Raw genomic sequence first — 56,389 nt, 5'->3', positions numbered from 1 at the left:
GCTGGCCACCATGGTGGGCCGGTCCACCTCTGAGCTACCCGGCGAGCTGCGCCGCCCGGTGGTGCACGCCGACGATCTGGTCGCGGTGTCGGCGAAGCAAGCTAAGCAAGTTTAGCTACCATATTGCTCCGAGATGCGGTGTACCCCAAATGATTTCGATCAACATGGCCGCTAGCTGCGCATTGCGGCCGAGCGGGTATCCGAGGTGAACTAGCGGATCGTCATGGGACTGCTCGGCGGCCAATCAGGGCCCAGGGTCGGCAGCGGCCCAGTCGGTAGCATCCCCACGCCGGTCAATGCCGCCATCTGCCAGCAGCGCGGGGGATTCCACGGTGTCGAGCGTGGATACTCGGCGGGTGATTCGGGCGTTCTGACGTCGCTGGGCGACAATGAAAGGACGATGAACTTTTACTCCGCCTACCAGCACGGGTTCGTGCGCGTTGCCGCCTGCACTCACCACACCACCATCGGTGACCCGGCGGCCAACGCCGCGTCGGTATTGGACATGGCCCGTGCGTGCCACGACGATGGCGCAGCGTTGGCGGTCTTTCCTGAGCTGACGCTGTCGGGCTACTCCATCGAGGACGTACTACTGCAGGACTCTCTGCTCGATGCCGTCGAGGACGCGCTGCTCGACCTGGTGACCGAATCCGCCGACCTGTTACCTGTACTGGTGGTCGGGGCTCCGCTGCGGCATCGACACCGCATCTACAACACCGCGGTCGTCATTCACCGCGGCGCCGTGCTCGGCGTGGTGCCCAAGTCGTATCTACCCACCTATCGCGAGTTCTACGAGCGGCGCCAGATGGCGCCCGGAGACGGGGAGCGGGGCACGATCCGCATCGGTGGCGCCGACGTGGCCTTCGGCACGGACCTGTTGTTCGCCGCGTCAGATCTACCCGGCTTTGTGTTGCATGTGGAGATCTGCGAGGACATGTTTGTGCCGATGCCGCCCAGCGCCGAGGCGGCCCTGGCGGGCGCGACGGTGCTGGCGAATCTGTCCGGCAGCCCGATCACCATCGGCCGTGCCGAGGACCGCCGGCTGCTTGCGCGCTCGGCGTCGGCGCGGTGTCTGGCTGCCTATGTCTATGCCGCCGCGGGGGAGGGGGAGTCAACGACGGACCTGGCCTGGGACGGTCAGACGATGATCTGGGAGAATGGCGCACTGCTCGCGGAGTCCGAACGTTTCCCCAAAGGAGTGCGCCGCAGTGTCGCCGACGTTGACACCGAGTTGCTTCGGTCGGAGCGGCTGCGGATGGGCACGTTCGACGACAACCGGCGTCACCACCGGGAGTTAACGGAATCGTTCCGGCGCATCGACTTCGCACTCGACCCACCGGCAGGCGACATCGGACTGCTGCGCGAGGTCGAGCGGTTCCCGTTCGTTCCGGCCGATCCGCAACGATTGCAACAGGATTGCTACGAGGCCTACAACATCCAGGTGTCTGGACTCGAGCAACGGTTGCGGGCGCTGGACTATCCGAAGGTCGTTATCGGTGTGTCCGGGGGATTGGACTCGACGCACGCGCTGATCGTCGCGACCCATGCCATGGACCGCGAGGGCCGGCCGCGCAGCGACATTCTGGCGTTTGCGTTGCCCGGATTCGCCACCGGGGAGCACACTAAGAACAACGCGATCAAGCTGGCACGTGCGCTGGGGGTTACCTTCTCCGAAATCGATATCGGCGACACCGCTCGGTTGATGCTGCACACAATCGGCCATCCGTATTCGGTTGGCGAAAAAGTGTACGACGTCACCTTCGAGAACGTCCAGGCCGGGTTGCGCACCGACTATCTTTTCCGTATCGCCAACCAGCGCGGGGGAATCGTACTGGGCACCGGGGACCTGTCGGAGCTGGCACTGGGTTGGTCGACATACGGTGTCGGCGACCAGATGTCGCACTACAACGTCAACGCCGGTGTGCCCAAGACGCTGATCCAGCACCTGATCCGGTGGGTCATTTCGGCGGGTGAGTTCGGTGAGAAGGTGGGTGAGGTATTGCAGTCGGTGCTCGACACCGAGATCACCCCCGAACTCATTCCGACCGGCGAGGAGGAGCTGCAGAGCAGCGAGGCCAAGGTCGGACCTTTCGCCCTACAGGACTTTTCGCTTTTTCAGGTACTGCGCTACGGATTTCGCCCGTCGAAGATTGCGTTTTTGGCCTGGCATGCGTGGAACGATGCGGAGCGGGGCAACTGGCCGCCCGGCTTCCCAAAGAGCGAACGCCCGTCCTATTCATTGGCCGAAATCCGGCATTGGCTGCAGATTTTCGTCCAGCGGTTTTATTCGTTTAGCCAGTTCAAGCGTTCGGCATTGCCCAACGGCCCCAAGGTGTCCCACGGGGGCGCGTTGTCGCCGCGTGGGGATTGGCGGGCCCCGTCGGATATGTCAGCGCGAATCTGGCTCGATCAGATCGACCGTGAGGTGCCCAAGGGCTAGCGGATCAACCCCACACCCGGGACGAACCGGCCGACGCTGGCGGTGTAGCCGCGGTAGACGGCACTGTGCGTCCGCAACAGGTAGGGTTCTTCGACGCGGCGGACATGCACCTCGAGCGTGGCAACGAGCAGGATAAACCCGGCGAGGGCAACGAGATTCGGAGTCACCAGCAACAGCCCGAGGCCAAACGCCATCATGGCCGTGTAGATGGGGTGACGCACCCATTTAAACGGGCCGGTGCGCACCAGAGTGGTGTTCTCCTGCTCGTCCACCCCGATCCGCCACGAATCGCCCATCGCAAGCTGGGCGTAAACCGTGGCCGCGATCCCGGCCGTCGCCGGGATTATGCCGGCAACCTGAATCCAGACCATGCGCAGAGTATTCAGCGGTTGGACAACGTTGGTCCGCTGCAGCACCGCAGCGACCACCGTCACGATCAGGGCGATGACAAAGCACGTCCCGGTAATCCACTCCAGCGAACCGACCCGGCCGCTGACGCCGCGAAAGCCGGTGGATCCGGTGCGTCGGTGCTGCAGCCAACTGCGTCAGCCGAATCCGACCACACTGAAAACCGCGAAGAGTGCCAGCGCTAAGTCGGCCGCGGTGGTCGTTCGCATCAGCGGGTCTCCTTCGGTGCGTAGCAGTGGTCATGAACCGTTGTGGCGGTTGGCTCGCAGGGCCGCATCGATCGCGGCGGCGGCCGGTGCGCAGTCGCCGGCACCGGACACCAAAGTTGCCAGCGCACCCGCAGCGCAGGCCCGCCGCAATGCGCGCAGTCGCTCGGCCGGCGAACCTGGGTTGCGCGGCCAATTCGCAGCAAGGACCCCGGCAAATACGTCGCCGGCGCCGGCGGTATCCACTGGCGTTACCGTTGGGGCGGGTACCTCGAACACCCCGTCCGCGCCGACGTACCGGGCACCGCGCACACCCAGGGTGATCACGAAATGTGTTGGTGGCGACGGCCAGTCGTTTGCCTCATGCTCGTTGGCGATCACCACGTCGGCGATAGCGGCCAAGTCCTGCAAGGAGCTTCGATCCTGGCCGGCTGGGGAGGCGTTGACCATGACAACCGCATCGGCCGACTGGGCTGCCCGCGCGGCTGCCAGCGCGGTTGCAACAGGAATCTCCAACTGGGTCAACAGTACATCGCAGTTGGCGACGGCCGAGGGTACCGGAGTCAGATGTGCATTGGCACCCGGCGCCACCAGCACGGTGTTCTCGGCGCTGGCATCGACCACGATAATCGCCGTCCCGCTCGGTCCGGGCACCGTGACGGTCCTGTCCAGTCCAACGGCGTTGGCGCGCAGGTGGGCCCGCAGCTGGGCGGCGGCTGGATCGTCGCCGAATGCACCGGAGAACTGTACCTGCGCGCCTGCGCGCGCTGCGGCCACCGCCTGGTTGGCGCCCTTCCCGCCTGGCGTTCGGGTCAACGACGCCGCAAGCACCGTCTCGCCGGGGCGCGGAAGCGCGTCCACCACGAACGTCAGGTCCATGTTCACGCTGCCTACCACGCACACCCGGGGCGCCATGGGGCCGACGTTAGTCTCACTGGCGTTTGCCATGCTTGCTGTTGGCTGAAATCACTTGTGTCACTTTTGTCCCAAGGGTATCAGTGGGTGTCCTGTCGGTGGCGCGTCCCAGTATTCGAACATGCTTGCGGATCGGGACGGGTGGTCGGGATGCTGGACCGGCTCGATGCTGTCGGTCGATGGTCTGAGTGCGTCGTCGTTTGATGCGTTGACCACTCCGCAGCGGTTGCCGGTGCCGGGGCATGTGTTGATCCATCGACTCGCTGAACATTGCGATACGGCCGAGCTATCCTGGCTCACCTCGATTACGGACCACCCAGAACCAATCGCTACCACCCCTCAAGAAGCGCGTGCGCGACGAGGACGATGACGAGGACCCGTACGCGGCGCATTCCTCGATTGGTCGCTGGTGGCTTTTCGGCAAACGCGATGATCGTGGGCTGGGCACGTTAGTCTGCTGCGTAATCGGCGCGTCGTAGAGCAGCCTGCGACCGACAGCAGAGGGGAAGCCGGTTGACGTCGGGTGAGGCACTGGACTCGGTAGCCGAGAGTGAATCCACCCCGGCTAAGAAGCGCCATAAGAATGTGCTCCGGCGTCGGCCGCGTTTCCGGGCCAGCATCCAGTCCAAGCTCATGGTGCTGCTGCTGTTGACGAGTATCGTGTCCGTCGCGGCGATTGCGGCCATTGTCTATCAATCTGGTCGCACTTCGCTAAGAGCAGCCGCCTACGAGCGGTTGACCCAGTTGCGCGAGTCGCAGAAGCGGGCAGTTGAGACACTATTTTCTGACCTGACGAATTCGCTGGTCATTTACGAACGTGGACTCACGGTTGTCGATGCCGTCGTGCGGTTCACGGCCGGCTTTGACCAGCTGGCTGACGCCACGATCAGCCCCGCCCAACAACAGGCGATCGTCAACTACTACAACAACGAATTCATCACACCCGTCGAACGCACGACCGGCGATAAACTCGACATCACCGCGCTGCTGCCGACTTCTCCGGCCCAAAGGTATCTTCAGGCGTACTACACTGCACCATTCACGTCGGACCAAGATGCGATGCGGCTGGACGATGCCGGCGACGGCAGTGCATGGTCGGCCGCCAACGCGCAATTCAACAGCTATTTCCGGGAAATCGTCACCCGGTTCGATTACGACGACGCGGTATTGCTGGACACCCGGGGCAATATCGTCTATACCCTGAGCAAGGACCCCGACCTCGGTACCAACATTCTGACCGGGCCGTATCGCGAATCCAATCTGCGTGACGCCTACCTTAAAGCGTTGGGCGCCAACGCCGTCGACTTTACCTGGATTACCGACTTCAAGCCGTATCAGCCTCAACTCGGCGTGCCGACCGCGTGGTTGGTGGCACCGGTCGAAGCGGGCGGCAAAACTCAGGGCGTTTTGGCGCTGCCGTTGCCGATCGACAAGATCAATAAGATCATGACCGCCGACAGGCAATGGCAAGCGGCTGGCATGGGTAGTGGGACGGAAACCTATCTCGCCGGTCCGGACAGTTTGATGCGGTCCGATTCTCGGCTCTTCCTGCAAGACCCGGAGGAATACCGGAAACAGGTTGTGGCAGCAGGCACGTCACTTGATGTGGTCAACAGAGCGATCCAGTTCGGTGGGACGACGCTGCTGCAGCCTGTTGCGACCGAAGGACTGCGCGCCGCCCAACGCGGACAGACCGGAACCGTCACCTCCACCGACTACACGGGTAGCAGGGAACTGGAGGCCTACGCGCCGCTGAATGTGCCGGACTCCGATCTGCACTGGTCGATCCTGGCAACGCGGAACGATTCTGAGGCGTTCGCGGCCGTCGCGTCGTTCAGCAGGGCGCTTGTGCTGGTTACAGTTGGCATCATTGTCGTCATCTGTGTGGCGTCGATGCTGATCGCCCATGCGATGGTGCGGCCAATCCGGCGGCTCGAGGTTGGCACCCAGAAGATCAGCGCAGGCGACTACGAAGTCAACATTCCGGTAAAGTCACGCGACGAAATCGGTGATCTTACAGCCGCTTTCAACGAGATGAGTCGGAATCTGCAAACCAAAGAGGAGCTGCTCAACGAGCAACGCAAGGAAAACGACCGGTTATTGCTATCGATGATGCCCGAGCCAGTTGTCGAGCGGTACCGCCTTGGGGAGCAGACCATTGCGCAGGAGCACCAAGATGTCACCGTCCTGTTTGCCGACATCCTGGGTGTCGACGAGATTTCCAGCGGCCTGTCGGGTAACGAACTGGTCAAAATTGTCGACGAGCTGGTCCGCCAGTTCGATTCGGCCGCCGAACACCTTGGTGTCGAACGCATTCGCACGCTGCACAATGGCTATCTCGCCGGTTGCGGGGTAACCACGCCACGGCTGGACAATATTCCCCGAACCGTCGACTTCGCCCTAGAGATGCGGCGCATCGTCGATCGGTTCAATTGCCAAACCGGTAACGATCTGCACCTGCGAGTCGGTATCAACACCGGGGACGTCATTAGCGGGCTGGTCGGCAGATCAAGTGTCGTCTACGACATGTGGGGCGCGGCAGTGAGTCTGGCCTACCAAATGCACAGCGGTTCACCACAGCCCGGCATCTATGTCACCTCGCAGGTGTATGAGGCGATGCGAGACGTGTGGCAGTTCACGGCTGCGGGCACGATTTCTGTCGGAGGGTTAGAAGAGCCGATCTACCGATTGTCGGAGCGATCATGAACCTGCTCGACTCGACATGGTTCTACTGGGCCGTTGGCATTGCGATCGGATTGCCGGCCGGGCTAATCGTTCTCACCGAACTGCACAACATACTCGTCCGACGGAACAGCCATCTGGCCAGGCAGGCAAGTCTGCTGCGAAACTACCTGCTACCCCTGGGCGCGGTTTTGCTGCTGCTTGTCAAGGCATCTGAAGTCCCGGCCGAGGACCCCACCGTGCGGGTGCTCACGACAGCGTTCGGATTTCTGGTGCTGGTGCTGCTGCTGTCGTTACTGAATGCCACCCTGTTTCAGGGTGCGCCCCAACAGAGCTGGCGCAAGCGGCTACCCGCCATCTTCGTCGATGTCGCGCGCTTCGCGCTGATCGGCATAGGTTTGGCGGTGATCCTGTCCTACATCTGGGGGGTGCGGGTCGGTGGACTGTTCGCCGCGTTAGGTGTGACGTCAGTCGTCATCGGCCTGATGCTGCAGAACTCCGTCGGCCAGATCGTGTCGGGCTTGTTCATGCTGTTCGAACAGCCCTTTCGGATCGATGATTGGTTGGAAACACCCACAGCCCGCGGACGAGTCGTCGAGGTGAACTGGCGGGCTGTCCATATCGACACCGGCAGCGGACTGCAGATCATGCCCAACTCGATGTTGGCCACCACCGCGTTTACCAATCTCAGCCGGCCGGCCGGGGCGCACGAATGCTCGATCACGACCACATTTTCCACGTCCGATCCCCCGGACAAGGTATGCGCCATGCTGAACAGGGCTGCCAGCGCGCTACCGCATGTTAAGCCGGGGGTCGTGCCCGCCACAATTGCCCGAGGAGCCGCCGAGTATCGAACGACGGTCAGGCTGACATCACCGGCCGACGAAGGCCCAACGCAGGCAACGTTTCTGCGCTGGGTCTGGTACGCCGCGCGTCGGGAAGGGCTACACCTCGACGAGGCCGACGACGAGTTCTCGACGGCCGAACGTGTGGAGTCCGCCCTGCGCACGGTGGTGGGGCCCGAGCTGCGACTGAGCTCTAGCGATCAGCAGTCGCTGGCTCGGTACGCGAGGCTGGTGCGCTACGGCACTGATGAGATCGTGCAGCACGCGGGTGTGGTTCCCATGGGTATCACCTTCGTGATCGCCGGCAGCGTGCGGCTGACGGTTACGACCGATGACGGATCCGTGGTTGCGATTGCCACCCTCAAAAAGGGCACGTTTCTGGGCTTGACTGCGCTGACTCGGCAACCCGACCCCGCCGGTGCGGTAGCGCTGGAAGAGGTGACCGCGCTGCAGATCGGCCGGGAGCACCTTGAGCAGGTCGTGATGAACAAGCCGATGCTGCTGCAGGAGCTGGGTCGGGTTATCGACGAGCGGCAAAGGAAGGCGCAACAGGCAATTCGCCGCGACTTGCACCAATCCCCAGCGGCGGCCGGCGAGCATCGTGGGCCTGCGCGACGCTGACGAGCGGTGGGACACGGTTGGCCAAGCGATCGGTCTGTTTCTGCGCGGCCACACCCTGCGCACCGCAGCTCCGACGGCGCTGATCGTGGGTACCGTGCTATGTGCGGTGAATCAGGGTGCCACCCTTGCCGAGGGCGCCGCGACGATCGGCACGTGGGTACGGATGGTGATCAATTATTTGGTCCCGTTCCTGGTGGCTAGCGTCGGCTACCTCGGTGCGCGGCGCGGTGTCCGGCGTGCGAGCGGACGTTCTGATCCATCAGCACAATGACGGTGCGAGCCGAACACTGCCGTGGAGCAGGAGGATGTGATGAGTGCCCATCCGTCATGCCCGAGCACCCCACCGCGCTTTTCCACGACGTCGCAGCCATCGCACTGGCCCAACCCGGGGCGGAGCCCGGCGCCATGATGGGTTTCCCTTGCCGACCCGCTCTACTCCCTCATCTGTCACGAGCCGTAATGCGCTGTGTGAGAACGCGATCGGCCTCAACGAGCCTGGGCGTGTCTGTCATCGCGGGTCAACTGCCGGCCGCTGGAAGCCGGCACCGATTAGGTGCACCGTGCAGGCATGTGCGCTGGTGGCTGGCCTCCGACGGCCATTGGGGCATGGTAAGCTACATCCCTACTGCTTTGAACGTCAGCATGGGGGGTATCGTCGGGTGGCGTTGTGTGCCTTGAGTCGGCTTGATTTGCAGCGGCTTACCCGGAATTGATCCCTTCGTCTGTTGGATAATTATGCCAGTGAAGTCGTTGCGTTTTCTCAACGTGGGCAGTCGCAGCGCAAACAACCGGTGGTTGATCAGCCCGGTGCAGTGCCGGGGGTTCGTTAATCGCGGAGTGGAGTCGGCATGTCTTTTGTGATCACAAATCCCGAGGCGTTGACCGTGGCGGCCACGGAGGTACGACGGATTCGCGATCGTGCGATCCAAAGCGATGCTCAGGTGGCCCCGATGACAACCGCTGTGCGGCCTCCGGCTGCGGATCTGGTGTCGGAGAAGGCGGCGACGTTCCTGGTCGAGTACGCAAGGAAGTATCGGCAGACCATCGCTGCGGCGGCGGTGGTTCTTGAGGAGTTTGCGCACGCCTTGACCACTGGCGCCGATAAGTATGCGACCGCCGAGGCCGACAACATCAAGACCTTTAGTTAACGAGTCACTACAGTCGTCACGAGCCGACGGAACAACGAACAAACAGATGCATTTCGAAGCGTACCCACCGGAGGTCAACTCCGCCAACATATATGCCGGCCCCGGTCCTGACTCGATGTTGGCTGCCGCCAGGGCGTGGAGGTCGTTGGATGTGGAAATGACGGCCGTGCAGAGGTCGTTCAACCGAACGCTGCTGTCTCTGATGGACGCCTGGGCGGGTCCTGTGGTGATGCAGTTGATGGAGGCAGCCAAGCCGTTTGTCAGGTGGCTGACCGACCTCTGTGTGCAGCTGTCTGAGGTCGAGAGGCAGATCCACGAGATCGTGCGGGCCTATGAATGGGCACATCACGATATGGTGCCCCTGGCGCAGATCTACAACAACCGTGCTGAGAGGCAGATTCTGATCGACAACAACGCGCTTGGGCAATTCACTGCGCAGATCGCCGACCTCGACCAAGAATATGACGACTTCTGGGACGAGGACGGAGAGGTGATGAGGGACTACAGGCTTCGGGTGTCGGATGCGTTGTCGAAGTTGACTCCGTGGAAGGCGCCGCCGCCGATCGCCCACAGTACCGTGTTGGTCGCACCGGTGTCACCCAGCACGGCGTCATCGCGTACAGACACTTAGCTTGGGCTTAGTGCCTCGATTGTGGCCAGCGCTTGTGCAACGCCTGAAACGATTGCTGCGGCTTTCAGCGCTTCAAAGATCGCCTCTCGGTCCACACCTACCGTACGCAGCGTGTGCTCGTGGGCGACGAGGCAATGCGAGCACCCGTTGATCGCGGACACTGCGAAGGACCAGAGCTCGAAGTTGGCTTTCGGTATGCCCGGATTGGCGATGATGTTCATCCGCAGTCCGGGGCGCAGGTCGTCGTACCGGCCTTCAAGGAAGCCGCGGCCACGGTAGAACACGTTATTCATGCCCAAGATGGCCGCGGCTCCGAGGGCTGCGTGGCGGGCTGCAGCCGACAGATGGTCGGTCGCTTCAGCGCCAATGTCAGCTAATACCTGCGGATTTCGTGTCGCTGCGGCGCTGGCCAGCAGGGTTCCCCATAGTTGTTCCTGGTCGAGCACGCTGCTGCGGGTGATTGAGCTCAGGTTCAGCTTGATGTCTTTGGCGTACTCGGGGAGCGCGGCCTTGAGCTTTTCTATACTCATTGATTCCCGGCCAACCAGATCCCGGTTAGGCCGAAGCCTTGAGGAGTTCGCCAGCGTCTAGCGTCGGGTCGCCCTTGCGCCAGTTGCATGCGCACAGCTCGTCGGACTGGAGGGCGTCGAGCACTCGCAGTACCTCATCGACGTTGCGTCCCACCGAACCGGCGGTGGCCGAGACGAACTGGATCTCGTTGTTGGGGTCGACGATAAAGGTCACGCGGTCGGCCACACCGTCGGCGTTGAGGACACCTGCGGCTTGGCTGAGTTCGCGCTTGATGTCGGAGAGCATCGGGAAGGGTAACGTTTTGAGGTCGTTGTGCTGTGCACGCCACTGGAAATGCGCGAATTCGCTGTCAATCGAAACCCCCAGGATCTGGGCGTCGCGGTCCTCGAACTCGTCATTGAGCTTGCTGAACGCCGCGATCTCGGTAGGGCACACGAACGTGAAGTCTTTCGGCCAAAAGAACACCACCCGCCACTTGCCTGGGTGTTCGTCACTGGTGATAGTGGTGAAGTAGTCGCCGGGCTGCTTGGCGTCGACCTTGGACAGGTCACCGCCGATGAGAGCGGTGAGCTGGTAGGCGGGGAATTGATCGCCAATGGTTAGCAGTGGCATGACTCTCCTCATCATCAAAGCGGACAATGCATTTGGTTGCGACATTCCATCGTGCCGTGAAGTCGCTGTCAGGCAAAGGTGATATATCACACCATATTTATCGGCATCGCCGCCAAGAGGTGCTAGCCGGCCGTGGCCGGGTTTCGCGCGTTCGCCGCGGTGGCGGCAAAGCAGTGGTTCAGCAGTGCCGCAAGCATTCTCGATATGAGCCAGTCGACGTTGCGGCGAGCGGTGGTCGGAAGCCGGTCTCGGTGCACCCCCAGGGCATGTCTTTCCGGCAAGCAGCGGGTGCCGCTGACCGCGCTGTCAGAGCTGACTTTGTTGTGACTGCATGAGGGGCACTGCCTACGCGACCAGACGCTCGATGCTGCCCAACACCCGGGCGGTGTGGCTGGCCACCGTCGTGCAGTGCGTGACCGGCGGGCTGGGGGTGACACTGATTCCGCAGACCGCGGCCGCCGTCGAGACCACGCGAAGCCGGCTGGAACTCGCCCGATTCGTCGCCCCTGCCCGGCGCGACGAATCGGTTTGGTGTTTAGCTCTTTCGGCGGCCGCGAGAAGTCCTACCAGCGTCTTGCCGGGATTATCGGCAAGCTGATCAGGGGCGACCGTCAAGTACGCCTGATCGCATAGCAACCACCCAGCCGGATCGCTGCGCGGCCCGTCCGGAGCGGGTCGTCTTACCTGGCCAGCGCAAGCCCGTTACCCTGGGGCAATGACTGTGCCAGCACCGTCGCAGCTCGACTTGCGTCAAGAGGTGCACGACGCCGCACGCCGCGCCCGGGTGGCCGCCCGCCGGCTGGCATCGCTGCCGACGACTGTCAAAGACCGCGCGCTGCACGCGGCTGCCGACGAGCTACTGGCTCACCGCGACCAGATCCTGGCGGCCAACGCCGAAGACCTGAACGCGGCGCGCGAGGCGGACACCCCGGCCGCCATGCTGGACCGGTTGTCCTTGAACCCGCAACGAGTCGACGGTATCGCCGCCGGGTTGCGGCAAGTCGCGGGACTGCGCGATCCGGTCGGTGAAGTGCTGCGTGGCTATACCCTGCCCAACGGGCTGCAGCTGCGCCAGCAGCGCGTCCCCCTGGGCGTGGTCGGCATGATCTACGAGGGCCGCCCCAATGTCACCGTGGATGCCTTCGGGCTGACACTCAAGTCGGGTAACGCTGCATTGCTGCGCGGCAGCTCGTCGGCCGCAAAGTCCAACGAGGCCCTGGTGGCGGTGTTACGCACCGCGCTGGTCGGCCTGGAGCTGCCGGCCGACGCGGTCCAGCTGCTGTCGGCTGCCGACCGCGCCACCGTCACTCACCTGATTCAGGCCCGCGGCCTGGTCGATGTGGTGATTCCACGCGGGGGAGCGGGCCTGATCGAGGCGGTCGTACGCGATGCCCAGGTGCCCACCATCGAGACCGGCGTCGGGAACTGCCATGTCTACGTGCACCAAGCGGCCGACCTGGACGTGGCCGAGCGTATCTTGCTGAACTCCAAGACGCGGCGGCCCAGCGTCTGCAACGCCGCCGAGACGCTGCTGGTCGACGCAGCGATCGCCGAAACGGCGTTGCCTCGATTGCTGGCCGCCCTGCAGCACGCCGGTGTCACCGTACATCTCGACCCGGACGAGGCCGACCTGCGCCGCGAATACCTGTCGCTGGACATCGCGGTGGCGGTGGTCGACGGTGTCGACGCTGCCATCGCCCATATCAACGAATACGGCACCGGGCACACAGAAGCGATTGTGACCACCAATCTTGATGCGGCCCAACGCTTTACCGAACAGATCGATGCGGCCGCGGTGATGGTGAACGCATCAACGGCGTTCACCGACGGCGAGCAATTCGGCTTCGGCGCCGAGATCGGCATCTCCACCCAGAAACTGCATGCCCGCGGACCGATGGGACTACCGGAATTGACGTCGACCAAGTGGATCGCATGGGGAGCCGGCCACACCCGTCCGGCCTGACGCCGTTGGCTAGAGGAGACCCGATCGTGACCGTGCCCGCCCGGCCCACGCCGCTGTTCGCCGACATCGCCGACGTCTCGCGGCGGCTGGCCGAGACCGGCTACCTGCCCGACACTGCCACCGCGACGGCGGTCTTTCTCGCCGACCGGCTCGGCAAGCCGCTGCTGGTGGAAGGCCCCGCCGGGGTCGGCAAGACCGAGCTGGCGCGCGCCGTGGCGCAGGCCACTGGATCCGGTCTGGTCCGGCTGCAGTGCTACGAGGGCGTCGACGAGGCTCGCGCCCTGTATGAGTGGAACCACGCTAAGCAGATCCTGCGTATCCAGGCCGGCTCGGGAGATTGGGAGGCCACCAAAACCGATGTGTTCAGCGAAGAGTTCCTGCTGCAGCGTCCGCTGCTGACCGCTATCCGGCGCACCGAGCCCACCGTGCTGCTGATCGATGAAACCGACAAGGCCGACATCGAGATCGAGGGCCTGCTGCTGGAGGTGCTGTCCGACTTCGCGGTGACCGTCCCCGAACTGGGCACCCTGACCGCCACCCGGGCGCCGTTCGTGCTGCTGACCTCCAACGCCACCCGTGAGCTGTCCGAGGCGCTCAAGCGTCGCTGCCTGTACTTGCACATCGACTTCCCGACCCCCGAGCTGGAGCGTCGCATCCTGTTATCCCGAGTTCCCGAGCTGCCCGAGCACTTCGCCGAGGAGTTGGTGCGCATCATCGGCGTGCTGCGCGGCATGCAGCTTAAGAAGGTGCCATCGATCGCCGAGACCATCGACTGGGGTCGCACCGTCTTGGCACTGGGACTGGACACCATCGACGATGCGGTCGTTGCCGCCACGCTCGGCGTGGTTCTCAAGCACCAATCCGACCAGCAACGGGCCACCGGAGAGCTCAGGTTGAACTAGTGGCCGCCCGTCGTATTCGTGCTGCCCGGCCACTCGCCCCGCATGGGCTGCCCGGACACTTGGTGGGCTTTGTGGAAGCGCTGCGTGGCAGCGGGATTTCGGTGGGCCCGTCAGAGACGGTGGATGCCGGCCGGGTGATGGCCACCCTCGGGCTGGGTGATCGTGAGGTGTTGCGGGAGGGCATTGCTTGTGCGGTGCTGCGCCGGCCTGACCACCGCGATACCTATGACGCCATGTTCGACCTGTGGTTTCCCGCGGCACTGGGGGCTCGGGCGGTCATCACCACGGAAGACGAGTCGGCAGGCTCCGGGGGTTTGCCGCCCGATGATGTCGAGGCTATGCGGCAGCTGCTGCTGGATCTGCTGGCCAACAACCAAGACCTGGCCGGCAAGGACGAGCGGTTGGTGGAGATGATCGCGCGGATCGTTGAGGCCTATGGCAAGTACAGTTCCAGCCGCGGTCCGTCGTTCTCGTCGTATCAGGCACTCAAGGCCATGGCGCTGGACGAACTGGAGGGCAAGCTACTGGCGGGCCTGCTTGCTCCCTACGGCGATGAGCCCACAGCCACCCAGGAACAGATTGCCAAAGCGCTTGCCGCACAAAAGATCGCGCAGCTGCGCAGAATGGTCGACGCCGAGACCAAGCGGCGCACAGCCGAGCAACTCGGCCGCGAGCACGTCCAGATGTACGGAATTCCACAGCTTTCCGAGAACGTCGAGTTTCTGCGTGCCTCGGGTGAGCAGCTGCGCCAGATGCGCCGGGTGGTGGCCCCGTTGGCCCGCACCCTGGCGACCCGGTTGGCCGCCCGGCGGCGCCGCGCCCGCGCGGGATCGATCGATCTGCGCAAGACGCTGCGCAAGTCGATGTCCACCGGCGGCGTGCCGATCGACCTGGTGTTGCACAAACCCCGCCCGGCGCGCCCGGAACTCGTCGTGTTGTGCGACGTGTCGGGCTCGGTCGCGGGCTTCAGCCACTTCACGCTGCTGCTGGTACACGCGCTGCGCCAACAGTTCTCCCGGGTTCGCGTCTTCGCCTTCATCGACTCCACCGACGAGGTGACCCATATGTTCGGGCCGGAATCGGACCTGGCCATAGCGATCCAGCGGATCACCCGGGAGGCTGGTGTGTATGCCCGCGACGGCCATTCCGACTACGGCAACGCGTTCGTCTCGTTCATGCAGGGCTTCCCAAATGTGCTGTCGCCGCGCAGCTCGCTGCTGGTGCTTGGTGACGGGCGCACCAACTACCGCAACCCGGCCACCGACGTGCTGGCCGACATGGTGACCGCCAGCCGGCACGCGCACTGGCTCAACCCGGAGCCCAAGCATCTGTGGGGCAGCGGTGACTCGGCGGTGCCGCGCTACCAAGAGGTGATCACGATGCACGAATGCCGATCCGCCAAGCAGCTGGCCACGGTGATCGACCAGCTACTGCCGGTGTAGGCCGGGCGGGCAGTCGTAAAAGAACATGATGGGCGCTGGTGCGCCCGCTTATCACGCGTTGTTGGCCCACGGCGAGTGAGCTGCTGGTGTGCAATGCCGGGCACGTGAAGAACGGCCGGGCCGCAAAACCGACCTCTTGGATGCCGAGTGGTTGGTGCACCTGCTGGAATGCGGTCTGCTGCGGGGTTGGTTGATTCCGCCCGCCGACATCAAGGCCGCCCGCGACGTGATCCGCTACCGCCGCAAGCTGGTCGAGCATCGCACCTCGAAGCTGCAGCGCCTGGGCAATGTGCTTCAAGACGCCGGGATCAAGGCCGACAGCGTGGCGTCCTCGGTCACCCCCAAGTCGGTGCGGGCGATGGTGGAGGCGCTCATCGACGGTGAACGCCGCCCGGCGGTGCTGGCTGATCTGGCGCGCGGCAGTATGCGCTCGAAGATCCCCGATCTGCAGCGGGCGCTGGAAGGGCGCTTCGATGATCACCATGCCCTGATGTGTAGGTTGCACCTGGCTCATCTGGATCAGCTCGATGCGATGATCGGTGCTCTCGACGAGCAGATCGAGCAGCTGATGCATCCCTTTTGTGCCCGACGCGAGCTGATTGCATCGATCCCGGGGATCGGGGTGGGTGCCTCGGCGACGGTCATCTCTGAAATCGGCGCCGACCCGGCGGCCTGGTTCCCCTCGGCTGAGCATCTGGCCTCGTGGGTGCGGCTGTGCCCGGGCAACCACGAATCGGCCGGCAAACGCCATCACGGTGCCCGCCGCACAGGCAACCAGCACCTGCAGCCGGTCCTGGTCGAGTGCGCGTGGGCCGCCGTGCGCACCGATGGCTACCTGCGCGAGTACTACCGTCGCCAGGTCCGCAAGTTCGGTGGCTTCCGCAGTCCCGCTGCCAACAAGAAGGCGATCACCACCGTCGCCCACAAGCTGATCGTCATCATTTGGCACGTGCTGGCCACCGGCCGGCCTCACCAGGATCTCGGCGCCGACTACTTCACCACCCGCATGGATCCCGACAAAGAACGACGTCGCCTCGTCGCCAAACTCGAAGCCCAAGGATTGGGGGTCACCCTCGAACCTGCCGCCTGAAACCCCGACATACACACTGTCACCAACAGACCCGGCTTCGCTGCAGTCGCCGGCGGGTCACGCTTGCCGTGGTCACCCTAATTCACGTACCAGCCCCCAAATCCGACCGGTTTCGGGGGCTTTTGCGACTGCTCACCGCCTCCTCTGGAACACCAACCAGCGCATCTCGATCGGGCAGCTCTCAACGTTGGTGGTGAACACGTCGAGGCCACGGATCCAGTCGGCGTACCAACTGGTGGGCGGCCAGGCGCCCGGTGGCAGGTGCGTTTTCTCGTAGTCGTATACCGAGTCGTCGGCGACGAGTTCGAGAGGAAGGCCGGCCGCTGCAGCAGACATCTCGGCCCGCGTGCACATCCCGGTATACATCTGCTGCCCGAACTCACGCGCGGCTTGGTCGGGTGCGTAATCTCCGTTCGCCAGGAAGGCGTTGAACACCAAGCGGGCACCGGGAGCAAGGCACTGGGCAGCGAGTTCGAACAGATTGCGCAGCTGCTGCGTCGTCCGGAAGTCCGGCACCACCTCGGAGAGCACCATCAGCTGATAGTCCTGCCTCAAGTCGTCCATGGTCGAGAAGACGTCACGCATGATGACGCGCACGTCGAGGGAATCTCGTTCGGCGTCGGAGCGAATGATGTCGGCGAACTTCGGGGTCATCTCCACCACGTCGACCGGGTGTCCGCGCCGTGCCAACGCCAGGGCGTTACGCCCGGTTCCGGCGCCAATTTCGAGCACCCGATGCGTCGTAGGATCGGCTGCTTCGTTGGCCAGCGCCCACACACGTGCGTCTGGTTCGGTACCGAAGAGCGGCGGCTCACGGGTGGCGATCCAGTTCTCGTATTCCTGCGCCACCGTCCGCCATTGGGCTCGGACTTGGTAGTGCAAGGTCGGGCCCATGGGGGCGTTGTATGAGATGACGATGGTCGAATGCTGGGAGGCCGCGTACGCCTCTGCCAGCTGACCCTGGAGCACCGCGCGAAGATGAGCAAGTTCTTCGTCGGAAAACTTTCTGCCCACACCCGCAAAAAGGCCGGCGCACATTGTCACGTACTCGTCGATCATGCTCGGCACGGCCGGCAGCGTGATCTCGCCTTTCACCACCGAGCGGGTGTAAAACCGTCGGGTCATCGCCGCCTTCGCCAACCGCGTCGACTCGGCTGATTCGATCGGCAAATTATCCACAGACCCCTTCTACACGACCGAGTAGATCGTTGCGGGTACATCGGGTGAAAAACGTGAGGGACCGGGCAGCTGGGCAGCCGTTGGCCTGGCAGCGGCGCGGGTGTGATTGGCCGCGCAACCGCGACGCTCAGGCCAGCAGCTCGGCTTCCATTGCGAGCGCGCGGTAGACCTTCAGCGCCTGCCGGTCGCGGGTTGCCAGGGGGAGCCGATGCTCGTTGGCAGCCGTACCGATCAGCGCATCCTAGACGGCTCCGCCGGCGATTTCGGCCGGTGCGAGTTCGGGTAGCAGCGACATCGCCGCCCCAGCGCCGAGGAACCTGGTCGCCGGGAATGTGTGTGCAAGCAGCTTCGCCACGGTCGCCAGCGTCCTGCGTTCAAAAGCCGCGTGCCCGGCCAGACCGAGGGTGCGGCCACGTAGCGCTTGAAAGGTATCTTCGTGGTGGTCGTGATCGGCGACCACCGGTGCGACCGCGACGCTCGTGTCCACGAGCACGGTGCTAACGCTGGCCGGCATCGCGCCGCACTGCCCGCGGGTATCACCGGTAGGCCATGCCGCTCGCCGAGGGAGTCACCGGCGAGGGTCGCGACACCCAGTCCCGCCCCGTCGGCGACGACCTCGACCTCACCCGGAACGAGACCAAGATGATCACGCAAAGGCTTAGGAATAACCAATCGTGCTGCCTTATCAATGGCTGCTCGCTTAGGCTGGCTGGCAGTTGCCGCGAACGGAACTGCGGCAAGATACTCCAGTAAGCTGGCCAATCGTGCATGGGCGTCGATTGGGAGTCATGGGTGGGACGTTCGACCCCATCCACTACGGCCACCTGGTTGCCGCCAGCGAGGTGGCCGACCTGTTCGATCTCGACGAAGTGGTATTCGTGCCCAGCGGGCAACCCTGGCAAAAGGGTCGACAGGTCTCCGCCGCCGAGCACCGCTACCTAATGACGGTGATCGCCACCGCCTCCAATCCCCGATTCTCTGTGAGCCGGGTCGACATCGACCGCGGCGGACCCACCTACACCAAGGACACGCTGGCCGATCTGCATGCTTTGCACCCGGACTCTGAGCTGTACTTCACCACCGGCGCCGATGCGCTAGCTTCCATAATGTCCTGGCAGGGCTGGGAGGAGCTGTTCGAATTGGCGCGGTTCGTGGGGGTCAGCCGGCCCGGCTACGAGTTGCGCAACGAACACATCACTAGCCTGCTGGGTCAGCTGGCCAAGGATGCGTTGACTCTGGTCGAGATCCCGGCGCTGGCCATTTCGTCGACCGACTGCCGTCAGCGCGCCGAGCAGTCCCGGCCGCTGTGGTACCTGATGCCCGACGGCGTCGTGCAGTATGTCTCCAAGTGCCGGCTCTACTGTGGCGCCTGCGACGCGGGCGCGCGTTCAACGACCAGCCTGGCCGCTGGGAATGGCCTATGACCGCCAACCGGGAAGCCATCGACATGGCGAGGGTGGCCGCCGGCGCGGCCGCCGCCAAGCTCGCCGATGACGTCGTGGTCATCGATGTCTCCGGGCAGCTGGTCATCACCGACTGCTTCGTCATTGCTTCGGGCTCCAACGAGCGGCAGGTCAACGCCATCGTCGATGAGGTCGAGGAGAAAATGCGACAGGCGGGTTACCGGCCGGCCCGCCGTGAGGGTGCCCGCGAGGGTCGCTGGACGCTGTTGGATTACCGGGACATCGTGGTGCACATCCAGCATCAGGACGACCGCAATTTCTACGCCCTGGACCGGTTGTGGGGTGACTGCCCGGTGGTGCCGGTTGATTTATCGGCGAACTCAGCGGGTGCGCAATGAGAGCGCGGCGACTGGTGATGCTGCGGCATGGACAAACGGACTACAACGTCGGTAGCCGGATGCAGGGCCAGCTGGACACTGAGTTGAGCGAACTTGGCCGCACCCAAGCGGTCGCGGCCGCCGAGGTGCTGGGCAAGCGGCAGCCGCTACTGATCGTATCGTCGGACCTGCGCCGCGCATATGACACGGCGGTCAAGCTGGGCGAGCGCACCGGCCTTGTGGTCCGGGTCGACACCCGATTGCGGGAAACTCACCTTGGCGATTGGCAGGGCTTAACCCACGCTCAGATCGACGCTGATGCCCCGGGCGCCCGGTTGGCCTGGCGCGAGGATGCGACCTGGGCGCCGCACGGCGGGGAAAGCAGGGTTGACGTGGCTGCCCGAAGTCGGCCGTTGGTTGCCGAGTTGGTTGCCAGCGAACCGGAATGGGGTGGCGCTGACGAGCCGGATCGCCCGGTGGTGCTGGTAGCCCATGGGGGTCTGATCGCCGCGTTGTCGGCGGCGCTGCTGAAGTTGCCGGTGGCCAACTGGCCGGCTTTGGGCGGCATGGGCAATGCCAGTTGGACTCAGCTGAGTGGCCATTGGGCCCCGGGCTCCGACTTCGAGAGCATCCGGTGGCGCCTTGATGTGTGGAATGCTTCGGCGCAGGTCTCCAGCGATGTCCTCTAGGCGCGGGCGCAGGCCCGCATTGTTGGTCTTCGCTGACTCGCTGGCCTACTACGGGCCCACCGGCGGCCTGCCTGCCGATGACCCCCGTATCTGGCCCAATATTGTTGCTTCCCAACTAGATTGGGATTTAGAGCTGATTGGCCGCATCGGCTGGACCTGTCGGGATGTCTGGTGGGCGGCAACCCAGGATCCGCGCGCTTGGGCGGCGTTACCCAGGGCCGGAGCGGTGATCTTCGCGACCGGCGGAATGGATTCGCTGCCGTCGGTATTACCGACGGCGCTGCGTGAGCTCATCCGCTATGTACGTCCGTCTTGGCTGCGACGGTGGGTCCGCGACGGCTACGCCTGGGTTCAACCGCGACTGTCGCCAGTGGCCCGTGCGGCGTTGCCGCCGCACCTGACCGCTGAGTACCTTGAAAAGACCCGTGGTGCAATTGATTTCAATCGTCCGGGCATACCGATCATCGCATCGCTGCCCTCGGTGCATATCGCCGAGACCTACGGCAAGGCCCATCACGGCCGCGCAGGCACGGTGGCGGCGATCACGGAATGGGCACAGCACCATGACATTCCTCTAGTTGATCTCAAAGCCGCTGTCGCAGAACAGATATTGAGTGGATATGGTAATCGTGATGGCATTCACTGGAATTTTGAAGCCCACCAGGCGGTCGCCGAACTGATGCTCAAGGCACTGGCCGAAGCCGGGGTGCCGAACGAGAAATCGCGCGGCTGAGACATGCCCCGCGCCGGCGACGATGCAGAGCGAAGCGATGAGGTGGGGGCACCTCCCGCTTGCGGGGGAGAGCGGCGCCGGTGACCGTTGTGGTGGTGACCGATACGTCGTGTCGACTGCCGGCCGACCTGCGCGAACAGTGGTCGATCCGCCAGGTCCCGCTGCATATCTTGCTTGACGGCCTCGACCTGCGCGACGGTGTGGACGAAATCCCCGATGACATCCACAAGCGCCACGCCACCACCGCTGGGGCGACCCCGGTTGAGCTGTCCGCCGCCTACCAACGGGCGTTGGCGGACAGTGGCGGCGACGGGGTAGTGGCGGTGCACATTTCGTCGGCGCTGTCGGGTACCTTTCGAGCCGCCGAGCTGACCGCGGCGGAACTAGGTCCCGCCGTTAGGGTGATCGACTCGAGGTCGGCCGCGATGGGCGTCGGTTTCGCGGCACTGGCGGCCGGGCGGGCAGCCGCCGCAGGCGATGAGCTGGATACGGTCGCGCGCGCAGCGGCTGCGGCGGTAAGCCGGATTCACGCGTTCGTCGCTGTAGCGCGGTTGGACAATCTGCGCCGCAGCGGGCGCATCAGTGGGGCCAAGGCATGGTTGGGCACCGCGCTGGCGCTCAAGCCGCTGCTGTCAGTCGACGACGGAAAACTTGTTCTGGTCCAACGGGTTCGCACTGTGAGCAACGCGACGGCGGTGATGATCGACCGGGTTTGCCAGCTTGTCGGCGACCGCCCCGCCGCTCTCGCGGTGCATCACGTCGCCGACCCGGCAGCTGCGAACGACGTGGCGGCGGCGCTGGCGGAGCGGCTGCCGGCGTGTGAGCCGGCCATGGTGACCGCCATGGGACCGGTACTTGCTCTGCACGTCGGTGCCGGAGCCGTCGGGGTATGCGTCGACGTGGGAGCGTCGCCGCCAGCGTAACGTCACGGCGAAATTCGTCGCTGATTCTCGCAGTGGCGTCACGCTGGCGGGGCTACCCGCATCGCGTGATCCTTTGCCAGACACTGTCGTCGTAATATTCACGTGCACGTGGCCGCGGCATATGCCACAGTCGGATTCTGTGACTGTGACCCTGTGTAGCCCGACCGAGGACGACTGGCCGGGGATGTTCCTACTGGCCGCGGCCAGTTTCACCGATTTCATCGGCCCTGAATCAGCGACCGCCTGGCGGACCCTGGTGCCCACCGACGGAGCGGTGGTGGTCCGCGATGGTGCCGGCCCGGGTTCTGAGGTGGTCGGGATGGCGCTGTACATGGATCTGCGGTTGACGGTGCCTGGTGAAGTGGTGCTCCCGACCGCCGGTCTCAGTTTCGTCGCGGTGGCGCCGACGCATCGCCGGCGCGGCTTGCTGCGCGCGATGTGCGCCGAACTGCACCGCCGCATAGCCGATTCCGGCTATCCGGTCGCGGCACTGCATGCTAGCGAGGGCGGCATCTACGGCCGGTTCGGCTACGGGCCCGCTACCACCTTGCATGAGCTGACGGTCGACCGACGCTTCGCGCGCTTTCACGCCGACGCACCGGGCGGCGGCCTAGGTGGCAGCAGCGTCCGGTTGGTCAGACCCACCGAGCATCGCGGCGAGTTTGAGGCGATCTACGAGCGATGGCGCCAGCAGGTGCCGGGCGGGCTGCTACGCCCGCAGGTGCTCTGGGACGAGCTGCTGGCAGAATGCAAAGCCGCGCCCGGTGGAGACCGTGAATCGTTCGCGTTACTGCATCCCGACGGGTACGCGCTGTACCGGGTGGATCGCACCGATCTCAAGCTAGCGCGCGTCAGCGAACTCAGGGCGGTAACCGCAGATGCGCATTGTGCGTTGTGGCGGGCCCTGATTGGCCTCGACTCCATGGAGCGAATCAGCATCATCACCCATCCACAGGACCCGTTACCCCACCTGCTCACCGATACCCGACTGGCCCGCACTACCTGGCGCCAGGACGGCCTGTGGTTGCGCATCATGAACGTACCGGCCGCACTCGAGGCGCGTGGTTACGCTCACGAAGTTGGCGAGTTTTCCACGGTCCTCGAGGTATCCGATGGCGGCCGGTTCGCGCTCAAGATCGGTGACGGCCGTGCGCGGTGTACCCCGACCGATGCGGCAGCCGAGATCGAAATGGATCGGGACGTACTGGGCAGCCTTTACCTTGGAGCGCACCGCGCTTCGACGTTAGCCGCCGCTAACCGGTTGCGCACCAAAGATTCCCAGCTGCTTCGTCGACTCGACGCGGCGTTTGCCAGTGATGTTCCCGTCCAGACCGCGTTCGAGTTCTGAAGGCCGTGCTAGGCCGGCGCTAGGCTGACGGGCTTTTCGGCGTGGTCAGCGACCCGCGTGCTGCGCGCCGGCTTCGGTCGCCACACGCCATGGATGGGGATCGGCCGCGCGGCTCAGCACTCGCGGATCGCGTTGCCGAGTACACTCTCGATCGCGGTGAGCCGAGTCCGGATGGACGTCGCAGCCCGGTGCTGGTTGTTCGGGGATGTTGGCGCGGTTTGTCCCATCTTGATCCATCGCCAAAGCGGCTTGTCCACAGCCTCGGATTGATCCACAGCAGGGCAGCGCGACGCCGTCGTGCGCGCCGGTTCTGGCGGTCCCCGCAGCTACGGTCGGCCCATGCGAACAGAACTGCCCGCCGAGCGACTGCAAAGGCGGCTCGGTGCCGTCCCGGATATCGACTCGCACGCCGCATCTGCACACTTAGACCCGGAGCCACACGATCCAACGGACGACGGTCCAGACCACGACGAGCCACGCGACGATCCGAACTCGCTGCTGCCGCGCTGGCTTCCCGACACTTCCCGTGGGCAAGGTTGGGCGGACAGGATACGCGCAGATCCGGGCCGTGCCGGCGCCGTCGCATTGGCGGTGATCGCCGCCCTCGCGGTGCTGGTGACGGTATTCACCTTGATCCGCGACCGGACTGAGCCGGTAATGTCAGCCAAACTTCCTCCGGTAGAGCCGGTTTCGCCGACGAACCCTAGGTCGTCGGCAAGCCCGGGCTCGCCGGACCGTTCCGGCCTGCCGGTGGTGGTCAGCGTGGTTGGCCTGGTGCACACCCCAGGACTCGTCACCCTGGCGCCGGGCGCGCGGATCGCCGATGCGCTACAGGCCGCCGGCGGAGCGGTAGACGGCGCGGACACCGTCGGACTGAACATGGCTCGGCAGCTTGGTGACGGTGAGCAGATCGTGGTCGGGCTAGCTCCGCCCTCGGGACAGCCGAGGGTGCTGGGCAGCTCGGTCGGTGCGGGGACGCCGGGACCGGCGGGTACCTCGGGCACAGCCACGACAGGCCCTAAGACAGCTCCTAAGACAGCTGAGGTGCTCGACCTCAACACTGCGACCGTGGAGCAGCTGGACGCCCTGCCCGGCATCGGGCCGGTCACCGCCGCAGCGATTGTGGCGTGGCGGCAGCGCAATGGTAGGTTCACCAGCGTCGACCAGCTTGCCGACGTCGACGGCATCGGTCCGGCGCGGCTGGACAAGCTGCGCAATCTGGTCCGTGTCTGATACCGGTGCGCCATATGGGCTTCGGCGCGTCCCGTTTGGACGTACGCCTGGTCCCGGCGGCGCTGGTCAGCTGGATTGTGACGGCGGCCGGGATCGTGTGGCCGATCGGCAACGTGTGTGCCTTGTGCTGCGTCGTGGTGGCCCTCGGCGGCGGCGCACTGTGGTGGTGTGTGGCGCGCCGGTCGTGGCACGCTCCGCGACTGGGTTCGATCAGCGCCGGCCTGGTCGCGGTCGGTATGGTGGGCGCGGGGTACGGGCTTGCGGTCGCGTTGCGCTCCGAGGCGGTCGATCGCCACCCAATCACCGTGGCATTTGGCACCTCCGCGCTGGTCACGGTCACCCCCAGCGAGAGCCCAGTGTCGCTGGGGCGGGGCCGGTTGATGTTCCGGGCGACGGTTCAACGGCTGCGGGATGACGAGACATCCGGCCGGGTAGTGGTTTTCGCGCGAGCGCTGGACTTCGGCGAGCTGATGGTCGGACAGCCCGTCCAGTTCCGCGCGCGTATCAGTCGCCCGGCGCGTCACGACCTGACGGTCGCGGTGTTCAATGCGACCGGTCGGCCGACCGTGGGCCGTGCCGGCCCGGTACACCGCGCCGCTCACATCGTCCGCCATCGATTCGCGGCCGCGGTTCGTGAGGTGCTGCCCGCTGACCAGGCCACGATGTTGCCGGCCCTGGTTCTCGGCGATACCTCGACGGTCACCGCCTTAACCAGCCGCGAGTTCCGTGCGGCGGGCCTGACGCACTTGACGGCGGTCTCGGGGGCCAATGTCACGATCGTGTGTGCGGCGGCGCTGGTTTCGGCACGGTTGATCGGACCGCGTGCGGCCGTGGTGTGCGCGGCCGTCGCGTTGGTGGCATTCGTCATCCTGGTGCAGCCGACGGCCAGCGTGTTGCGGGCAGCTGTGATGGGCGCCATTGCCCTCGTGGGGATGCTGTCTGCGCGCCGGCGGCAGGCGATTCCAGCTTTGTCGGGTAGCGTGCTGGTTTTGCTGGCTGCCGCTCCCCATCTTGCTGTGGACATCGGCTTCGCGCTGTCCGTGGCGGCCACGGGTGCACTGGTCGTCATCGCGCCGGTTTGGTCACGCCGCTTGGTCGACCGCGGATGTCCGAAGGTGCTGGCCGATGCCCTCGCAGTCGCGGCGGCCGCGCAGCTGGTGACGGCGCCACTGGTGGCCGCCATCTCCGGCCGGGTCAGTCTGGTGGCCGTGGTGGCCAATCTGGCGGTGGCGGCCGTGATCGCGCCGATCACCGTGCTGGGCAGCGTTGCGGCCGTGCTGGTCGTGCCGTGGCCGGCCGGCGCGCAGGTGCTGATCCGGTTCACCGGGCCCGAAGTGTGGTGGGTGTTGCGCGTGGCGCATTGGGCGTCGGGTGTGCCCGCGGCGACCGTTCCGGTGGCCGCAGGTCTGCCCGGCGTACTGCTGGTCGGTGGCGCCACCGTGTTCACGGTTGCGCAGTGGCGCTGGCGCTGGTTTCGCGCGGCCATGTGCAAAACGATGGCGGTGGCCGTCATATGTCTGCTTGCCTGGTCGCTGTCCGGGCTGGTCGGCCCTTCGTGACACCATCGTGGGGTGAGCGAGGCTAAGCCGTTGCACCTGGTCCTGGGAGACGAAGAACTGCTGGTCGAAAGGGCGGTGGCCGACGTGTTGCGCTCGGCTCGGCAGCGGGCAGGTACAGCCGACGTCCCGGTGAGCCGAATGCGCGCGGGTGACGTCGGTGCCTATGAGCTCGCCGAACTGCTGAGCCCGTCACTGTTCGCCGAGGAGCGGATCGTTGTGCTGGGGGCCGCTGCGGAGGCGGGCAAGGACGCTGCCGCGGTAATCGAGTCGGCCGCCGCCGATCTTCCGGCCGGCACCGTGCTGGTAGTGGTCCACTCGGGTGGCGGGCGCGCCAAATCGCTGGCCAACCAGCTGCGGTCGATGGGTGCGCAGGTTCATCCGTGCGCGCGGATCACCAAGGTCAGTGAGCGCGCCGACTTCATCCGTAGCGAGTTCGCGTCGCTGCGGGTCAAGGTCGACGACGAGACCGTGACCGCCCTGCTGGACGCCGTCGGCTCCGACGTGCGCGAACTCGCCTCGGCCTGTTCACAGCTGGTCGCCGATACCGGAGGAGCCGTCGACGCCGCCGCTGTACGGCGCTATCACAGCGGCAAAGCCGAGGTGAGGGGCTTCGACATCGCCGACAAGGCGGTAGCCGGCGACGTGGCGGGAGCTGCCGAAGCGTTGCGGTGGGCGATGATGCGCGGTGAGCCGCTAGTGGTGTTGGCCGATGCGCTCGCCGAAGCCGTGCACACCATCGGCCGGGTCGGGCCGCAGTCCGGCGACCCGTACCGCCTGGCCGCACAACTGGGGATGCCGCCCTGGCGGGTGCAGAAAGCCCAGAAGCAGGCTCGGCGGTGGTCGCGTGACACGGTGGCGACCGCGATGAGGTTGGTGGCCGAACTCAATGCTAACGTCAAGGGCGCCGTCGCGGATGCGGACTACGCGCTGGAATCCGCGGTCCGGCAGGTCGCCGAGTTGGTGGCCGACCGCGGCCGATGAGTCGGCAGGTGGCTGTCAGAGCTTGTTGAGCGCCTGGGCCAGTGCCGACTTCTTGTTGGCGGCCTGGTTTTTGTGGATCACGCCCTTGCTGGCCGCCTTGTCCAGCTTGCGGTTGGTCGACGCCAGCAGTTCCGCGGCCTTTGCCTTGTCGCCTGCATGGGCAGCTTCGCGGAAGGCACGGACAGCGGTACGAAGCGAGGACTTCACCGCCTTGTTGCGCAGCCGGGCGCGCTCGTTGGTGCGGTTGCGCTTCTGCTGCGACTTGATGTTGGCCACGTGCAAGTTCCCTTTGTCGGTGTGATTCGGCTGCCCAGGTTATCAGTCGGTTACGTTTTCGCCCAAAAGCGGAATCTGTGGTCTGCCGGAATGTCGAATTTGAGGCAGCATGAGACGCGTGAGTCTGCCAAACCAACTCAACGAGACCCGGCGGCGGTCGCCCACACGCGGCGAACGCATCTTCGGCGGCTACAACACGTCGGACGTCTATGCGATGGCCTTCGACGAAATGTTCGATGCCCAGGGCATTGTCCGCGGCCCCTACAAAGGTATCTACGCCGAGCTGGCGCCGTCGGACGCGTCCGAACTCAAGGCCCGCGCTGATGCGCTGGGGCGTGCGTTCATCGACCAGGGCATCACGTTTTCGCTGTCGGGCCAGGAGCGGCCGTTCCCGCTCGACCTGGTGCCACGGGTCATTTCGGCCCCCGAGTGGACCCGACTGGAACGTGGCATCACCCAGCGGGTCAAGGCCCTCGAGTGCTACCTCGACGACATCTATGGTGATCAGGAGATTCTGCGCGACGGTGTCATCCCGCGCCGGTTGGTGACCTCCTGTGAGCACTTTCACCGTCAGGCAGTCGGGATCGTGCCACCCAACGGTGTGCGAATCCACGTCGCCGGCATCGACCTGATCCGCGACCACCGCGGCGACTTTCGGGTTCTCGAGGACAACCTGCGCTCGCCGTCGGGGGTGTCGTATGTGATGGAGAACCGGCGCACCATGGCGCGGGTCTTTCCGAACCTGTTCGCCACCCATCGGGTGCGGGCGGTCGATGACTACGCTTCGCACCTGCTGCGCGCGCTGCGCAACTCGGCGGCCACCAACGAGGCCGACCCCACGGTCGTGGTTCTGACCCCTGGGGTCTACAACTCGGCGTATTTCGAGCATTCATTGCTGGCCCGGCAGATGGGTGTCGAATTGGTCGAGGGCCGCGACCTGTTCTGTCGAGACAACCAGGTATACATGCGCACCACCGAGGGGGAGCGCCAGGTCGACGTCATCTATCGGCGCATTGATGACGCCTTCCTGGATCCGCTGCAGTTCCGTGCCGATTCGGTGCTCGGGGTGGCCGGATTGGTCAACGCTGCCCGGGCCGGCAACGTCGTGCTGTCCAGTGCGATCGGCAACGGAGTCGGTGACGACAAACTCGTCTACACGTACGTGCCGACCATGATCGAGTACTACCTCCACGAAAAGCCGCTGCTGGCGAACGTGGAAACCCTCCGATGCTGGCTGGATGACGAACGCGAAGAGGTGTTGGACCGGATCCGCGAATTGGTCCTCAAGCCGGTCGAGGGATCCGGTGGTTACGGCATCGTGTTCGGCCCGGAAGCCTCTCAGGCCGAATTGGCGGCCGTTAGCCAAAAGATCCGCGACGATCCCCGCAGCTGGATCGCGCAGCCGATGATGGAACTGTCGACCGTGCCGACCCGGATCGAAGGCACGCTGGCGCCCCGCTACGTGGACTTGCGGCCGTTCGCGGTCAACGACGGTAACGAGGTATGGGTGCTGCCGGGCGGGCTGACCCGAGTGGCGTTGGTTGAGGGTTCCCGGGTGGTCAACTCCAGCCAAGGCGGCGGCTCCAAGGACACCTGGGTGCTGGCCCCGCGCGCTTCGGCGGCCGCCCGCGAGTTGGGCGCTGCACAGATTGTGCGTTCGCTGCCGCAGCCGCTGTGCGACCCAACGGTGGACGCGTCCGGGTATGAACCGCACGACCAACAACCGCAACAGCAGCAGCAACAACAACAGCAGGCGTTCCACTGATGCTCGCCCGCAACGCCGAAGCACTGTATTGGATCGGTCGCTACGTCGAGCGCGCCGACGACACCGCGCGCATTCTCGACGTCGCGGTGCATCAATTGCTCGAGGATTCCAGTGTCGATCCCGACCAGGCCTCCCGGCTGCTGCTGCGGGTGCTGGGCATCGAGCCGCCCGACCACGAGCTGGATGTCTGGTCCTTGACGGACCTGGTGGCTTTCAGCACCAATAGCCAGGGTGGTTCTTCCATTGTCGACGCGATCTCGGCGGCACGGGAAAACGCAAAATCGGCGCGGGAAGTCACCTCCAGCGAGACGTGGGAGTGTCTCAACACCACCTATAACGCCCTGCCTGAACGCGAACGCGCTGCCAAACGCCTTGGGCCGCACGAGTTTCTGTCGTTCATCGAGGGCCGTGCGGCGATGTTTGCCGGCCTGGCCGATTCGACGCTTTTGCGTGACGACGGATATCGCTTCATGTTGCTTGGGCGCGCGATTGAGCGGGTCGACATGACGGTGCGGCTGTTGCTGTCACGGGTGGGGGATAGCGCATCGTCGCCGGCCTGGGTGACGCTGCTGCGCTCGGCGGGTGCGCACGACACGTACCTGCGCACCTACCGCGGTGTGCTGGACGCGGGCCGGGTGGTGGAGTTCATGATGCTCGACCGGCTTTTCCCGCGCTCGGTCTTTCACTCGTTGAAGCTGGCCGAACACAATCTCGCCGAGTTGATGCACAATCCGCACAGCCGGATCGGGGCGACCACCGAAGCACAGCGGTTGTTAGGGCAAGCACGCAGCGAGCTGGAATTCGTGCAACCCGGCGTCCTGCTCGAGACCTTGGAGAGCCGCCTGGCGGGCTTGCAGACGACCTGTCGTGATGTCGGAGATGCATTGGCGCTGCAGTACTTTCACGCAGCTCCCTGGGTTGCGTGGTCGGATGCAGGCCAGCGTGGCCAACTCGTCGGAAGCCAAGAGGAATCCTGATGTGGCGAACCCGGGTGGTGCACACCACCGGATATGTCTACCAGTCGCCGGTGACGGCCTCATACAACGAAGCCCGGCTGACCCCTCGGTCGAGTTCGCGGCAGAACCTCGTCCTCAACCGAGTCGAAACCATCCCGGCCACCCGCTCCTACCGCTATATCGATTATTGGGGTACTGCCGTGACGGCGTTTGACTTGCATGCGCCGCACACCGAACTGACGGTGACGTCCTCGTCGGTGGTGGAGACCGAGCGCCCGGAGCCGTTGGCCGCCAAGGCAACCTGGGCCGACCTGCAATCGACGGCCGTGATCGACAGGTTCGACGAAGTGCTCCGCCCAACCCCGCACACCCCGGCAAGCGCCCGCGTTGATGCCGTCGGCAGGCGGATCAGGAAATGCCATGAGCCCAGCGAGGCCGTAGTCGCCGCCGCCCGGTGGGCGCGCAGCGAGCTGGACTACATTCCGGGCACCACCAGTGTGCACTCGTCCGGGCTCGATGCGCTGGAACAAGGCAAGGGCGTCTGCCAGGACTTCGTGCACTTGTCGCTGATGGTGTTGCGCAGCATGGGAATTCCCTGTCGGTACGTGTCTGGGTATCTACACCCTAAGCGTGATGCCGTGGTGGGAAAGACGGTAGACGGGCGCAGCCATGCCTGGGTTCAGGCCTGGACCGGTGGATGGTGGCACTACGACCCCACCAATGACAATGAGATCACCGAGCAATACATCAGTGTGGGTGTAGGCCGCGACTACACCGACGTTTCCCCGCTGAAAGGGATCTACTCTGGGGAGGGCGTCACCGACCTCGACGTGGTGGTGGAGATCACCCGGCTGGCTTAGCGCAGATTCGCGGCGGAGTTTCAGCCCGCCGATAGGCGCCACGGTTGCCTGGGCGGCCGAACGGCTTCCTGCCCGCGCCGTCGTCGCCGCCGCCACTGCCGCCGTCGCCGTGCCGGATCCCGCTGGGTCCGCTGGGAGCCCCACCTCGCCGACGGTTTCTCGGCGCTGTTGCCAGCTCGGTGCATCCATCGCATTGAGCAGGCTCTGCTGGGCGTTGGCCTCGGCGCTGGCGTACGACGTGCTATCTGCCGTGCGGTTCTCTACGAGCTGGTCGTGGAATGCCGCCATCTGTGTGCTGATGTCCTGGTAGATCTGGGCGTGTGACAGCAATATTGCGGCAATTGCCGCCGCCACCTGATCGGCGGCGGGCTGCACTCCGACCGTCTTTGCCGCCGCAGCCAAGTCCAAATCGGCGGCTTTGGCCCGCATTGCCTCCGGACCGCGACTGCATAAGATATCGGGACGTGCGATCAGCACAAGCCGGCTATCGGTGTGGCGCCATGGAAATGCTTTGCACGGCGAATAGTTTCCCTCGCTGATGACAGCCTGTGTTTCCGTGAAATCGGGTCGGCTGCACCACCGCGAACAGCCGCGGCTGGGCGCCGTCCACGGTGTCAGCGATTCACCGCCAAACAGCAGTGGGAACCGGGGTCCCGTGGGGGTCGCACCCGCGGCGTGACGCCGATCACCGCGGTTGCGCCGTAGATCCGCGATGAGCCGGTCGCGCTGCACGTATTGCCACCGCGGTGTTGCATCAGCCAACCGCCTGCGGCAGCTTTCAGTGACCGGGTGGGGTTCGACGATCGGCGTTGGCCGGCGGCACCGTGGCGGGCGGGAGCGTCCGGGCTGACCGGTTTGCTGGGCAAGACCGTGTGGCGCCCGAGGGTCAGCACGGACCCGGCGCTGGTTCGGGCGATCTACTTCTTGCCTTACCGATCGCCCTGGTGTCGGGGCTGGTTGGTCATAGCTGGCGTGCTAGCGCCGCGGGTGCACCTCGACTCGGTGTAGGTCGTTGCCGACCTCGATCCGCCCGCTGAACTCGGTCGCGGCCAGCGCCCGCCACTGTTCTTCTTGTCCGGGCCCGATAGCCGGCACATAGTGCGTCATGACCAGGGTTCCCACCCCTGCGCGGTTCGCGGTTGCGGCGGCTTCCTGCACCGACGAGTGGTAATCGCAGATGTCCTTGACCCGTTGCTGCGGGATCTGCGTGACGATGTCTTTGCGGATCACCGTGTGTACCAACGCATCCGCTCCGGCGGCCAGCTGGTCGAGGCTGTCACAAGGAACGGTGTCACCGGCGAGCACCACCGAAGCACCGTCGGATTCGATCCGGAATCCGATCGTCGGCGTGACCGGCCGATGATCGGTAGGGGCCACCCGGATTGTCACGCCGTCGCGATCCCAAGCTGGGCCTGCGGTGTATTCGTGCACCTCGATCGGTGGTGGTGTCGTCAGATCGGCGTGGTGGGCGATCCGATAGCCGATGTCGTGACCGAATGCCTTCAACGTCGCCTCCACCACTTCGGCGGTGCCCGGCGGTCCGATGATCGGCAAGGGCGCGGGATCAGCAGCGAAGTTGGTGACCCAACTGGTGATAAGCACGTCGCCGAGCTCGGCGATATGGTCGCTGTGTAAATGGGTGAGCAGCACCGCCGACAATCCTGCGGCGCCCACACCGACGGCCGCCGCGCGTTGCAGCACGCCGCGACCGCAGTCCACCAGGAACGCCTGCGCGCCGGCCCGCACCAGAGTGGATGGTCCGGCACGGTCCGGGTCGGGAATGGGGCTCCCAGTTCCGAGCAACGTGATCTCAAGCATGGCCCTATCCTGACAAGCTCGATGGATCCAGCGGCCCCGATCGACCGATTCGGCTGATGGCCAACGAGTTTTAGCCTCGAGGATGCGGCCGACATGGGCGTTGTCGGCAGCCGAATTCCTGCCCGGGCTACGCAGCTACCGACCGCCGGGCACCTGCGGGTTCGGGTGCTAGATGCCGCATATTCCGGTATCGGCTTTCCCGCCGCCCGAGTTCGCCGTAGCCTGGTGTGAACCAGCTCACCACCGGCGGGAGGCCTTGATGCGCATCGCGGACGTCTTGCGGAACAAGGGGGCGGCGGTGGTGACGATCAACCCCGACGCCACGGTCGGGGAGCTGCTCGCTGGCCTCGCTGAGCAGAACATCGGCGCCATGGTAGTGGTCGGCGCCGAAGGCGTGGTCGGTATTGTGTCGGAACGCGACGTGGTGCGCCAGCTACACACGTATGGTGCCAGCGTGCTGTCTCGCCCGGTCGCCAAGATTATGTCGACCACCGTCGCCACCTGTACAAAATCCGACACGGTCGACAAGATCAGTGTGCTGATGACCGAAAACCGGGTCCGCCACGTGCCGGTGCTCGACGGGAAGAAACTGATCGGCATCGTTAGCATCGGTGACGTGGTGAAATCGCGCATGGGAGAACTCGAGGCCGAGCAGCAGCAGCTTCAGTCCTACATCACTCAGGGCTGATTGCCCGGCTCCTCAGCGGGCCGCTGGGCGGCCCGCATCGTCGCCGGGCGGGGCTGACTGCCCGGCTCCTCAGCGGGCCGCTGGGCGGCCCGCGTCGTCGCCAGGCGGGGCTGATTGGGGCCTGATCGGGGCTCGTTGCCCAGCCGATTGCGCTGGCCGCCCGGCCCGGTTTAGCGCCAGGCGTAGTCGGCACGCAGCCGGGCGGCTACCACGTCGAAGACCTCGCGTTCCAGAATCGCGCCTTCGCGGCGGATACTCTCCTCGGGTACGTCGAGCACCCGGTCCAGCCGTACCCAGCTTTCTCGGCCCTCGTAGTCCCAAGCGCCAGAACCGATTCCCACCCAGTCCCGGTCGGCAGCATGGCGCTCCTGGCTGGACACCAGCAACCCCAACAGAACGCTGCGGTCTCGGCCCACGACGAGCACGGGTCGGTCTTTGCCGCGGGTGGGGTCCTGCTCGTAGGCCACCCAAGTCCACACGATCTCGCCGGGATCGGCCCGGCCATCGAGGTCCGGGGCGTAGACAAGTCTGCGGGCTCGCGCTGCGGTGGGACAGCTGGTGCTGGTCACCGGCCGGCCCGCGGCAATTTCGGCCGGTGGCGACGGCACGGCGGTGGTCATGATGTTCGCGGTGATCTTGACGGCTTGCCGGATTGTGCGAAGCGTTTCCTGCGTGTTTTGCAGGTGACGCACCAGCTTAGGAGCCTCAGTGAACACCAGGTTCTCCGCGAAGCGCTGCAACGTTTTCCACTGTGACTTCCGTGCGGACGCCATGCTCGCAGCATAGACGCGATCGACCGAGCGCGATTGGGTCGCAGCTGCCCGACGCGGATACCCTGGATACCCGTCAACCCCCGCTCCAGGAGATTCCCATCAGCAGTTTCGCCGACAAAACCTTCACTGCGCCGGCGCAGATTAGGAACTTTTGCATCATCGCCCACATCGACCACGGCAAGTCAACGTTGGCCGACCGGATGCTGCAGCTCACCGGCGTGGTCGACGAACGCTCTATGCGGGCCCAGTACTTGGATCGGATGGACATCGAGCGGGAACGCGGCATCACCATCAAGGCCCAGAATGTGCGGCTACCCTGGCGGGTCGACAAGACCGACTACGTGCTGCATCTGATCGACACCCCGGGCCATGTCGACTTCACCTACGAAGTCTCGCGTGCGCTGGAGGCTTGCGAGGGTGCGGTGCTGTTGGTCGATGCCGCGCAAGGCATCGAGGCGCAGACGCTGGCGAACCTCTACCTGGCGTTGGACCGCGACCTGCACATCATCCCGGTGCTCAACAAGATCGACCTGCCCGCGGCCGACCCGGACCGTTACGCCGCCGAGATGGCACACATCATCGGCTGCGAGCCGGCCGAGGTGTTGCGGGTGTCCGGCAAAACCGGCGAAGGCGTGTCCGACCTGCTCGACGAGGTGGTCCGACAGGTGCCGCCCCCTCAGGGCGACGCCGAGGCACCTACCCGCGCAATGATTTTCGACTCCGTTTACGACATCTACCGCGGAGTGGTGACCTACGTCCGCGTCGTCGACGGCAAGATCAGCCCCCGTGAGCGCATCATGATGATGTCCACCGGCGCCACCCACGAGCTGCTTGAGGTCGGCATCGTCTCACCCGAGCCGAAACCGTGTGAGGGCCTCGGTGTCGGCGAGGTGGGTTACCTGATCACCGGCGTCAAGGACGTCCGCCAGTCCAAGGTGGGCGACACCGTGACCAGCCTCTCCCGGGCCCGCGGGGCTGCCGCCGAAGCGTTGACCGGCTACCGTGAGCCCAAACCGATGGTCTACTCGGGGTTGTATCCGGTCGACGGTTCGGACTACCCGAACCTGCGCGACGCCCTGGACAAGCTGCAGCTCAACGACGCGGCCTTGACCTATGAGCCGGAAACCTCGGTGGCGCTGGGTTTTGGGTTCCGGTGCGGTTTCTTGGGCCTGCTGCACATGGAGATCACCCGTGAGCGCCTTGAGCGCGAGTTCGGCCTGGACCTGATCTCGACCTCACCCAATGTGGTGTATCGGGTGCACAAAGACGACGGCACCGAAATCCGGGTGACCAATCCGTCGGACTGGCCGGAGGGCAAGATCCGCACGGTCTACGAGCCCGTCGTCAAGACCACCATCATCGCGCCCAGCGAGTTCATCGGCACCATCATGGAGCTGTGCCAGTCGCGCCGCGGCGAGTTGGGCGGCATGGACTATCTCTCCCCCGAGCGGGTGGAACTGCGCTACACCATGCCGCTCGGCGAGATCATCTTCGACTTCTTCGACGCACTGAAATCGCGCACCCGCGGCTATGCCAGCCTCGACTACGAGGAGGCCGGCGAACAGGAGGCCGCGCTGGTCAAGGTCGACATCCTGCTGCAGGGCGAGGCGGTGGATGCGTTCAGCGCGATCGTGCACAAGGACACGGCGTATGCCTACGGCAACAAGATGACCACCAAACTCAAGGAGCTGATCCCGCGCCAGCAGTTCGAGGTGCCGGTGCAGGCCGCCATCGGATCGAAAATCATTGCCCGCGAAAACATCCGCGCGATCCGCAAGGACGTGTTGTCCAAGTGCTACGGCGGCGACATCACGCGCAAACGCAAGCTGCTGGAGAAGCAGAAGGAAGGCAAGAAGCGGATGAAGACCATCGGGCGCGTCGAGGTGCCACAGGAGGCTTTCGTCGCGGCATTGTCCACCGATGCCGCCGGGGACAAAGGCAAGAAGTGACAAACCGCTGGCGCTGGGTGGTTCCGCTGTTTGCCGTGTTCCTCGCTGCCGGGTGCACCACAACGACGACCGGGAAAGCAGGTCTGGCGCCGAACGCAGTGCCGCGTCCGCTGATGGGTTCACTGATCCAGCGGGTACCGCTCGACGGCGCTGCGCTGTCAACGCTCCTCAACCAGCCGTTTCAGGCCCTTCCACCTTTCCCGCCGGTGTTCGGGGGCAGCGACAGTTTGGGAGACAGTGATGTATCGGCTCGGCCCGCTGACTGCGTGGGCGTCGGTTACCTGACGCAGCGGAACGTTTACCGGTCCGTCGAGGTCAAAAGCGTCGCCCGGGTGTCGTGGCGACACGACGGTTCCTCGGTGAAGGTGGATGACGTCGATGAGGGTGTCGTCGCCCTGCCTTCCGCGGCAGCCGCCGATGATCTGTTCGCGAGGTTTTCTGCGCAGTGGAAGGAATGTGATGGCACAACGCTGACGGTGCCCGCCAGCGCGTTCGGTCAACGCTCCATCACCGACGTCCGGGTTGCGGATTCAGTTGTCGCGGCAACGGTCTCGCTGCGACGCGGCACGCACTCCATACTGGCGTCCGTCCCTCAGGCCCGTGCCGTCGGCGTACGGGGCAATTGCGTGGTCGAGGTCGCGGTCACCTTCTTTGGCATCACCCACCCGTCGGATCAGGGGTCGGCCGACATCAGCACCAGCGCCGTCGATATCGCACACGCGATGATGGACAGGATCAGCGAATTGAGTTGACGCTTGCCGAGCAGACGCAAAATCGCCCATTTCGGCCCGAATTTGGGCGATTTTGCGTCTGCTCGGCATCGGAAGTCCTACATGGGGGCGTTGGCGGGCTGAAACATCCCCGAGCTGTCGGCTTCCTCCTCGGCGCGAATCACGTGGACCACGGCGTTGATCAGTGCCAGGTGGGTGAACGCCTGCGGGAAGTTGCCCAGGTGACGCCCGCTCCGCGGCTCAATCTCCTCCGCGTAGAGCAGCAGCGGGCTGGCGAAGGACAACAGCCGCTCGCACAGCCGCTTGGCGCGGCCCACCTCACCGATCTCGACCAGCGCCGATACCAGCCAAAACGAGCAGATGGTGAACGTGCCTTCCTCGCCGGAAAGCCCGTCGTCGGTCTCATGCACCCGGTACCTCAACACCAGGCCGTCCTCGGTCAGCTCGTCGGCGATGGCCAGCACGGTGTTGCGCACCCGCGGGTCGTCCGGCGGCAGGAATCGGGTCAGCACCACCAGCAGCAGTGAGGCGTCCAACGCCTCATCGCCGTAGCGCTGGGTGAACACGCCGCGCGAGTCCACCCCGTGTTCCAGAATGTCGGCCTTGATCTCGTCGGCGATGGCCCGCCACTGCTGGGCGTAGCTTTTCTCGCCCTGACGCTCGGCCAGTTTGGCCCCCCGGTCCAAGGCGACCCAGCACATCACCTTCGACGACGTGAAGTGTTGCGGCTCGCCGCGCACCTCCCAGATTCCCCGGTCGGGCTCACGCCAATGCTTGATGGCCTCTTCCACCTGCCGCTTCAGCACCGGCCATAGGTTCTCCGGGACTTGCTCGCGGGACTTTGCGTGCAGGTAAAACGAGTCCAGGATCGAACCCCAGATGTCGTGTTGGCGCTGGTTGTAGGCGCCGTTGCCGATGCGCACCGGGCGGGCATGATCGTAGCCGGACAAATGGTGCAGCTCCGCTTCGACCAGGCTGCGTTCACCGCCCACCCCGTACATCACCTGCAGCGGATGGCGTTCGTTGTTGTTGGCGCCGGACACGTCGGCGATGAACGCAAAGAAGTCGTCGGCTTCCCGGTCCAATCCCAGGGTGTAGAGCCCCCACAGCGCGAAGGTCGAGTCGCGAATCCAGGCATAGCGGTAGTCCCAGTTGCGTTCGCCTCGCGGGGTTTCCGGCAGCGACGTGGTGCTCGCCGCGAGCAGCGCCCCGGTGGGGGAGTAGGTCAACCCCTTCAGGGTTAGCGCGCTGCGCTGCAGGTACGCCCGCCATGGGTGGTCGGGGAAGTTGCCGATGTTGATCCACTGCCGCCAGCACTCGGTGGTTTGCCACATCTTGTCGGCGGCCTCGTCGTAGGTCTGCGGCGGCGGGTGTTTGGTCCAGCTCAGCGCGACGAACACGTCGTCACCCTCCTTCATCCGGGTGCGTGCGCGTGCTTCCCGGCCCTCCAGCCCGATCCGCAGGTTGGTGGTCAGCCGCAGCGTCGGGTGCGCGTCGGGCTCCGTGTTGGCGCGGGCTATGGCCTCGCCGTAAGCCTCGGCCGAGTATTCCCAGGTGGCGCCCAAGCGGTGATAGTCGAACGCCGGCTCGCAGCTCATCATCAGTTCAACGGTGCCGCTGACGCAGCGCACCGTGCGCAACAGGATGTGCTCGGCGTCCCAGTCCATCGGGGTGCGGCGGTGGGTCCGCGATCGCCGTTCGATATCGTGCCATTTACCCATCACCAGCGCGTCTCGCACGATCAGCCAGCCGGTATGGGTCTGCCAGGTGGTCTCCATGATCAGGCTGCCCGGAAGGTAGCGTCGCGCCGAAGGCACCGAAACACCGTAGGGGCCCAGACGAAAATGGCCGGCGCTGCGGTCCAGGATCGCGCCGAACACACTGGGGGAGTCCGGCCGTGGCACACACAGCCACTCCACCGAACCCGCCGGCGAAATCAGGCACGTCGTTTCCCAATCGGACAAGAACGCGTAGTCGGCGATCGGCGGAAACGGGTTGCGCAGTGGCGAACTGGACGATAGAGCCATGGGTGCGTGCAGATCCGCGGATGTGGCCGTTGCCCCGTCCGTTGCCCCGGCCAACGCTTTAGCCTCGCGGGCTGTTTCGGTCGATTGGTCGGGGGGTTGAGCGTGCAGGACCATGCCGACATCATCATCTGTCGACTTGCTCGGCGTCCACTTCACGCCCGGCGCCCGGCGTAGTTGGGTGCGTGCTCAGGTGGGCCTAGCAGCCGTGTGCCGTGTCGCGGTTTGGCGTCGGCGGTCACCGTAATCGCGACACACCTGGGGTTTTGCCTGCCGGCGCTATAGTGTGGGCCCGATGAACGGGTTCCTGAGTTGGTGGGACGGCGTCGAGCTGTGGCTGTCCGGACTCCCGTTCGCGCTGCAGGCGTTGGCAGTCATGCCGGTCGTGCTGGCTTTGGCCTATTTCACCGCGGCATTGCTGGATGCCCTGCTCGGCCGGGTCATTCAGTTGATTCGCCGCGCCCGCCGCCCCGATCAGGCGCCCAGGTAGCCCGGATGCCGAGGTCGCACGTCACGTTGGTTCTGGTCACGCTGGTTGCGCTGGTGATCGTGACCTGGCTTCTCACCCATTGAGCTGCGCGCCAACTGGTCGGCCAGCCGAATTCTGTTAGGCTTCGCCACGTGCACGCAGCATCGGGTTTTTCGGGGCGCTATGTCGGCGCGCTCGTTTGCGGCGCTGCGGCCAACCTGCACTGTTGTCGCTGACTCCCCACCCGTGCGCGGTCTGATGTGGAGTTCGTGAGTCCTGCAATGTTCAGCGATCGCCTTTCCGCCGCTACGGGAACGTTGTCCAAAGTCCCGCACCGGAAGGTCGCCAATGCTCTCCTTGACGCTTTCTGAAGCGAGCTGCATCGCTAGCGCATCCCGCTGGCGGCACATTATCCCTGCCGGGGTGGTGTGCGCATTGATCGCCGGTATCGGCGTGGGGTGTCATGGCGGTCCCAGCGACGTGGTCGGCCGTGCGGGACCGGACCGTGCGCATACGAGCATCACCCTGGTCGCCTACGCCGTCCCGGAACCCGGCTGGAGTGCGGTGATTCCCGCGTTCAACGCTTCCGAACAGGGCCGGGGAGTCCAGGTGATTACCTCATATGGCGCGTCGGCCGACCAGTCGCGCGGTGTTGCCGACGGTAAACCGGCCGACCTGGTGAACTTCTCGGTCGAACCGGACATCGCTCGCCTGGTCAAGGCCGGCAAGGTTGACAAGGACTGGGACGCCGATGCCACCAAGGGCATCCCGTTCGGGTCGGTGGTGACGTTTGTGGTCCGCGCGGGTAACCCGAAGAACATCAGAGATTGGGATGACCTGTTGCGCCCGGGTATTGAGGTCATCACGCCCAGTCCGCTGAGTTCGGGTTCTGCCAAGTGGAATCTGCTAGCCCCCTACGCCGCGAAAAGTGACGGTGGCCGGAATAACCAAGCGGGGATCGACTTTGTCAATACATTGGTGAATGAACACGTCAAATTGCGCCCCGGGTCGGGGCGGGAAGCCACCGATGTTTTTGTCCAGGGCAGCGGTGACGTGTTGATCAGCTACGAGAACGAAGCCATCGCGACCGAGCGGGCGGGCAAACCGGTGCAGCACGTCACCCCGCCGCAGACGTTCAAGATCGAAAATCCGTTGGCCGTAGTGGCGACCAGCACACACCTTGGAGCGGCGACCGCATTCAGAAACTTCCAGTACACCGTGCAGGCGCAGAAGTTATGGGCGCAGGCCGGTTTCCGGCCGGTCGATCCGGCGGTCGCCGCCGATTTTGCCGACCTGTTTCCGGTGCCGGCGAAACTGTGGACGATCGCCGACCTCGGTGGCTGGGGCAGCGTGGATCCTCAGCTGTTCGACAAGGCGACCGGCAGCATCACCAAGATTTATCTGCGGGCCACCGGATGACGGAATCGTTGGTCGGCGAACGCCGCGCGCCGCAGTTCCGCGCGCGCCTTTCCGGCCCCGCGGGCCCCCCTTCCGTTCGGGTCGGTATGGCAGTGGTGTGGCTTTCGGTGATCGTGCTGTTGCCGCTGGCCGCCATCGTCTGGCAGGCCGCGGGCGGTGGTTGGCGGGCCTTCTGGCTGGCGGTCTCGTCGCATGCCGCGATGGAGTCGTTCCGGGTAACGCTGACGATTTCGACCGCAGTCACGGTCATCAACCTGGTGTTCGGCTTGCTGATCGCCTGGGTGCTGGTGCGTGACGACTTCGCTGGCAAGCGGATCGTCGATGCGATTATCGATCTGCCGTTTGCGTTGCCCACCATCGTCGCCAGCCTGGTGATGTTGGCACTGTACGGGAACAACAGCCCGGTGGGGCTTCATTTTCAACACACCGCGACCGGTGTTGGGGTGGCGTTGGCGTTCGTCACATTGCCGTTCGTGGTGCGCGCCGTGCAGCCGGTGCTGCTGGAAATCGATCGCGAGACCGAGGAGGCGGCGGCGTCGCTGGGCGCTAATGGTGCCAAAATCTTCACTTCGGTGGTGTTGCCGTCGCTGACGCCGGCATTGTTATCCGGTGCGGGCCTGGCGTTTTCGCGCGCTATCGGCGAGTTCGGTTCGGTGGTTCTGATCGGCGGGGCCGTGCCGGGCAAGACCGAGGTGTCCTCGCAATGGATTCGCACCCTGATCGAGAACGACGACCGCACCGGAGCGGCCGCGATATCGGTTGTATTGCTCTCGATTTCGTTCATTGTGCTGCTCATCCTACGTGTCGTCGGCGCGCGTGCGGCCAAACGTGAGGAGATGGCCGCATGACCTCCTTGCCGGCGGCTCGCTACCTCGTCCGATCGGTCGCGCTGGGGTACGTCTTTGTGCTGTTGATCGTTCCGGTAGCGCTGATCCTGTGGCGGACCTTCGAACCGGGCTTTGGCCAGTTCTACGCCTGGATCAGTACCCCGGCGGCGATATCAGCGCTGAACCTGTCGCTACTGGTGGTGGCTATCGTGGTACCGCTGAACGTGATCTTTGGAGTCACGACGGCATTGGTGCTGGCCCGCAACCGGTTCCGCGGCAAGGGCGTCTTGCAGGCGATTATCGATCTGCCTTTTGCGGTTTCACCCGTCATCGTGGGCGTCTCGTTGATCTTGCTGTGGGGATCGGCCGGCGCCCTGGGCTTCGTCGAGCAGGACCTTGGCTTCAAGATCATCTTCGGGCTGCCGGGAATCGTGCTTGCCAGCATGTTCGTCACCTGTCCATTCGTGGTGCGCGAAGTGGAACCCGTATTGCACGAATTGGGCACCGACCAGGAGCAGGCGGCGGCGACGCTGGGTTCCGGTTGGTGGCAGACATTCTGGCGAATCACGCTGCCCTCCATCCGGTGGGGCCTGACGTACGGCATCGTATTGACCGTCGCTCGAACCCTCGGCGAATATGGGGCGGTCATCATCGTCTCGTCGAACCTTCCAGGGACATCGCAAACACTGACCCTCTTGGTCTCCGACCGCTACCACCGTGGGGCCGAGTACGGTGCCTACGCGCTGTCGACGCTGCTGATGGCGGTTTCCGTGGTGGTGCTGATCGTCCAGATGGTGCTAGACGCCCGCCGGGCACGAGCGGTCAGCGAGGGCTGAGAAGGAGACGGTGAAAATGACCTACGCCATCGTCGTGGCCGACGCCACCAAACGCTACGGCGACTTCGTCGCACTTGACCACGTGGATTTCGTCGTACCGACCGGTTCGCTGACCGCATTGTTGGGCCCCAGCGGTTCGGGCAAGTCGACGCTGTTGCGCACCATAGCCGGCCTCGACCAACCGGACACCGGAACCATCACGATCAACGGCCGCGACGTCACCCGGGTGCCGCCACAGCGGCGTGGCATCGGATTCGTCTTCCAGCACTACGCGGCGTTCAAACACCTGACTGTCCGTGACAACGTGGCGTTCGGGTTGAAGATCCGTAAGCGCCCCAAGGCCGAGATCAAGGCCAAGGTCGACAATCTGCTGCAGGTGGTGGGCCTGAGCGGATTTCAGAGCCGCTACCCCAATCAGCTCTCCGGTGGGCAACGACAGCGGATGGCGCTGGCCAGGGCGCTGGCGGTCGATCCGGAGGTGCTGCTGCTCGACGAGCCGTTCGGCGCACTCGATGCCAAGGTGCGCGAAGAGCTGCGTGCCTGGCTGCGCCGCCTGCACGACGAGGTGCATGTCACCACGGTGCTGGTCACCCACGATCAGGCCGAAGCGCTGGATGTGGCCGACCGCATCGCCGTACTCCACAAGGGCCGTATCGAGCAGGTCGGATCCCCGACCGACGTTTACGACGCCCCGGCGAACGCCTTCGTGATGTCCTTCTTGGGAGCGGTTTCCACGTTGAACGGCTCCCTGGTGCGCCCGCACGACATCCGGGTCGGCCGGACTCCCAATATGGCCGTGGCCGCCGCTGACGGCACCGCCGGGTCCACCGGTGTGCTACGGGCTGTTGTGGATCGGGTGGTGGTGCTGGGCTTCGAGGTCCGCGTGGAGTTGACCAGCGCGGCCACCGGCGGGGCCTTCACCGCCCAGATCACCCGCGGCGATGCCGAGGCGCTGGCCCTACGCGAGGGTGACACCGTCTACGTGCGTGCCACCCGGGTGCCGCCGATTGCCGGTGGCGTATCGGGCGTCGACGATGCCGGCGTGGAACGGGTCAAAGTCACATCGACGTGATCCAGAGGCCGGCGGGCTCGCCCGCTACGGCAGCCCGTTCGTGCCGTTGAAGCCCAACAGCAACCCGCCGTTGCCACCGGTGCCGGCGACGCTACCGCCGGAGATGACAATCTCGGCGTTGCCGCCGTTACCGCCGTTGCCGATCAGTCCGGCGTTCCCGCCATTGCCGCCGTCGCCGCCGCTACCGCCGGGGGTGTTGGAAGTCCCGCCGTTGCCGCCGTCACCGCCGTTGCCGATCGCTCCGGCCCTGCCGCCGGCCCCGCCGTCACCCCCGATAGCGACCGCGGCCCCGCCGTTGCCGCCGACGCCGCCGGCACCGTAGAGCATGCCGCCCGCGCCGCCGGACCCACCGTCACCCCCGATACTTGCGCTGTTGCTGGCGCCCCCGCCATTGCCGCCGGCGCCGCCGGCGCCGCCCGCGCCGCCGCCACCACCCAACAGCCCACCGGTGCCGCCCGCGCCGCCGCTACCCCCGATGGCGTCGCCGGCCCCGCCGGCGCCGCCGCCGCTGAACACGCCGCCGGCGCCACCGGCCCCGCCGTCACCCCCGATCGCCACCGCGGACCCGCAGCCCCCGCCGGCGCCGCCGATGCCGAAGAGCCCGCCGGCGCCGCCCGCCCCGCCGACCCCGCCGCGGCCGGTCCCGGCTAAGTCGCTGGCGCCGCCGGTCCCGCCGTTGCCGATCAAGATGCCGCCGGCCCCGCCGGCCCCCCCGCTCCCCGGCGCCGCATCGGTGCCGTCGCCGATCAACGGGCGTCCCAACAGCGCCAGGGTGGGTGCATTGATGGCGTTGAGCAGCTCCAGCTGCAAAGCCTGCAGAGGCGAGGCGGCGGCGGCCTCGGCGGCCATGTATGAGCCGGCACCGGCGGTCAAGGTATGCACGAACTGGTCGTGAAATGCCGCCACGTGGGCGCTGAGCGCCTGATATGCCTGGGCATGAGCGCCGAACAGCGCTGAGATGGCGGTGGACACCTCGTCGGTCCCCGCCGCCAGGATCTCTGTTGTCGGGGCGGCCGCGACCGCGTTCGCCGCGCTGATTGCCGAACCGATACCTGTCAAATATGTGGCTGTCGCCGCTAGCGCCTCCGGCGAAGCAATCAGGAACGACATCCGGCACCTCCAAAATGTCAGGATTGCTAAGCCATGTCGACCAGAGCATCGCCTGGCCAGCATTGACCCATCGGCGCAGTTGACTATAGCGACTCGGGGGGAACGACATCCAGGCTTTCCCAGATCACCGCCACCTTCTCGTTACCCGCCTCTGGCCGACGCATCGTGGCGCATTCGCCCAAGCCACTCGTCGGCTGTCTCGCCGGCCGGAGCGCGTCCAAGGGCATCGCGGGCACCAGCCCAGGCACATCGACCAGGCTCGGCGAGTTCAGCTGGCAGAACGCGACGCGCCCGCCAAGGCCCGGTCGTCGATTGCCGGTTTACCCGGCAGCCGCCGACGTTGACCCGCCGGGACCCGCTCAAGCAGGTCGGCGCCGACGCGCAATCGCGATGTCGTAGACGGCCGCGACGCCGTCGTCGTCTGCTGGTTCGGCAGGGAGCTGCTTGGACAGAAATGCAGGATGGCGCAGCATGTCCTCGCGGCGTTGGCGTACCCGCCGCCGGGCTTCAGCCCACGCCGCGCTTGGCTCCGGGCGTGCAGCTGTCACCTTGGCCACACTCGCTGTCATGGTCAACTCTGTCCCCCTTCCGAGCCAGCCAACTCGGCTGCATGTGTCGGGCCGCCGGCTTTGTCACCTCAGGCTGCCTCGCAGAGCTGCGAGCCAAGGTGGATGTCAACCGTGAAGTTGCTGTGAAAAGCCGGACCCCTCGGGCGCAATGCGGTTACCCAGGCAAATCGGGCAGTGGCTTGGAGCTGCCGGCCGGCGCTGCCAGCCGGTACGACGCTGTGACCCGGGTGCGCTGGTAGAGCCAAGCGAGGAGGCCGGCAAAGACGATGGCTCCCAGCGGCTGGGAGGCAAACCTGAATCCGTCGCCGACCATGGCCAGCGGCTCCTCTTTGCCAGTTGTCGCGACGATGACGGCAAAGAGCACCCCGTATAGGCTTTCGCCCACAATCAGGCCCGTCGCGAGCATGACGCCCAACCGTTTCTTGCGCTCGTCGTCATCCCCAGACCACCGCGCCCAGGAGTCATAGATCCGCCCGAGGAATGCGCCGATCGGGATCATCAGCGTCAGTGCGGCCGGCAGGTACATACCCATACCCACCGCTAGTGGCGGCAGCCGAAGGTTGGTTGTCGTCTTGGCCAGTGTCTCGTCGAGCGCGACCGCTATCACGCCGGTCAAGGCCCCTACACCGACCAGCGACCAGTTCAGCGAGCCACCAAATACTCCCTTGGCCAGCGCGGACATGAGCGCGGCTTGCGGGGCGGCCAATGCGTTGGCCGTTGCGCCCGGCGCCCCCTGGAACCCGAATCCAGCCTGCATCAGCTGCAGGATCGGCGCCATCACCACCGACCCGACGAGCACGCCGATGATCAGTGCAACCTGCTGCTTCCATGGGGTAGCGCCGACGAGTTGGCCGGTTTTGAGGTCCTGCAGATTGTCGTTGGAAATAGTCGCCACGCCGAAGACCAATGCAGCGGTAAACACGGTGTAGGCCACCAGGGCCGGAATCTGCGAGCCGGTGGCCGGACCATACGCAGTCTTGATCAGCAGACCGGCCAGCACCACCACCAGAATGCCCACGCCCGAGATCGGGCTGTTCGACGAGCCGATCAACCCGGCCATGTAACCGCAGACCGCAGCGACCATCAACCCGATGACCAAGACGAGCAGTACCCCGGCGGCGATGGCGCCGGGCCTGCGGTCATCGAGCGGTGTCCCGTCGGTAAAGTCCGCGAGCAGCCATCCGATTGGGATCAGCGAGAGAAGAACCACCATGGCCACGATGTGGATCGGGATGTCGCGCTCGGTCTGGCCAACCGCTTGCCCTCGGCGTCGGGTTCGAGCTGAGACCGCGGCGTCGGCGATGCCACGCAGAATCGGCCCCAGGATCTTCAAGAACGTCCAGGCGGCCGCCACCGCAATGGCGCCCGCCCCGATGAACCGCACGTCCGTCGAGAAAATTCTGGCGACGGCGACGGCGTAGTCCCCGTCCGGCGGCAGTTGGCCGGCTGTCCGTATTGGCAGCATTACCCCAAAGGCGATAGCCAATCCGACGATCATTGCGACACCGACGGTGACGCCAACAAGATGACCGACGCCGATCAACGCCAGCGACAAGCTGGCACCGATCATCGTCGCACCGGAACCTACTCGGAAGGTGGCCGACAGTGAGTTGTTGATCACCCGCAGGGATGCCAGCAGTGCATATCCCGCCGCCGCTGCCGCGCCCAGGGCGATTACCCCAATTCCCCTACGGTTGTGCTCCATCTCCCGTGCGGAGTCACCGATCTTGAGAACCTCGGCTCCGGCAACGCCTTCTGGGTACGGCAGGTCTGATCCGGTGACGAGTGCGCGGCGCAACGGAATTGAGTACATGACGCCAAGGATCCCGCCCAGTGCACACACCGCCGCCGTTGTCCAGTACGGAAACCCGCTCCACCAGCCGATCATGAGCAGTGCCGGTAACACGAAGATGATCGACGACAGCGTGCCGGCCGCCGACGCGATCGTCTGAACAATATTGTTCTCCACCACTGAGTGGTTGGCGAACAACCGCAGCACGCCCATCGAGATCACCGCGGCCGGTATGGAAGTGGCGAATGTCAATCCAACCCTTAGCCCCAGGTACACGTTGGCCGCGGTGAACACCAAGGTAATCAATGCGCCCAGGACGACTCCGCGGATGGTGATTTCGCGCGCACCCACCGTGGCACCGGACATGGCGATAGACCCTATCGGCTAGCGCGCGAATGCACCGAGCCGGTAAAACCGCAGACAAAGCCCGAGAGGGCCGGCAAAATTATCGGCTCGAAGTGGTCCGCGTTCGTTTGGCCGCCCGCCGGCGAACGGCTCAGGCATCGTCGCCCATGACCGCGCCTTCGCGGCGTGGGTCGGCGCCGCCGGCCCAACCCGCCTCGCTGCGGGTGATCGCCGAGAGCCCACTGGATTGCTCGGCAAGATTAACTCGATGCCCCAGCGCGCGCAGGCCTTGCACCAGCGGGTCATGATCACCATCGTCGGAAGTGTTGATCTCGGGATTCTCACCGCCGAGGTTAGTGTGCGGCGAGTTCGCGGCGCCGAAATCGACCAGGGAAACCGCCTGCTGCGGATTCAGACCCCAATCCAGCATCGCCACAAGTGTTTTCACGACGAACTGGATGATCATGGAGCCGCCCGGAGAACCGAGCACCGCGTACAGCGCACCGCGCCCCGCCGACGAGTGATCGAACACCAACGTCGGTGCCATCGAACTGCGCGGTCGCTTCCCAGGCTCGACCCGGTTAGCCACCGGTGATCCGTCAGTAGCGTGTGGCTCGGCGCTGAAATCGCTCAGCTGGTTGTTGAGGATGAATCCGTCCACCAGGTGGTAGGAGCCGAACGAAGATTCCACCGTCGTCGTCAACGTGGCCGCATTGCCGTACGAATCGACGACGCTGAGGTGGCTGGTGCCATGCTCAGGCACTGGCGGGGCGACGGCCGTCGGTGCGCCGAAGTCCCCCGGTCTGGCGCTGCCCATGCTGTGTTGCGGCGAGATTAGCGCGGCGCGTGCTGCCAAGTAGCCCGGGTCAACCAGCGTGGTGAGCGAGCCGCCGGGCAGCCGGACAAAATCGACGTCAGCGATATATTGGTCGCGGTCGGCATAGGCCAGCCGTTCGGCCTCCGCTATCAGGTGAACCCCCATCACGGTCGGGCGACCGCCGTTGAGGTCGACCTTGCTGGGCGCGTAGTCGCTCATCGGGAAGTGCTCGAGGATGCCCAAGGTTGCGGCCACGGCGACGCCACCCGACGATGGCATGCCGCAGATCTCCCGGCCGCGATAGGTCGTGCACAACGGTTGGCGTCTCTTGGCGAGGTAACCCGCCAGGTCCTCAATGGTCAACAGGCCCGGCGTGCGGCCATTCGATGTGTCGCTCGCCGCCGCCACGATGTCGTGGGCAATGTCGCCGGAATAGAAGGCGTTGGCGCCGGCGGAGGCGATGGCGGACAGGGTTTTTGAGTACGCGGGGTTCGTCAGCCGGGTTCCCGCGGGTTTCGGGCTGCCGTCGGGATTGAGGAAATACTTGCGAGCCTCCGGGTCGTCTCGCAGTTGCGGCGCAGCGTCGGAGATGGCCGCGCCCATCCTGGCGCTGATGTCAAAACCGCCATCGGCCAGCGTTACCGCGGGGCCGAAGAGGTCGCGCCAGGGTGTGCGCCCGTGCTCGTTGTGCACCATCTCCAGCATTCGCAGGATGCCCGGTACTCCGATCGACCGTCCCGAGGCTCGGGCGTTGGGCCTGGGCGCGCTGCGGTCGACGTCGCTGACCCAGCGAAGGTAGTTCTCGGTGGCGGCCGCTGGGGCCACCTCACGGCCGTCGTAGGCCTGCACTGAGCCCGTGCGGGCGTCGAAGTACACCAGATATCCGCCGCCGCCGATCCCGGAGGATTGCGGTTCGACCAACCCCAGCACCGCCTGGGCGGCCACGACGGCATCGGCGGCGGTACCACCGTCGCGCAATACTCGGCAGGCCACCTGAGTGGCCAGCGGATTGGCGGTGGCTGCCGCATAGTGGGCGGTCCGCACCACGGTGATGTCCCGGCGGTAGCCGGTGGCGATCTCGGGGTTGGTCGCGAGGTTGCGCGACGAAGGCACGGTAGCCGGGGGTGTCTTGGGCGCCGGCGTGCCATTGGGGACGATCTCGCACGGACCGGCCGTGCTTGGCGCACCCGCGTGGAAGCCGCCACATCCGCTCAGCGACAGCATCACTGCAGCCACCAAGGCGCCCGCTCGCAACCAAACACTCACCAGAGGACATCCGTTCCAGCAGACCTTCGAGAAGACCTAGGCCGCGATCCGACCGGCCACGGCTTGTCGGTAGCGATCCCACATGGTCGCGGCCACCATCGGGTGTGCACCCAGCGGTTGTGCCATCGCGATGCCGGCTTCCCGTGCGTATCCGCGTACCCGGTCAGACAGTATCCCAGGGGCGAGCAGCCATGGCGCGATGACCATCCGACGGGCACCGTGGCGTCGCAACCGATCGGTGGCATCGGCCAGCGAAGCCTCCGGTCGGGTGATGAAAGCGGTCGTCACCGCGGCCCACTGGGTCCCCTCCGCCAGCCTTGACGCCACCGTCGAGGTGCGCGCATTGGCCGCGGGATGCGATGAGCCGATCGCGAGCACGACCACCCCCAGTGTGTGGTCGAACGGCGAAACCCCCAGCTCGGTGAGGCGCTCATGCAGCGCTGACACCAGCCGAATGTCCTCACCCAGCACACTGGCCTGGCGTACCCGGTGACCAACGCGGCAGCTGGCGATCTGGGCAGGGATGTCGACGCGAGCATGGTAGGCATCGGCCAGCAGCAGCGGGGTGACCACAGCTGCTCCTCGACAGCGGTTGAGCACGTCGACCAGGTTGGGCGAGTTGAGCTCACAGAACGCGACCCGCACGTCGAGCCCGGGCCGCATGCGCGCCAGCCGGCCCGCGATAGCCCGTGCGTTGGCGGCCGATCGCGGATCTTTGCTGCCGTGTGCGGTGAGGACGAGCTGAGGCGCGATGGTGCCGCTCTCCTCCGCAAGCGGGAGGTGCCCCCACCGCATCGCTGCGCTCTGCATCGTCGCCGGCGGTGCTTCGATGGCGCCGCTCCTCAGCATCGCTGCGCTCTGCATCGTCGCCGGCGGTGCTTCGATGGCGCCGCTCCTCAGCATCGCTGCGCTCTGCATCGTCGCCGGCGCGGTCACGAGGCGTGCAACCCGCATTCGGTCTTGGCCAGCCCCTGCCAGCGTCCGCTGCGCGGGTCGGCGCCTTCGGCGGGTTTGGCTGTGCACGGAGCGCAACCGATCGACGGATAGCCTTCCCGCACAAGCGGATTAACCAGCACGTCGTTGTCGGCAATGTATTCCTGCACATCTTGGTCGGTCCACGCCGCCAGCGGGTTGACCTTCACTAGTTTGAACGTCTCATCGAAGCTGACCAGCGGGGCATTGGCCCGGGTCGGTGCATCGACCCGCCGTAGCCCGGTCACCCACGCGGAGTAGCCACGCAGCGTCTTGCCCAGGGGAACGACCTTGCGCAACCGGCAGCATTCATGGGGGTTGCGGGCGAACAAGTCCTTGCCCAGCAGTTCGTCCTGCTCGGCCACTGTGTGCTCCGGAGTGACATTGAGCACCCGGACGTCATAGACGGACTCGATCGCATCTCTGGTGCCGATTGTTTCGACGAAGTGGTAGCCGGTATCAAGAAAGATGACCGGTACGCCCGGTCGCACCTTGGCGGCCAGATCCACCAGCACCGCATCAGCCATGTTGGAAGCAACTACGTAGTTGCACGTTGTCCACCCGCGATGTCCGCTCACGCCGCCGCCGGCGCCGCCGATGTCGCCGAAGGTTTCGTCGGTCCAGCGCAACATGTCGGTGGCGGTGGCGCCGTCGAGTTCGGCAGCTCCGCGCGCGGCCAGCTCACGTAGTTGCGGTTCGGTCAGCCTGGTTGTCTCGCCGCTCATCGCAGGTCGTCCTCCTCGGCCCGGATGACCCACTGCGCGAAGCGTTCACCTTCGCTGCGGTGTTTGACGAAGTTGCGCACCACCCGGTCGATGTAGTCGCCGAGTTCGTCACTGGTGACCTTGTGCTGGCGCAGTTTGCGGCCGAATCCGGCATCCAGGCCGAGGTGTCCGCCCAGATGCACCTGGAAGCCTTCGACGGAGCCGCCGTGTCCGTCGTCGATCATCTGTCCCTTGAATCCGATGTCGGCGATTTGAATTCGCGCACATGAGTTCGGGCAGCCGTTGATGTTGACGGTGATCGGTACGTCGAGCTGCGAGTTGATGTCCTCAAGCCGGCGTTCCAGCTCGGGCACCAAATGCTGTGCTCGAACCCGGGTTTCGGCGAATGACAACTTGCAGAACTCAATCCCGCTGCACGCCATCAAGTTCCGGCGCCAATGCGACGGGCGCGACTGCAGCCCCAGCGCGTCCAGACCGGCGATCAAGTCGTCGAGCAAGGCGTCCGGAATGTCGAGGATGACCAGCTTCTGGTAGGGGGTGAACCGGATCCGGTCGGAACCGGCCCGCGCCATCAGGTCGGCGACCGCCGTGAGGATGGTGCCCGATACCCGCCCGGCGATGGGGGCGACTCCGACGGCGTTGAGCCCGTTCTTGAGTCGTTGCACCCCGACGTGGTCGATCGGATGCTTGACCGGTTCGGGGGCCGGACCGTCGATCAGCGGACGCTTGAGGTACTCGGTTTCGAGCACTTCGCGGAACTTCGCTATGCCCCAGTCTTTGATCAGAAATTTCAGCCGGGCCTTGGCGCGCAGTCGCCGGTAGCCGTAGTCGCGAAACACCGAGGTGACCGCCGCCCACACCTCGGGCACTTCGCCCAGTGGAACCCAGGCGCCGACCCGCTGGGCCAGCATCGGGTTGGTCGACAGTCCACCGCCCACCCACAGATCCAGGCCTGGTCCGTGCTCGGGATGGTTGACGCCGATGAAGGCGACGTCGTTGATCTCGTGCGCGACGTCCTGCAGGCCAGAGATGGCGGTCTTGTACTTGCGCGGCAAGTCGGCGAAGTCGGGCTTGCCGATGTAGCGACGCACGATCTCCTCGATCGCCCAGGTCGGGTCGAGCACTTCGTCGAGCGACTCGCCGGCCAACGGCGAGCCCAGCACTACCCGCGGGCAGTCACCGCACGCCTCGGTGGTCTGCAGTCCGACATCGTCTAACCGTCGCCAGATTTCAGGGACGTTTTCCACTTCGATCCAGTGGTATTGCACGTTCTGCCGGTCGGAGATATCGGCGGTATCGCGCGCGAACTCCGTCGAGATCTGGCCCAGCGTGCGCAGCGCGGCAGCCGAGAGCGCGCCGCCGTCGCAACGCACCCGCATCATGAAGTATTTGGCCTCGAGCTTGTCGATGTTGTCGTCACCGGTCCAGGTGCCGTCGTAGCCCTGCTCACGCTGGGTGTACAGGCCCCACCAGCGAAAGCGCCCTCGCAGGTCGGTCTTGTCGATGCTGTCGAAACCCTGTTTGGCGTAGATGTTTTCGATGCGCTCCCGCACGTCGAGCGGGTTGCCGGCCTTCTTCAGCTCTTCGTTGGCGTTGAGTGGCTCGCGATGTCCCAGCGCCCACTGGCCCTCATTTCGAGCCTTGGCGGGACGTGCAGTGGTCATTTGGGGGTTCTCCTTCGCGGACATCGCCGACCTAGGACGCGCTAAACGCCGCTTGTTCCGGGAGGGGCAGATCCGGTCGCCGGCTGCAGATACAGGTGGGCTGGGTTTACGGCGTCAAGGCCGACAGCCACAGCTGCAGACCCGCTTGAGGTCGATGTGCCGCCGAGCCACCAGCGCGATTCGCAGATCGGGGCGCGGGTTCTTGGCGGCGGTCACGGTGACATTCTGCCATGGATGGCGTGCAGCTGCGCGACCTGGTCAAATTTCTTTTCACGATGATCAAAACTACGCAACAAGCCTGGATGGATGGATAGGCCGACCCGGGAATCCGCTGGGAGACGCGCACCTGACGTTGACAGGAGTGACAGATGTGACCAAATATGACTACTGAGATAGTTGTCTTAGCGGATAGTGATCGAGGTCAATCGTGCGCAGAATGGCCATCTTCGGCCGGGGCCACGGTGCAAGTGAGCCAGGCGGCACCGGCGAACCGGCCGAAACTCCCGGCCGCGGTCGGTTAACCAGATCGGTGATTGGCTGGGTTGGCGCCGTCGCGGTGGTTGTGTCGTTGGCCGGGTCTGGATGGTGCGGATGGGTGCTCTTTGAGAAGCATCAGACAGACGTCGCCGCCGGCCAGGCACTGCAGGCCGCACGCAGCTATGTCGTCAAGCTGGCCACCATGGACTGTGAGCGGATCGACCACAACATGAGGGACATTCTCGAGGGTTCGACCGGCGAGTTCAAAGATAAGTACGGCAAATCCAGTGCGCACCTTCGCCAACTGCTGGCCGACAATCGGGTGGCCACCCACGGGACCGTCGTGGCGGCGTCGGTCAAATCAGCCACCACGAACAAGGTAGTGGTCCTGATGTTCATCGACCAGTCGGTCAGCAACCGGAACAGCCCAACGCCGCAGATCGACCGCAGTCGGATCAAGGTGATCATGGACAAGGTGAACGGCCGCTGGCTGGCCAGCAAGGTGGAGCTGCTATGACACCGGGTTTGCTTACTACTGCGGGTGCTGGCCGACCACGTGACAGGTGCGCCAGGATCGTATGCACGGTGTTCATCGAAACCGCCGTTGTCGCGACCATGTTTGTCGCGTTGTTGGGTCTGTCCACCATCAGCTCGAAAGCCGACGACATCGATTGGGACGCCATCGCGCAATGCGAATCCGGCGGCAATTGGGCGGCCAACACCGGTAACGGGTTATACGGTGGTCTGCAGATCAGCCAGGCGACGTGGGATTCCAACGGTGGTGTCGGGTCGCCGGCGGCCGCGAGTCCCCAGCAACAGATCGAGGTCGCAGACAACATTATGAAAACCCAAGGCCCGGGTGCGTGGCCGAAATGTAGTTCTTGTAGTCAGGGAGACGCACCGCTGGGCTCGCTCACCCACATCCTGACGTTCCTCGCGGCCGAGACTGGAGGTTGTTCGGGGAGCAGGGACGATTGAGGTGTGCCTGCGTTACATTGCTGGCCACCCTAGCTGGTACGCGCTATGCGATGATTTGGCATGGTATTTCGGCAGGCACCAGTTGAGCTGCCCGGCCTGGCGCCCATGCCCGGACAACCGTTCGGGGTCTACCTGCACGTCCCGTTCTGCCTGACCCGTTGCGGGTACTGCGACTTCAATACCTACACCCCGGCCCAGCTGGGTGGCGTCAGCCCGGACCGTTGGCTGCTGGCGCTGCGGGCGGAGCTCGAACTGGCGGCCGCCAAGCTGGACGCACCGACGGTGCATACCGTGTATGTGGGTGGCGGGACGCCATCGCTGCTCGGGGGGGAGCGCCTGGCCACGTTGCTGGACATGGTGCGGGACCACTTTGTGCTGGCGCCCGACGCCGAAGTCAGCACCGAGGCCAACCCCGAGTCGACGTGGCCGGAGTTCTTCGCCACGATCCGCGCGGCCGGTTACACGCGGGTGTCGCTCGGCATGCAGTCGGTGGCCCCGAGGGTGCTGGCAACCTTGGACCGGGTGCACTCGCCGGGCCGGGCGGCGGCCGCGGCCACCGAGGCGATAGCGGAGGGCTTCACACACGTCAACCTCGACCTGATCTATGGAACCCCGGGGGAGTCCGACGACGACCTGGTGCGCTCAGTGGACGCCGCGGTGCAGGCCGGTGTGGATCATGTGTCCGCGTATGCCTTGGTCGTCGAGCACGGCACGGCACTGGCTCGCCGGGTTCGGCGTGGTGAGCTGGCCGCGCCCGATGACGACGTGCTGGCGCATCGCTACGAGTTGGTCGATGCTCGGCTGTCGGCGGCCGGGTTTGCCTGGTACGAGGTGTCCAATTGGTGTCGACCGGGCGGCGAGTGCCGGCACAACCTGGGTTATTGGGACGGTGGCCAGTGGTGGGGCGCAGGTCCGGGCGCGCACGGCTACATTGGCGTGACACGCTGGTGGAATGTCAAGCACCCCAACACTTACGCCGAGATACTGGCCGGGGCGACGTTGCCGGTAGCGGGCTTCGAGCAGCTGGGCGCCGACGCTTTGCACACCGAAGACGTGTTGCTGAAGGTCCGGCTGCGCCAGGGGCTACCGCTCGCCCGGCTAGGGGCTGCCGAACGGGAACGTGCCGAGGCGGTGTTGGCCGACGGATTGCTGGACTACCACGGCGACCGACTGGTCCTCACCGGCCGGGGGCGATTGCTGGCCGACGCGGTGGTGCGCACTCTGCTGGGCTAACCGATCGAAGCCCCGGTGGCAGGGAACCATTGCCCGACGATGCGGGCGATCTCGATGTACAGCGGGATCCCGATCGTGACGTTGTAGGAGAACGTCAAACCCAGCGACGCGGCCAGCGGCAAGGTCGGACTGGCCTCGGGGATCGCAAGCCGTTGCACGGCCGGGACGGCGATATAGGACGCCGCGCCGCAGAGCACCGCGAACAGCACATATGTGCCCGGCGCGAAGTCGTTGTTAGTGACGTATGCGTAGCCGTGGGCCACGATGATCCCAAGCGTCGCAAACAGATTCGGTGCCAGCAGGCCGAAGAAAACGAACCCACTGCCCGCCGACGCCAGATCCTTCAACTTACGCGACGCCGTCATGCCCATCTCCAACAGGAACAGGCAAAGTACGCCCTGGAATGCCGCCACAAAGAAGTTGTCGTCGTCGTGTAGGACCTTCTGTCCCTGCAGTCCACTGATCAGGCCGATGACGATGCCGCCGAAGAGGAGAACGAGCCCCGGGTTGAGGAAAACTTCCTGCAGCAACTCGCGTGAGAAGATCGACGCATTCGTGCCGCTGTCTTTGACGCCGTCTTCATCCCAATTTGGATGCTCGCGCTTTTCCAGCGAGAGCTCCAACTCTTCTTCGATGCCGCGCTCGGCTTGGGCCGTGAGGCTGTCGCTGTGAGCGGGCCGGGCGGGCGTGCCGGGCCCCGCTCCGATCATCGCCGCTGTGGTGTAGCCGGGCTCGTCGGCCATGTACCCCGCCTCGTTCATCCCTCGGTGCCGCAGCCGCGCCACCAGATACAGCGCCACCAGGCAGCCGGGGATCTCCATGACGGCCAACATGACCGGCATGTAGGCGTCGAAGGCCATGCCGACGCTGGTCAGGACTGCTACACAGGTGGCAAATGTCCCTGCCGAGTCCGACCCGTAATAGCCGGCGACCGTCGCCCTGTCGACCCGGCGCATGGCGGTCAGCTTGCTCAGCAGGAAGTATGCCAAGGTGCCGATCACGAAGTTCAAGGCGAAGCCAACCACCATGAACCCAACGATGGCGCCGACGTTGGACGGCTTGATCTTGGCGAGTTCTTCGCCGCCGTGCCAACCGATGGCCAGCAGCAGATACAGGG

58 protein-coding genes and 2 pseudogenes (2 of these 60 running past the window's edge) are annotated in these 56,389 nt (G+C 65.2%); 37 read left to right on the top strand and 23 right to left on the bottom strand.

All coding sequences use genetic code 11. The annotated features are described in order from the left end of the window. Positions 1-115, top strand: the end of a protein-coding gene (proB, locus tag FF952_RS12960; RefSeq protein ID WP_003412568.1) for a glutamate 5-kinase. It extends 1,016 nt beyond the left edge of the window; only the last 115 of its 1,131 coding nucleotides appear in the window; its start codon lies off the left edge, out of view; the stop codon is at positions 113-115. Between the two features lie 129 nt (positions 116-244). On the opposite strand, the gene FF952_RS12955 is transcribed toward proB, so the two are convergent. Beyond that, the gene (locus tag FF952_RS12955) at positions 245-523 is read right to left on the bottom strand and encodes a hypothetical protein (RefSeq protein ID WP_010886145.1); all 279 of its coding nucleotides are present in this window, start codon (positions 521-523) and stop codon (positions 245-247) included. Between FF952_RS12955 and FF952_RS12950 the strand changes: the two genes are divergently transcribed. Next, entirely contained in the window at positions 434-2,440 is a 2,007-nt protein-coding gene (locus FF952_RS12950; RefSeq protein ID WP_055381138.1) for an NAD(+) synthase, read from the top strand. The genes FF952_RS12955 and FF952_RS12950 overlap by 90 nt on opposite strands. On the opposite strand, the gene FF952_RS12945 is transcribed toward FF952_RS12950, so the two are convergent. Continuing rightward, positions 2,437-2,856: a methyltransferase family protein gene (locus FF952_RS12945; protein ID WP_003412563.1), complete on the bottom strand. Its 420-nt coding sequence runs from the start codon at positions 2,854-2,856 to the stop codon at positions 2,437-2,439. The genes FF952_RS12950 and FF952_RS12945 overlap by 4 nt on opposite strands. Positions 2,857-3,087: 231 nt before the next feature. Beyond that, positions 3,088-4,002 carry a ribokinase RbsK gene (rbsK, locus tag FF952_RS12940; RefSeq protein WP_003412561.1) on the bottom strand — a complete coding sequence of 305 codons (915 nt, stop codon included), beginning with the start codon at positions 4,000-4,002 and terminating at the stop codon, positions 3,088-3,090. Positions 4,003-4,482: 480 nt separating this feature from the next. Here rbsK and FF952_RS12935 point away from each other — a divergent pair, with 480 nt between their 5' ends. From FF952_RS12935 to FF952_RS12910, 6 genes are all read left to right on the top strand, one after another. After that, positions 4,483-6,675 (top strand): adenylate/guanylate cyclase domain-containing protein, encoded by a 2,193-nt coding sequence (locus FF952_RS12935; protein WP_003412557.1) that lies wholly within the window; start codon positions 4,483-4,485, stop codon positions 6,673-6,675. After that, complete coding sequence (locus FF952_RS12930; protein ID WP_003900521.1) at positions 6,672-8,117, top strand: mechanosensitive ion channel domain-containing protein; 1,446 nt, start codon at positions 6,672-6,674, stop codon at positions 8,115-8,117. The genes FF952_RS12935 and FF952_RS12930 overlap by 4 nt, the downstream gene beginning before the upstream one ends. Further along, positions 8,098-8,388: a nitrate/nitrite transporter NrtS gene (gene nrtS / locus FF952_RS12925; protein ID WP_003412553.1), complete on the top strand. Its 291-nt coding sequence runs from the start codon at positions 8,098-8,100 to the stop codon at positions 8,386-8,388. The genes FF952_RS12930 and nrtS overlap by 20 nt, the downstream gene beginning before the upstream one ends. After that, positions 8,385-8,795, top strand: coding sequence for a hypothetical protein (locus FF952_RS12920; RefSeq protein WP_003900520.1), 411 nt, complete (start codon positions 8,385-8,387; stop codon positions 8,793-8,795). Before nrtS ends, FF952_RS12920 begins: the two co-directional genes overlap by 4 nt. A gap of 170 nt (positions 8,796-8,965) precedes the next feature. Next, positions 8,966-9,265 (top strand): PE family protein, encoded by a 300-nt coding sequence (locus tag FF952_RS12915; protein WP_003412551.1) that lies wholly within the window; start codon positions 8,966-8,968, stop codon positions 9,263-9,265. A gap of 46 nt (positions 9,266-9,311) precedes the next feature. Then, the gene (locus tag FF952_RS12910; protein WP_003412549.1) at positions 9,312-9,896 is read left to right on the top strand and encodes a PPE family protein; all 585 of its coding nucleotides are present in this window, start codon (positions 9,312-9,314) and stop codon (positions 9,894-9,896) included. On the opposite strand, the gene FF952_RS12905 is transcribed toward FF952_RS12910, so the two are convergent. Both FF952_RS12905 and ahpC read right to left on the bottom strand, forming a co-directional pair. Next, a complete protein-coding gene (locus FF952_RS12905) occupies positions 9,893-10,426 on the bottom strand; it encodes an alkyl hydroperoxide reductase (RefSeq protein ID WP_003903891.1) in 534 nt (177 codons plus the stop codon). The genes FF952_RS12910 and FF952_RS12905 overlap by 4 nt on opposite strands. A gap of 25 nt (positions 10,427-10,451) precedes the next feature. Next, positions 10,452-11,039 (bottom strand): peroxiredoxin AhpC, encoded by a 588-nt coding sequence (gene ahpC, locus FF952_RS12900; RefSeq protein ID WP_003412529.1) that lies wholly within the window; start codon positions 11,037-11,039, stop codon positions 10,452-10,454. 247 nt (positions 11,040-11,286) lie between these two features. Between ahpC and FF952_RS12890 the strand changes: the two are divergent. The 5 genes and pseudogenes from FF952_RS12890 to FF952_RS12870 form a co-directional block, all read left to right on the top strand. Then, positions 11,287-11,672: pseudogene (locus tag FF952_RS12890) on the top strand (LysR substrate-binding domain-containing protein); the annotation flags it as partial. Positions 11,673-11,754: 82 nt separating this feature from the next. Then, the gene (locus FF952_RS12885) at positions 11,755-13,002 is read left to right on the top strand and encodes a glutamate-5-semialdehyde dehydrogenase (protein WP_003412516.1); all 1,248 of its coding nucleotides are present in this window, start codon (positions 11,755-11,757) and stop codon (positions 13,000-13,002) included. Positions 13,003-13,028: 26 nt separating this feature from the next. Continuing rightward, entirely contained in the window at positions 13,029-13,904 is an 876-nt protein-coding gene (locus FF952_RS12880; protein ID WP_003412514.1) for an AAA family ATPase, read from the top strand. After that, the gene (locus FF952_RS12875) at positions 13,904-15,346 is read left to right on the top strand and encodes a vWA domain-containing protein (RefSeq protein ID WP_003412513.1); all 1,443 of its coding nucleotides are present in this window, start codon (positions 13,904-13,906) and stop codon (positions 15,344-15,346) included. The genes FF952_RS12880 and FF952_RS12875 overlap by 1 nt, the downstream gene beginning before the upstream one ends. Positions 15,347-15,434: 88 nt before the next feature. After that, positions 15,435-16,436 carry an IS110 family RNA-guided transposase gene (locus tag FF952_RS12870; RefSeq protein WP_003900518.1) on the top strand — a complete coding sequence of 334 codons (1,002 nt, stop codon included), beginning with the start codon at positions 15,435-15,437 and terminating at the stop codon, positions 16,434-16,436. A 132-nt stretch (positions 16,437-16,568) separates the two neighbouring features. Here the strand turns inward: FF952_RS12870 and FF952_RS12865 are convergent, their stop codons facing one another. Continuing rightward, positions 16,569-17,615: a class I SAM-dependent methyltransferase gene (locus FF952_RS12865; RefSeq protein ID WP_003904836.1), complete on the bottom strand. Its 1,047-nt coding sequence runs from the start codon at positions 17,613-17,615 to the stop codon at positions 16,569-16,571. Positions 17,616-17,856: 241 nt separating this feature from the next. After that, positions 17,857-18,129 (bottom strand): PIN domain-containing protein, encoded by a 273-nt coding sequence (locus tag FF952_RS12860; RefSeq protein ID WP_003412405.1) that lies wholly within the window; start codon positions 18,127-18,129, stop codon positions 17,857-17,859. 35 nt (positions 18,130-18,164) lie between these two features. Here FF952_RS12860 and FF952_RS20825 point away from each other — a divergent pair, with 35 nt between their 5' ends. From FF952_RS20825 to holA, 10 genes are all read left to right on the top strand, one after another. After that, the gene (locus FF952_RS20825) at positions 18,165-18,368 is read left to right on the top strand and encodes a hypothetical protein (protein WP_003412401.1); all 204 of its coding nucleotides are present in this window, start codon (positions 18,165-18,167) and stop codon (positions 18,366-18,368) included. Positions 18,369-18,394: 26 nt separating this feature from the next. Next, positions 18,395-19,039 (top strand): nicotinate-nucleotide adenylyltransferase, encoded by a 645-nt coding sequence (gene nadD / locus FF952_RS12855; protein WP_256382343.1) that lies wholly within the window; start codon positions 18,395-18,397, stop codon positions 19,037-19,039. After that, on the top strand, positions 19,036-19,416 hold the full coding sequence (gene rsfS / locus FF952_RS12850; protein ID WP_003412394.1) for a ribosome silencing factor: 381 nt from the start codon (positions 19,036-19,038) through the stop codon (positions 19,414-19,416). The genes nadD and rsfS overlap by 4 nt, the downstream gene beginning before the upstream one ends. Beyond that, complete coding sequence (gene gpgP / locus FF952_RS12845; RefSeq protein ID WP_003412388.1) at positions 19,413-20,084, top strand: glucosyl-3-phosphoglycerate phosphatase; 672 nt, start codon at positions 19,413-19,415, stop codon at positions 20,082-20,084. The genes rsfS and gpgP overlap by 4 nt, the downstream gene beginning before the upstream one ends. Then, positions 20,074-20,817, top strand: a complete 744-nt coding sequence (gene octT, locus FF952_RS12840; RefSeq protein WP_003412384.1) for a diglucosylglycerate octanoyltransferase — start codon at positions 20,074-20,076, stop codon at positions 20,815-20,817. The genes gpgP and octT overlap by 11 nt, the downstream gene beginning before the upstream one ends. An 80-nt stretch (positions 20,818-20,897) precedes the next feature. Then, positions 20,898-21,740 (top strand): DegV family protein, encoded by an 843-nt coding sequence (locus FF952_RS12835; protein ID WP_003412381.1) that lies wholly within the window; start codon positions 20,898-20,900, stop codon positions 21,738-21,740. Positions 21,741-21,861: 121 nt separating this feature from the next. Next, positions 21,862-23,088, top strand: a complete 1,227-nt coding sequence (locus FF952_RS12830) for an enhanced intracellular survival protein Eis (RefSeq protein WP_003412375.1) — start codon at positions 21,862-21,864, stop codon at positions 23,086-23,088. A 339-nt stretch (positions 23,089-23,427) separates the two neighbouring features. Continuing rightward, positions 23,428-24,321, top strand: a complete 894-nt coding sequence (locus FF952_RS12825) for a ComEA family DNA-binding protein (protein WP_003412373.1) — start codon at positions 23,428-23,430, stop codon at positions 24,319-24,321. Between the two features lie 14 nt (positions 24,322-24,335). Further along, positions 24,336-25,880 carry a ComEC/Rec2 family competence protein gene (locus FF952_RS12820; protein WP_003412371.1) on the top strand — a complete coding sequence of 515 codons (1,545 nt, stop codon included), beginning with the start codon at positions 24,336-24,338 and terminating at the stop codon, positions 25,878-25,880. Positions 25,881-25,910: 30 nt separating this feature from the next. Next, positions 25,911-26,861, top strand: coding sequence for a DNA polymerase III subunit delta (gene holA / locus FF952_RS12815; RefSeq protein ID WP_003903885.1), 951 nt, complete (start codon positions 25,911-25,913; stop codon positions 26,859-26,861). Between the two features lie 15 nt (positions 26,862-26,876). Here holA and rpsT read toward each other — a convergent pair whose 3' ends face one another. Then, entirely contained in the window at positions 26,877-27,137 is a 261-nt protein-coding gene (gene rpsT / locus FF952_RS12810) for a 30S ribosomal protein S20 (protein ID WP_003899314.1), read from the bottom strand. A 109-nt stretch (positions 27,138-27,246) separates the two neighbouring features. On the opposite strand from rpsT, the gene FF952_RS12805 reads away from it, so the two are divergent. From FF952_RS12805 to FF952_RS12795, 3 genes are read left to right on the top strand one after another with little or no spacing between them, the layout of a single operon-like run. After that, a complete protein-coding gene (locus FF952_RS12805; RefSeq protein WP_003412363.1) occupies positions 27,247-28,902 on the top strand; it encodes a circularly permuted type 2 ATP-grasp protein in 1,656 nt (551 codons plus the stop codon). Continuing rightward, positions 28,902-29,879 (top strand): alpha-E domain-containing protein, encoded by a 978-nt coding sequence (locus tag FF952_RS12800; RefSeq protein WP_003412359.1) that lies wholly within the window; start codon positions 28,902-28,904, stop codon positions 29,877-29,879. The genes FF952_RS12805 and FF952_RS12800 overlap by 1 nt, the downstream gene beginning before the upstream one ends. Then, positions 29,879-30,718 (top strand): transglutaminase-like domain-containing protein, encoded by an 840-nt coding sequence (locus FF952_RS12795; protein WP_003412357.1) that lies wholly within the window; start codon positions 29,879-29,881, stop codon positions 30,716-30,718. The genes FF952_RS12800 and FF952_RS12795 overlap by 1 nt, the downstream gene beginning before the upstream one ends. A gap of 225 nt (positions 30,719-30,943) precedes the next feature. Here the strand turns inward: FF952_RS12795 and FF952_RS12790 are convergent. Next, positions 30,944-31,147, bottom strand: a pseudogene (locus tag FF952_RS12790) (PE family protein); the annotation flags it as partial. Positions 31,148-31,693: 546 nt separating this feature from the next. Continuing rightward, on the bottom strand, positions 31,694-32,536 hold the full coding sequence (locus FF952_RS12785; protein ID WP_003412350.1) for an Rv2407 family type 3 sulfatase: 843 nt from the start codon (positions 32,534-32,536) through the stop codon (positions 31,694-31,696). Positions 32,537-32,795: 259 nt separating this feature from the next. Here FF952_RS12785 and FF952_RS12780 point away from each other — a divergent pair, with 259 nt between their 5' ends. Continuing rightward, complete coding sequence (locus FF952_RS12780) at positions 32,796-33,224, top strand: CBS domain-containing protein (RefSeq protein WP_003412347.1); 429 nt, start codon at positions 32,796-32,798, stop codon at positions 33,222-33,224. A 170-nt stretch (positions 33,225-33,394) separates the two neighbouring features. On the opposite strand, the gene FF952_RS12775 is transcribed toward FF952_RS12780, so the two are convergent. Further along, entirely contained in the window at positions 33,395-33,997 is a 603-nt protein-coding gene (locus tag FF952_RS12775) for a type II toxin-antitoxin system PemK/MazF family toxin (protein ID WP_003899311.1), read from the bottom strand. Between FF952_RS12775 and lepA the strand changes: the two genes are divergently transcribed. Further along, positions 33,985-35,946, top strand: coding sequence for a translation elongation factor 4 (gene lepA, locus FF952_RS12770; protein WP_003900516.1), 1,962 nt, complete (start codon positions 33,985-33,987; stop codon positions 35,944-35,946). The genes FF952_RS12775 and lepA overlap by 13 nt on opposite strands. Then, positions 35,943-36,698: a sensor domain-containing protein gene (locus tag FF952_RS12765; RefSeq protein WP_003412341.1), complete on the top strand. Its 756-nt coding sequence runs from the start codon at positions 35,943-35,945 to the stop codon at positions 36,696-36,698. The genes lepA and FF952_RS12765 overlap by 4 nt, the downstream gene beginning before the upstream one ends. Positions 36,699-36,775: 77 nt before the next feature. Here FF952_RS12765 and FF952_RS12760 read toward each other — a convergent pair whose 3' ends face one another. Further along, entirely contained in the window at positions 36,776-38,818 is a 2,043-nt protein-coding gene (locus FF952_RS12760; RefSeq protein ID WP_003913344.1) for a glycoside hydrolase family 15 protein, read from the bottom strand. 169 nt (positions 38,819-38,987) lie between these two features. On the opposite strand from FF952_RS12760, the gene FF952_RS12755 reads away from it, so the two are divergent. Further along, positions 38,988-39,191 (top strand): hypothetical protein, encoded by a 204-nt coding sequence (locus FF952_RS12755; protein ID WP_003412337.1) that lies wholly within the window; start codon positions 38,988-38,990, stop codon positions 39,189-39,191. Here FF952_RS12755 and FF952_RS12750 read toward each other — a convergent pair. Beyond that, entirely contained in the window at positions 39,176-39,505 is a 330-nt protein-coding gene (locus FF952_RS12750; RefSeq protein WP_003900513.1) for a hypothetical protein, read from the bottom strand. The genes FF952_RS12755 and FF952_RS12750 overlap by 16 nt on opposite strands. A 13-nt stretch (positions 39,506-39,518) precedes the next feature. On the opposite strand from FF952_RS12750, the gene FF952_RS12745 reads away from it, so the two are divergent. The 4 genes from FF952_RS12745 to FF952_RS12730 are packed head-to-tail and all read left to right on the top strand — an operon-like array spanning position 39,519 to position 43,324. Then, on the top strand, positions 39,519-40,589 hold the full coding sequence (locus tag FF952_RS12745; RefSeq protein WP_003412335.1) for a sulfate ABC transporter substrate-binding protein: 1,071 nt from the start codon (positions 39,519-39,521) through the stop codon (positions 40,587-40,589). Further along, on the top strand, positions 40,586-41,437 hold the full coding sequence (gene cysT, locus FF952_RS12740; RefSeq protein WP_003412332.1) for a sulfate ABC transporter permease subunit CysT: 852 nt from the start codon (positions 40,586-40,588) through the stop codon (positions 41,435-41,437). Before FF952_RS12745 ends, cysT begins: the two co-directional genes overlap by 4 nt. Continuing rightward, on the top strand, positions 41,434-42,252 hold the full coding sequence (gene cysW, locus FF952_RS12735) for a sulfate ABC transporter permease subunit CysW (protein ID WP_003412329.1): 819 nt from the start codon (positions 41,434-41,436) through the stop codon (positions 42,250-42,252). The genes cysT and cysW overlap by 4 nt, the downstream gene beginning before the upstream one ends. A gap of 16 nt (positions 42,253-42,268) precedes the next feature. Beyond that, on the top strand, positions 42,269-43,324 hold the full coding sequence (locus FF952_RS12730) for a sulfate/molybdate ABC transporter ATP-binding protein (protein ID WP_003412325.1): 1,056 nt from the start codon (positions 42,269-42,271) through the stop codon (positions 43,322-43,324). A 24-nt stretch (positions 43,325-43,348) separates the two neighbouring features. On the opposite strand, the gene FF952_RS12725 is transcribed toward FF952_RS12730, so the two are convergent. The 9 genes from FF952_RS12725 to FF952_RS20820 all read right to left on the bottom strand — a co-directional run bounded on the left by FF952_RS12725 (position 43,349) and on the right by FF952_RS20820 (position 52,755). Next, complete coding sequence (locus FF952_RS12725; RefSeq protein WP_003908846.1) at positions 43,349-44,434, bottom strand: PE family protein; 1,086 nt, start codon at positions 44,432-44,434, stop codon at positions 43,349-43,351. 83 nt (positions 44,435-44,517) lie between these two features. After that, positions 44,518-44,682 (bottom strand): acid and phagosome regulated protein AprB, encoded by a 165-nt coding sequence (locus FF952_RS12720; RefSeq protein ID WP_003907942.1) that lies wholly within the window; start codon positions 44,680-44,682, stop codon positions 44,518-44,520. 111 nt (positions 44,683-44,793) lie between these two features. After that, a complete protein-coding gene (locus tag FF952_RS12715; protein ID WP_003899306.1) occupies positions 44,794-45,009 on the bottom strand; it encodes an acid and phagosome regulated protein AprA in 216 nt (71 codons plus the stop codon). Positions 45,010-45,157: 148 nt separating this feature from the next. Further along, entirely contained in the window at positions 45,158-47,161 is a 2,004-nt protein-coding gene (locus FF952_RS12710) for an OPT family oligopeptide transporter (protein WP_003903878.1), read from the bottom strand. 130 nt (positions 47,162-47,291) lie between these two features. Next, complete coding sequence (locus tag FF952_RS12705; protein WP_003904828.1) at positions 47,292-49,223, bottom strand: gamma-glutamyltransferase family protein; 1,932 nt, start codon at positions 49,221-49,223, stop codon at positions 47,292-47,294. 36 nt (positions 49,224-49,259) lie between these two features. Next, positions 49,260-50,126 (bottom strand): sirohydrochlorin chelatase, encoded by an 867-nt coding sequence (locus tag FF952_RS12700; RefSeq protein ID WP_003903876.1) that lies wholly within the window; start codon positions 50,124-50,126, stop codon positions 49,260-49,262. Positions 50,127-50,155: 29 nt separating this feature from the next. Then, entirely contained in the window at positions 50,156-50,920 is a 765-nt protein-coding gene (locus FF952_RS12695; RefSeq protein ID WP_003412303.1) for a phosphoadenylyl-sulfate reductase, read from the bottom strand. Further along, positions 50,917-52,584 carry a sulfite reductase SirA gene (sirA, locus tag FF952_RS12690; RefSeq protein WP_003899303.1) on the bottom strand — a complete coding sequence of 556 codons (1,668 nt, stop codon included), beginning with the start codon at positions 52,582-52,584 and terminating at the stop codon, positions 50,917-50,919. The genes FF952_RS12695 and sirA overlap by 4 nt, the downstream gene beginning before the upstream one ends. A 114-nt stretch (positions 52,585-52,698) precedes the next feature. Beyond that, positions 52,699-52,755, bottom strand: a complete 57-nt coding sequence (locus tag FF952_RS20820; protein WP_349814673.1) for an Ms4527A family Cys-rich leader peptide — start codon at positions 52,753-52,755, stop codon at positions 52,699-52,701. Between the two features lie 265 nt (positions 52,756-53,020). On the opposite strand from FF952_RS20820, the gene FF952_RS12685 reads away from it, so the two are divergent. From FF952_RS12685 to hemW, 3 genes are read left to right on the top strand one after another with little or no spacing between them, the layout of a single operon-like run. Next, on the top strand, positions 53,021-53,578 hold the full coding sequence (locus FF952_RS12685) for an Rv1363c family protein (protein ID WP_003412295.1): 558 nt from the start codon (positions 53,021-53,023) through the stop codon (positions 53,576-53,578). Then, positions 53,575-54,039, top strand: coding sequence for a resuscitation-promoting factor protein RpfD (rpfD, locus tag FF952_RS12680; protein ID WP_003412293.1), 465 nt, complete (start codon positions 53,575-53,577; stop codon positions 54,037-54,039). The genes FF952_RS12685 and rpfD overlap by 4 nt, the downstream gene beginning before the upstream one ends. 60 nt (positions 54,040-54,099) lie before the next feature. After that, positions 54,100-55,272, top strand: a complete 1,173-nt coding sequence (gene hemW / locus FF952_RS12675; protein WP_003412290.1) for a radical SAM family heme chaperone HemW — start codon at positions 54,100-54,102, stop codon at positions 55,270-55,272. On the opposite strand, the gene FF952_RS12670 is transcribed toward hemW, so the two are convergent. After that, positions 55,269-56,389: the 3' portion of a sodium-dependent bicarbonate transport family permease gene (locus tag FF952_RS12670; protein ID WP_003412289.1), read on the bottom strand. 133 nt of this gene lie beyond the right edge of the window; only the last 1,121 of its 1,254 coding nucleotides appear in the window; its start codon lies beyond the right edge, outside the window; its stop codon occupies positions 55,269-55,271. The genes hemW and FF952_RS12670 overlap by 4 nt on opposite strands.

The sequence above is a fragment of the Mycobacterium tuberculosis complex sp. N0072 genome (assembly GCF_030323725.1).
Taxonomy (GTDB): Bacteria; Actinomycetota; Actinomycetes; order Mycobacteriales; family Mycobacteriaceae; genus Mycobacterium; species Mycobacterium tuberculosis.
The sequence above is the reverse complement of the archived record's forward strand: the minus strand, read 5'-3'. Positions and strand labels throughout refer to the sequence as shown.

Bases quoted from the DNA above. Each gene is read 5' to 3' on its own strand.
- rpfD (WP_003412293.1), top strand. From the start codon at position 53,575: ATGACACCGGGTTTGCTTACTACTGCGGGTGCTGGCCGACCACGTGAC.
- FF952_RS12905 (WP_003903891.1), bottom strand. From the start codon at position 10,426: ATGAGTATAGAAAAGCTCAAGGCCGCGCTCCCCGAGTACGCCAAAGAC.
- cysW (WP_003412329.1), top strand. From the start codon at position 41,434: ATGACCTCCTTGCCGGCGGCTCGCTACCTCGTCCGATCGGTCGCGCTG.
- FF952_RS12800 (WP_003412359.1), top strand. From the start codon at position 28,902: ATGCTCGCCCGCAACGCCGAAGCACTGTATTGGATCGGTCGCTACGTC.
- FF952_RS12860 (WP_003412405.1), bottom strand. From the start codon at position 18,129: ATGCCGGCCAGCGTTAGCACCGTGCTCGTGGACACGAGCGTCGCGGTC.
- FF952_RS12820 (WP_003412371.1), top strand. From the start codon at position 24,336: ATGGGCTTCGGCGCGTCCCGTTTGGACGTACGCCTGGTCCCGGCGGCG.
- ahpC (WP_003412529.1), bottom strand. From the start codon at position 11,039: ATGCCACTGCTAACCATTGGCGATCAATTCCCCGCCTACCAGCTCACC.
- FF952_RS12725 (WP_003908846.1), bottom strand. From the start codon at position 44,434: ATGTCGTTCCTGATTGCTTCGCCGGAGGCGCTAGCGGCGACAGCCACA.
- FF952_RS12915 (WP_003412551.1), top strand. From the start codon at position 8,966: ATGTCTTTTGTGATCACAAATCCCGAGGCGTTGACCGTGGCGGCCACG.
- FF952_RS12930 (WP_003900521.1), top strand. From the start codon at position 6,672: ATGAACCTGCTCGACTCGACATGGTTCTACTGGGCCGTTGGCATTGCG.
- rbsK (WP_003412561.1), bottom strand. From the start codon at position 4,002: ATGGCAAACGCCAGTGAGACTAACGTCGGCCCCATGGCGCCCCGGGTG.
- FF952_RS12730 (WP_003412325.1), top strand. From the start codon at position 42,269: ATGACCTACGCCATCGTCGTGGCCGACGCCACCAAACGCTACGGCGAC.
- FF952_RS12825 (WP_003412373.1), top strand. From the start codon at position 23,428: ATGCGAACAGAACTGCCCGCCGAGCGACTGCAAAGGCGGCTCGGTGCC.
- FF952_RS12745 (WP_003412335.1), top strand. From the start codon at position 39,519: ATGCTCTCCTTGACGCTTTCTGAAGCGAGCTGCATCGCTAGCGCATCC.
- FF952_RS12695 (WP_003412303.1), bottom strand. From the start codon at position 50,920: ATGAGCGGCGAGACAACCAGGCTGACCGAACCGCAACTACGTGAGCTG.
- FF952_RS12805 (WP_003412363.1), top strand. From the start codon at position 27,247: ATGAGACGCGTGAGTCTGCCAAACCAACTCAACGAGACCCGGCGGCGG.
- FF952_RS12700 (WP_003903876.1), bottom strand. From the start codon at position 50,126: ATGCTGAGGAGCGGCGCCATCGAAGCACCGCCGGCGACGATGCAGAGC.
- FF952_RS12920 (WP_003900520.1), top strand. From the start codon at position 8,385: ATGACGGTGCGAGCCGAACACTGCCGTGGAGCAGGAGGATGTGATGAG.
- FF952_RS12760 (WP_003913344.1), bottom strand. From the start codon at position 38,818: ATGGTCCTGCACGCTCAACCCCCCGACCAATCGACCGAAACAGCCCGC.
- cysT (WP_003412332.1), top strand. From the start codon at position 40,586: ATGACGGAATCGTTGGTCGGCGAACGCCGCGCGCCGCAGTTCCGCGCG.
- gpgP (WP_003412388.1), top strand. From the start codon at position 19,413: ATGAGAGCGCGGCGACTGGTGATGCTGCGGCATGGACAAACGGACTAC.
- FF952_RS12785 (WP_003412350.1), bottom strand. From the start codon at position 32,536: ATGCTTGAGATCACGTTGCTCGGAACTGGGAGCCCCATTCCCGACCCG.
- FF952_RS12775 (WP_003899311.1), bottom strand. From the start codon at position 33,997: ATGGCGTCCGCACGGAAGTCACAGTGGAAAACGTTGCAGCGCTTCGCG.
- FF952_RS12780 (WP_003412347.1), top strand. From the start codon at position 32,796: ATGCGCATCGCGGACGTCTTGCGGAACAAGGGGGCGGCGGTGGTGACG.
- FF952_RS12710 (WP_003903878.1), bottom strand. From the start codon at position 47,161: ATGTCCGGTGCCACGGTGGGTGCGCGCGAAATCACCATCCGCGGAGTC.
- rsfS (WP_003412394.1), top strand. From the start codon at position 19,036: ATGACCGCCAACCGGGAAGCCATCGACATGGCGAGGGTGGCCGCCGGC.
- octT (WP_003412384.1), top strand. From the start codon at position 20,074: ATGTCCTCTAGGCGCGGGCGCAGGCCCGCATTGTTGGTCTTCGCTGAC.
- FF952_RS12685 (WP_003412295.1), top strand. From the start codon at position 53,021: ATGGCCATCTTCGGCCGGGGCCACGGTGCAAGTGAGCCAGGCGGCACC.
- FF952_RS12910 (WP_003412549.1), top strand. From the start codon at position 9,312: ATGCATTTCGAAGCGTACCCACCGGAGGTCAACTCCGCCAACATATAT.
- FF952_RS20825 (WP_003412401.1), top strand. From the start codon at position 18,165: ATGCCGCTCGCCGAGGGAGTCACCGGCGAGGGTCGCGACACCCAGTCC.
- sirA (WP_003899303.1), bottom strand. From the start codon at position 52,584: ATGACCACTGCACGTCCCGCCAAGGCTCGAAATGAGGGCCAGTGGGCG.
- FF952_RS12830 (WP_003412375.1), top strand. From the start codon at position 21,862: ATGCCACAGTCGGATTCTGTGACTGTGACCCTGTGTAGCCCGACCGAG.
- FF952_RS12885 (WP_003412516.1), top strand. From the start codon at position 11,755: ATGACTGTGCCAGCACCGTCGCAGCTCGACTTGCGTCAAGAGGTGCAC.
- FF952_RS12795 (WP_003412357.1), top strand. From the start codon at position 29,879: ATGTGGCGAACCCGGGTGGTGCACACCACCGGATATGTCTACCAGTCG.
- hemW (WP_003412290.1), top strand. From the start codon at position 54,100: ATGGTATTTCGGCAGGCACCAGTTGAGCTGCCCGGCCTGGCGCCCATG.